This window comes from Acinetobacter sp. 1207_04 (assembly GCF_052850415.1).
Map to the genome: position 1 here is coordinate 57672 of NZ_VXCQ01000014.1, position 54550 is coordinate 112221.

50 protein-coding genes and 1 pseudogene (1 of these 51 running past the window's edge) are annotated in these 54550 nt (G+C 38.0%); 19 read left to right on the forward strand and 32 right to left on the reverse strand.

The features are described 5' to 3' along the window. On the reverse strand, positions 1-863 hold the beginning of the coding sequence (gene acnD, locus FW754_RS13075; RefSeq protein ID WP_446324877.1) for a Fe/S-dependent 2-methylisocitrate dehydratase AcnD. It extends 1756 nt beyond the left edge of the window; the window shows 863 of its 2619 coding nt (coding positions 1-863); it begins with the start codon at positions 861-863; the stop codon falls past the left edge of the window. A gap of 236 nt (positions 864-1099) precedes the next feature. Here acnD and ygfZ point away from each other — a divergent pair, with 236 nt between their 5' ends. Next, positions 1100-1822: a CAF17-like 4Fe-4S cluster assembly/insertion protein YgfZ gene (ygfZ, locus tag FW754_RS13080; protein ID WP_446324878.1), complete on the forward strand. Its 723-nt coding sequence runs from the start codon at positions 1100-1102 to the stop codon at positions 1820-1822. Between the two features lie 607 nt (positions 1823-2429). On the opposite strand, the gene FW754_RS13085 is transcribed toward ygfZ, so the two are convergent. Next, positions 2430-3605: a PQQ-dependent sugar dehydrogenase gene (locus FW754_RS13085; RefSeq protein ID WP_446324879.1), complete on the reverse strand. Its 1176-nt coding sequence runs from the start codon at positions 3603-3605 to the stop codon at positions 2430-2432. 199 nt (positions 3606-3804) lie between these two features. Between FW754_RS13085 and FW754_RS13090 the strand changes: the two are divergent. Next, positions 3805-4068: pseudogene (locus FW754_RS13090) on the forward strand (protein tyrosine phosphatase). 51 nt (positions 4069-4119) lie between these two features. Here FW754_RS13090 and FW754_RS13095 read toward each other — a convergent pair. After that, a complete protein-coding gene (locus FW754_RS13095) occupies positions 4120-4365 on the reverse strand; it encodes a hypothetical protein (protein WP_446324880.1) in 246 nt (81 codons plus the stop codon). A gap of 337 nt (positions 4366-4702) precedes the next feature. Here FW754_RS13095 and FW754_RS13100 point away from each other — a divergent pair, with 337 nt between their 5' ends. Beyond that, positions 4703-5491, forward strand: coding sequence for a tetratricopeptide repeat protein (locus tag FW754_RS13100; RefSeq protein WP_446324881.1), 789 nt, complete (start codon positions 4703-4705; stop codon positions 5489-5491). 101 nt (positions 5492-5592) lie between these two features. On the opposite strand, the gene FW754_RS13105 is transcribed toward FW754_RS13100, so the two are convergent. From FW754_RS13105 to FW754_RS13120, 4 genes are all read right to left on the reverse strand, one after another. Beyond that, positions 5593-6516 carry an AEC family transporter gene (locus tag FW754_RS13105; protein WP_446324882.1) on the reverse strand — a complete coding sequence of 308 codons (924 nt, stop codon included), beginning with the start codon at positions 6514-6516 and terminating at the stop codon, positions 5593-5595. A gap of 91 nt (positions 6517-6607) precedes the next feature. Further along, on the reverse strand, positions 6608-7729 hold the full coding sequence (locus FW754_RS13110) for an NADH:flavin oxidoreductase/NADH oxidase (protein ID WP_446324883.1): 1122 nt from the start codon (positions 7727-7729) through the stop codon (positions 6608-6610). Positions 7730-7760: 31 nt separating this feature from the next. After that, positions 7761-9935 carry a TonB-dependent receptor domain-containing protein gene (locus tag FW754_RS13115; RefSeq protein WP_446324884.1) on the reverse strand — a complete coding sequence of 725 codons (2175 nt, stop codon included), beginning with the start codon at positions 9933-9935 and terminating at the stop codon, positions 7761-7763. 35 nt (positions 9936-9970) lie between these two features. Beyond that, positions 9971-11266: a carbohydrate porin gene (locus FW754_RS13120; protein WP_419346385.1), complete on the reverse strand. Its 1296-nt coding sequence runs from the start codon at positions 11264-11266 to the stop codon at positions 9971-9973. Between the two features lie 430 nt (positions 11267-11696). Between FW754_RS13120 and mutM the strand changes: the two genes are divergently transcribed. Together mutM and FW754_RS13130 are read left to right on the forward strand one after the other, a co-directional pair. After that, positions 11697-12554 (forward strand): bifunctional DNA-formamidopyrimidine glycosylase/DNA-(apurinic or apyrimidinic site) lyase, encoded by an 858-nt coding sequence (mutM, locus tag FW754_RS13125; protein WP_446324885.1) that lies wholly within the window; start codon positions 11697-11699, stop codon positions 12552-12554. After that, positions 12551-12835 carry a peptidylprolyl isomerase gene (locus FW754_RS13130; protein WP_409510859.1) on the forward strand — a complete coding sequence of 95 codons (285 nt, stop codon included), beginning with the start codon at positions 12551-12553 and terminating at the stop codon, positions 12833-12835. Before mutM ends, FW754_RS13130 begins: the two co-directional genes overlap by 4 nt. Here the strand turns inward: FW754_RS13130 and FW754_RS13135 are convergent. From FW754_RS13135 to typA, 4 genes are all read right to left on the reverse strand, one after another. Further along, complete coding sequence (locus FW754_RS13135) at positions 12832-13752, reverse strand: hypothetical protein (RefSeq protein ID WP_446324886.1); 921 nt, start codon at positions 13750-13752, stop codon at positions 12832-12834. The two genes, FW754_RS13130 and FW754_RS13135, sit on opposite strands and share 4 nt — an antisense overlap. Positions 13753-13762: 10 nt before the next feature. Then, positions 13763-14344: a hypothetical protein gene (locus FW754_RS13140; protein ID WP_409510857.1), complete on the reverse strand. Its 582-nt coding sequence runs from the start codon at positions 14342-14344 to the stop codon at positions 13763-13765. A gap of 129 nt (positions 14345-14473) precedes the next feature. Further along, positions 14474-14899 (reverse strand): large conductance mechanosensitive channel protein MscL, encoded by a 426-nt coding sequence (gene mscL / locus FW754_RS13145; RefSeq protein WP_409510856.1) that lies wholly within the window; start codon positions 14897-14899, stop codon positions 14474-14476. A gap of 243 nt (positions 14900-15142) precedes the next feature. After that, a complete protein-coding gene (typA, locus tag FW754_RS13150; protein ID WP_409510855.1) occupies positions 15143-16981 on the reverse strand; it encodes a translational GTPase TypA in 1839 nt (612 codons plus the stop codon). A gap of 173 nt (positions 16982-17154) precedes the next feature. Here typA and FW754_RS13155 point away from each other — a divergent pair, with 173 nt between their 5' ends. From FW754_RS13155 to FW754_RS13170, 4 genes are all read left to right on the forward strand, one after another. Further along, positions 17155-18528 carry a uracil-xanthine permease family protein gene (locus tag FW754_RS13155; protein WP_409510929.1) on the forward strand — a complete coding sequence of 458 codons (1374 nt, stop codon included), beginning with the start codon at positions 17155-17157 and terminating at the stop codon, positions 18526-18528. Positions 18529-18600: 72 nt separating this feature from the next. Beyond that, positions 18601-19632 (forward strand): methyltransferase, encoded by a 1032-nt coding sequence (locus tag FW754_RS13160; protein WP_409510854.1) that lies wholly within the window; start codon positions 18601-18603, stop codon positions 19630-19632. 2 nt (positions 19633-19634) lie between these two features. Then, positions 19635-21098, forward strand: coding sequence for an amino acid permease (locus FW754_RS13165; RefSeq protein WP_409510853.1), 1464 nt, complete (start codon positions 19635-19637; stop codon positions 21096-21098). A gap of 427 nt (positions 21099-21525) precedes the next feature. Continuing rightward, positions 21526-22731 carry an RtcB family protein gene (locus FW754_RS13170; protein WP_409510852.1) on the forward strand — a complete coding sequence of 402 codons (1206 nt, stop codon included), beginning with the start codon at positions 21526-21528 and terminating at the stop codon, positions 22729-22731. 96 nt (positions 22732-22827) lie between these two features. Here FW754_RS13170 and FW754_RS13175 read toward each other — a convergent pair whose 3' ends face one another. From FW754_RS13175 to mazG, 11 genes are all read right to left on the reverse strand, one after another. Continuing rightward, a complete protein-coding gene (locus FW754_RS13175; RefSeq protein WP_419346380.1) occupies positions 22828-23328 on the reverse strand; it encodes a cysteine peptidase family C39 domain-containing protein in 501 nt (166 codons plus the stop codon). 227 nt (positions 23329-23555) lie between these two features. Continuing rightward, a complete protein-coding gene (locus tag FW754_RS13180) occupies positions 23556-24026 on the reverse strand; it encodes an OmpA family protein (RefSeq protein ID WP_419346379.1) in 471 nt (156 codons plus the stop codon). 162 nt (positions 24027-24188) lie between these two features. Next, positions 24189-24728: a ribosome biogenesis factor YjgA gene (gene yjgA / locus FW754_RS13185; RefSeq protein ID WP_409510849.1), complete on the reverse strand. Its 540-nt coding sequence runs from the start codon at positions 24726-24728 to the stop codon at positions 24189-24191. 2 nt (positions 24729-24730) lie between these two features. Continuing rightward, positions 24731-25000 (reverse strand): HPr family phosphocarrier protein, encoded by a 270-nt coding sequence (locus tag FW754_RS13190; protein WP_409510848.1) that lies wholly within the window; start codon positions 24998-25000, stop codon positions 24731-24733. Continuing rightward, positions 24997-25848, reverse strand: a complete 852-nt coding sequence (gene rapZ, locus FW754_RS13195; protein ID WP_446324887.1) for an RNase adapter RapZ — start codon at positions 25846-25848, stop codon at positions 24997-24999. The genes FW754_RS13190 and rapZ overlap by 4 nt, the downstream gene beginning before the upstream one ends. A 50-nt stretch (positions 25849-25898) precedes the next feature. Continuing rightward, positions 25899-26747 (reverse strand): pantoate--beta-alanine ligase, encoded by an 849-nt coding sequence (panC, locus tag FW754_RS13200; RefSeq protein WP_409510846.1) that lies wholly within the window; start codon positions 26745-26747, stop codon positions 25899-25901. 2 nt (positions 26748-26749) lie between these two features. Then, on the reverse strand, positions 26750-27559 hold the full coding sequence (gene panB, locus FW754_RS13205; protein ID WP_409510845.1) for a 3-methyl-2-oxobutanoate hydroxymethyltransferase: 810 nt from the start codon (positions 27557-27559) through the stop codon (positions 26750-26752). A 48-nt stretch (positions 27560-27607) separates the two neighbouring features. Continuing rightward, the gene (gene folK, locus FW754_RS13210) at positions 27608-28096 is read right to left on the reverse strand and encodes a 2-amino-4-hydroxy-6-hydroxymethyldihydropteridine diphosphokinase (RefSeq protein WP_446324888.1); all 489 of its coding nucleotides are present in this window, start codon (positions 28094-28096) and stop codon (positions 27608-27610) included. Further along, complete coding sequence (gene pcnB / locus FW754_RS13215) at positions 28093-29604, reverse strand: polynucleotide adenylyltransferase PcnB (protein ID WP_409510843.1); 1512 nt, start codon at positions 29602-29604, stop codon at positions 28093-28095. The genes folK and pcnB overlap by 4 nt, the downstream gene beginning before the upstream one ends. Positions 29605-29755: 151 nt before the next feature. Further along, positions 29756-30178 carry a ComEA family DNA-binding protein gene (locus FW754_RS13220; protein ID WP_446324889.1) on the reverse strand — a complete coding sequence of 141 codons (423 nt, stop codon included), beginning with the start codon at positions 30176-30178 and terminating at the stop codon, positions 29756-29758. 13 nt (positions 30179-30191) lie between these two features. Continuing rightward, positions 30192-30995, reverse strand: a complete 804-nt coding sequence (mazG, locus tag FW754_RS13225; RefSeq protein ID WP_409510841.1) for a nucleoside triphosphate pyrophosphohydrolase — start codon at positions 30993-30995, stop codon at positions 30192-30194. 140 nt (positions 30996-31135) lie between these two features. Between mazG and FW754_RS13230 the strand changes: the two genes are divergently transcribed. Then, entirely contained in the window at positions 31136-31912 is a 777-nt protein-coding gene (locus tag FW754_RS13230) for an SDR family oxidoreductase (RefSeq protein ID WP_409510840.1), read from the forward strand. A 137-nt stretch (positions 31913-32049) separates the two neighbouring features. Here the strand turns inward: FW754_RS13230 and FW754_RS13235 are convergent, their stop codons facing one another. From FW754_RS13235 to cysM, 4 genes are read right to left on the reverse strand one after another with little or no spacing between them, the layout of a single operon-like run. Further along, complete coding sequence (locus tag FW754_RS13235) at positions 32050-34356, reverse strand: RelA/SpoT family protein (RefSeq protein WP_409510839.1); 2307 nt, start codon at positions 34354-34356, stop codon at positions 32050-32052. 30 nt (positions 34357-34386) lie between these two features. Beyond that, on the reverse strand, positions 34387-35778 hold the full coding sequence (rlmD, locus tag FW754_RS13240) for a 23S rRNA (uracil(1939)-C(5))-methyltransferase RlmD (RefSeq protein ID WP_446324890.1): 1392 nt from the start codon (positions 35776-35778) through the stop codon (positions 34387-34389). An 8-nt stretch (positions 35779-35786) separates the two neighbouring features. Further along, positions 35787-36617: a 3'-5' exonuclease gene (locus FW754_RS13245; protein WP_409510837.1), complete on the reverse strand. Its 831-nt coding sequence runs from the start codon at positions 36615-36617 to the stop codon at positions 35787-35789. A 53-nt stretch (positions 36618-36670) separates the two neighbouring features. Next, complete coding sequence (gene cysM / locus FW754_RS13250; protein ID WP_409510836.1) at positions 36671-37585, reverse strand: cysteine synthase CysM; 915 nt, start codon at positions 37583-37585, stop codon at positions 36671-36673. A 151-nt stretch (positions 37586-37736) separates the two neighbouring features. Between cysM and FW754_RS13255 the strand changes: the two genes are divergently transcribed. The 5 genes from FW754_RS13255 (at position 37737) to rsfS (ending at position 43802) form a co-directional block, all read left to right on the forward strand. Beyond that, a complete protein-coding gene (locus FW754_RS13255) occupies positions 37737-40541 on the forward strand; it encodes a GacS-like sensor histidine kinase (RefSeq protein WP_446324891.1) in 2805 nt (934 codons plus the stop codon). Between the two features lie 226 nt (positions 40542-40767). Next, positions 40768-41556 carry a crotonase/enoyl-CoA hydratase family protein gene (locus FW754_RS13260; protein WP_446324892.1) on the forward strand — a complete coding sequence of 263 codons (789 nt, stop codon included), beginning with the start codon at positions 40768-40770 and terminating at the stop codon, positions 41554-41556. A 54-nt stretch (positions 41557-41610) separates the two neighbouring features. Continuing rightward, positions 41611-42483, forward strand: a complete 873-nt coding sequence (locus tag FW754_RS13265; RefSeq protein ID WP_446324893.1) for an NAD(P)-dependent oxidoreductase — start codon at positions 41611-41613, stop codon at positions 42481-42483. 29 nt (positions 42484-42512) lie between these two features. Next, positions 42513-43310 carry a hydroxypyruvate isomerase family protein gene (locus FW754_RS13270; protein WP_409510832.1) on the forward strand — a complete coding sequence of 266 codons (798 nt, stop codon included), beginning with the start codon at positions 42513-42515 and terminating at the stop codon, positions 43308-43310. 90 nt (positions 43311-43400) lie between these two features. Continuing rightward, positions 43401-43802: a ribosome silencing factor gene (gene rsfS, locus FW754_RS13275; protein WP_409510831.1), complete on the forward strand. Its 402-nt coding sequence runs from the start codon at positions 43401-43403 to the stop codon at positions 43800-43802. A gap of 211 nt (positions 43803-44013) precedes the next feature. On the opposite strand, the gene FW754_RS13280 is transcribed toward rsfS, so the two are convergent. From FW754_RS13280 to FW754_RS13290, 3 genes are read right to left on the reverse strand one after another with little or no spacing between them, the layout of a single operon-like run. Continuing rightward, positions 44014-45465: an NAD(P)(+) transhydrogenase (Re/Si-specific) subunit beta gene (locus FW754_RS13280; RefSeq protein ID WP_446324894.1), complete on the reverse strand. Its 1452-nt coding sequence runs from the start codon at positions 45463-45465 to the stop codon at positions 44014-44016. 3 nt (positions 45466-45468) lie between these two features. Next, positions 45469-45789, reverse strand: coding sequence for a proton-translocating transhydrogenase family protein (locus FW754_RS13285; RefSeq protein WP_409510829.1), 321 nt, complete (start codon positions 45787-45789; stop codon positions 45469-45471). 11 nt (positions 45790-45800) lie between these two features. Further along, positions 45801-46928: a Re/Si-specific NAD(P)(+) transhydrogenase subunit alpha gene (locus tag FW754_RS13290; protein WP_446324895.1), complete on the reverse strand. Its 1128-nt coding sequence runs from the start codon at positions 46926-46928 to the stop codon at positions 45801-45803. Between the two features lie 1003 nt (positions 46929-47931). On the opposite strand from FW754_RS13290, the gene FW754_RS13295 reads away from it, so the two are divergent. Beyond that, a complete protein-coding gene (locus tag FW754_RS13295) occupies positions 47932-48858 on the forward strand; it encodes a DMT family transporter (RefSeq protein WP_409510827.1) in 927 nt (308 codons plus the stop codon). A 16-nt stretch (positions 48859-48874) separates the two neighbouring features. Here FW754_RS13295 and soxR read toward each other — a convergent pair whose 3' ends face one another. Next, complete coding sequence (soxR, locus tag FW754_RS13300) at positions 48875-49366, reverse strand: redox-sensitive transcriptional activator SoxR (RefSeq protein WP_409510826.1); 492 nt, start codon at positions 49364-49366, stop codon at positions 48875-48877. A gap of 71 nt (positions 49367-49437) precedes the next feature. On the opposite strand from soxR, the gene FW754_RS13305 reads away from it, so the two are divergent. Both FW754_RS13305 and FW754_RS13310 read left to right on the forward strand, forming a co-directional pair. Then, positions 49438-49875 carry a RidA family protein gene (locus FW754_RS13305; protein ID WP_409510825.1) on the forward strand — a complete coding sequence of 146 codons (438 nt, stop codon included), beginning with the start codon at positions 49438-49440 and terminating at the stop codon, positions 49873-49875. Positions 49876-49895: 20 nt separating this feature from the next. Then, positions 49896-51089: an MFS transporter gene (locus tag FW754_RS13310; protein ID WP_446324896.1), complete on the forward strand. Its 1194-nt coding sequence runs from the start codon at positions 49896-49898 to the stop codon at positions 51087-51089. A 76-nt stretch (positions 51090-51165) separates the two neighbouring features. Here FW754_RS13310 and FW754_RS13315 read toward each other — a convergent pair whose 3' ends face one another. Both FW754_RS13315 and FW754_RS13320 read right to left on the reverse strand, forming a co-directional pair. Further along, the gene (locus FW754_RS13315) at positions 51166-51810 is read right to left on the reverse strand and encodes a hypothetical protein (protein ID WP_446324897.1); all 645 of its coding nucleotides are present in this window, start codon (positions 51808-51810) and stop codon (positions 51166-51168) included. 139 nt (positions 51811-51949) lie between these two features. Next, positions 51950-53032, reverse strand: coding sequence for a DUF2939 domain-containing protein (locus FW754_RS13320; protein WP_446324898.1), 1083 nt, complete (start codon positions 53030-53032; stop codon positions 51950-51952). Positions 53033-54029: 997 nt separating this feature from the next. On the opposite strand from FW754_RS13320, the gene FW754_RS13325 reads away from it, so the two are divergent. Continuing rightward, positions 54030-54473 (forward strand): N-acetyltransferase, encoded by a 444-nt coding sequence (locus FW754_RS13325; RefSeq protein ID WP_446324899.1) that lies wholly within the window; start codon positions 54030-54032, stop codon positions 54471-54473. Positions 54474-54550 lie beyond the last annotated feature (77 nt).

Genomic DNA, 54550 nt, shown 5'->3' on the forward strand with positions numbered 1-54550 from the left:
CGATCACCGACTGACATGCTGTCTGCACCTTCACCGAAGAATTCTAAATATGCACCAACTACACGTTCTTTGCGTAAGAACTCTGTCAATGCCAAAACGATATCTGTTGCGGTAATACCTGCTTGACGCTGACCGACAAACTCTACACCGATGATATCTGGAAGACGCATCCATGATGCACGACCGAGCATTACATTTTCAGCTTCGAGTCCACCTACACCAATTGAGATCACGCCAAGTGCATCTGTATGTGGAGTGTGTGAGTCTGTACCTACACAAGTATCTGGGAATGCTAAACCATCACGATTTTGAATTACTGGAGACATTTTCTCCAAGTTGATTTGGTGCATGATGCCGTTGCCCGCAGGGATTACATCGACATTTTCAAAAGCTGTTTTAGTCCACTCAATGAAGTGAAAACGATCTTCGTTACGTCGGTCTTCAATCGCACGGTTTTTCTCGAAAGCATCTGGGTCAAAACCACCAAACTCTACAGCAAGAGAATGGTCAACAATAAGCTGTGTTGGCACAACTGGATTGACTTTAGACGGATCACCGCCCTGTTCTGCAATTGCATCACGCAAGCCTGCAAGGTCAACAAGTGCAGTTTGACCAAGAATGTCATGACACACTACACGTGCAGGATACCAAGGGAAATCATGGTCTTGTTTACGGTTAATCAGTTCTTTTAAAGATTGTTCAATAATGGCTGGGTCGCATTTACGAACCAATTGTTCAGCCAATACTTTTGATGTGTATGGAAATTTTGCGTATGCGCCTTGCTGGATGTCTTCTACGGCTTGACGCACATCGAAGTATTCGAGCTGGGTACCTGTCAGAGATTTACGGTAGTTGTTATTCATTACTTTGTGCCTCTTGCATCATTATGTACAGCATGTCTAATGGCTGAATACTACACTGTCGAAAAGCCATTTCCCAAATCGTTTATTTTTCATATAGTTATATATAAAAACAGGGTGTTTAGAAATATTTAGTAACAACTTGATTGGAATATTTACACTAAATGTGCTTTTTTCTGAAAAATAGCGGAAAATAGAATTCATTCTTTAGTATTAGATTTTAGATAAGTGAGTATTTCATGAGCGAATTGGCTTTCTCTTCATTCACTTTAATTGGTGTGGATGCACAAAAATTTCTACAAGGACAGGTCACTTTAAATACAGAAGCATTGGCTGAAAATGTCACGCGTTATACCGCTATTTGTGATCTGAAAGGTCGTATCCACTTCGGTTTGTGGCTAAAAAAGGTCAATCCTGAACACTTCGAAATTGTCACAACTGCCGACCAAGCAGATGAGTTTTCTAAGCACATTAAAAAGTATGGTGCTTTCGCTAAAATGAAACTAGAACTCGTGGGTTCAGTTTTTCCAACACTAATTGACGATACGACTACTTTTTCAGCAGAAACGACTGATATTACTGCTTGGGAAGTCTCTGCCATTCAAAATGGGCAAGCTTTTATCACTCAAATCACGCAAGGTTTGTTTCAACCTCAAGAGCTCCGTTTGCATCAACGTGAAGGGATTCAATATGACAAAGGTTGTTATTTGGGTCAGGAAGTTATTGCACGTTTATGGTTTAAAGCGAAGCCTAAAGCATGGTTGCATGTGATTCAGGGTTCAGGTGATGTGCCTGCTTTGGGTGACCAGCTTCACAAAGGTATTCAAGTGGTGAATAGTGCTGCTTTTGAGGGTGGTTTTATTGCACTTGTGGTTGCTCGTCCTGATGCTTTGGCAGAGTTAGAAATCACTGTTTTAAACTTACCTGAGTATTTGAGTGGTGATGTGGCTAGACCACAGTAAGTCTTTAAACTTTATATTGTTGTGATACATTAGCCTCTAAGTTTAGGGGCTTCTTTATAAAAAAAGGATAAGAAAATCAATTATTGCTCGCTACTCTTTAAAACGGCTACAGATCTTCTCTTTCCACCCGTATCTTCTGGCTTTTCAAAGGTAGCAATAATTTTTGACATTGCCTAAATGTTATTTTTTAAGCTTCCTTAAGAGATAAGTCTAAATGATGCAATTCAATATTGAAAATAGTTTGATTAGTAAAATTTTTATTTAAATTCATAAAGTCAAGTTTGCTATAAACTACCCCTTCAAAATTACAAGGATTATTTAAAATATCTAAACTTTAAACACCTTTGTTTTTTAATTGAATCCATTAACGCTAAATAATTTTTAGACATCACCACATGTAAAAAATGATCAATATATTCATAAGTCAATTGATCATTTACTGTAATCGGTAATGTATAACCAAGACCTTTATCAATATCTGACTCTGCATATATATTTCCACTTATAAGAAATAATTTTTCCTCATATAAAATCCTTTAAATTTAAAAGCCTTATAAAAGTAAATTTTCTTGAATATAAATCAAAAAAAATTATAAAATTTAGCCTCTTATTTTAGCCTCACATAATAAACCACACCACCCCGATCATCTGAAAAGTAAAAGGAATTTGCATCAATCCGAAAAATATCTGCTGGTCGCCCATTCACTGTTTTACCCACTAAAAATCCATCCATGAAGGTTTCAAGTTTTTGCCCTTTGCGCATAATGGCAATTTTATATCCATGCCCGATCGATTCGTCAGTTGAACCATGCAAAGCGACTAAAAAAGCATTTTTGATTGTGTCATCTGTATTCGGATCATCAAAATAATCAAAACCAAGTGCTGACGAATGTGATGGAAAATAAGCATAAGGCGATGGTATATTTTTACAGCCTGAGGCACGTTTGAATTTTGGGTCTGCAAAAATTTTACCATTCGACGAATAACATGACGGCCAACCATAATCCGCATCACGTTTCAGCGCATAAAAGGTTTCATCAGGTTTATTTTTCCCTAAATGGTCTGCCCCTTGATTGGTGGCAAATAAAAATTTACCGACCCATTTCAAGCCCACGACATTGCGTAAACCTGAAGCATATATCTTTTGTTCTGAACCATCAGGGTTCATTTCTAAAACGCTTGCCCGAACTTTTTCTTTCTCTACACAAGCATTGCAACTAGATCCAACTGAAACATAAATTTTACCATTACCACCGACTGCGATGGTTCGTGTCAGATGCCAACCGCCATATTTATAACTAAGTCCATAATCAGGAAAAGTCGCTAGTATCTCCGCCGTACTTGTTGGTTTTATTTCACCTTTGTTAAATTTTCTTCGGGTGAGTTGATGCGTTTCTGCAATATATAACCAGTCCTGTCCATTGGTATCTGTATAAAACTGCACAGAATTGGGATTTTTTAAACCTGTCATATAGGAAATAACTTTACCAAATTTCCCTGTTGCAGCATTCCACTCATCTAAAATATAAACAGTGCCTTTTTTATTATCAGACAAATCGTACATATCTGTGACAAACATCCTACCATCGGGTGCTTTAGCAAAAAAACGTACTCGTTTTAAGCCTTCTGCCGCAGGAATGATGTCGTAGTTTATTGGAAGATTTAAAGAAAAATACTTTCCATTTTTTAATTTTATTGGATGCGGAATAAGCTTAGGTTGCTCTGCTAAACTTGCTGTTGAGCAAATTAAACCTATGCATAAAATCGACAGTATTTTTATCATTTTTAAATCCGTCCCGACTCATCTTATCTTACAAAAAATAGCTTTTTGATGTGATATAAATGAAATACTTTTGGCTGAAATATATTTTAAAGAATATATTTAAAAACAATCATCCACAAACAATAAATTGTGAGAAATCCTCATTAACTATCTTTTTATTTGTAGCCGTAATCAATGGTGAAGTCCAACAGCAGAGCGTATTTTTGCAGTGGGTTATGGTATTCATACTCGTTCTGCAGGAACGAGTCGTCATGCAAAACATTGCTTAACCGTTAAAGATATTGCTTGGGCAAATTATATCTGTGTCATGGAACAAAAACATAAAGTATGAATTAAAGAAAAATTTCCTAGAGAACTATTACATAAGAAAATTATTGTTTTAGATATTCCTGATGATTATCAGTATATGGATGAAGATTTAATCGAAATACTCAAACAATCTATGCAAAGCTATATCGATTAAATCTATATTTTTAAGCAAAATATTCAATCAGAATATTTAAAAATATTCCCATCAAAATCCATGAAATAACTTATTCATATCTTTGCATAAATAGGCTTTAAATTGGTATGCACGGGCATGTTTGGCATCAAACTTTGCAGTGACTTCACCCTTTTGAAAAATATAAACACGGTCTTCTTTGCTGACTAAAAATTCACCACCAAGTTTCATCAGTAAAGCATCAATTTTGTCTTCATCGGCAATACTTTCATCTTCAAGCACTCTTAAATAATTACGCTTAATGCCTTTAATAAACATACAACTTCTCAAATTTCATTTAGTCTGCGATTTAAACAAAATCCAACTCATCTGCAAAGCCTTATCGAAAAATTTAATCAGTCTAAAAATACTGTTTATTTGTATATTCAAAATGAATATAAATTAAGAAAGCAATTCATAATTTTAGGCTGTTCAGTTTCATTGTAATATTCATAAGTTTACGTATTTTCAATAAGTAAACCACATAAATACATCAACAAATACAATTGAAAGGTTTACATTCATAAATTTCAAATTATGATTAAAATCTATCTAAAACATGTGTTCCACTACATAAATGGAATTATGTCGCAGTCACACTAGGGTTATTACAACGATGAAAAAAATTCTGATCGCATCACTTCTTGCACTCACTTCAATTTCTGCATTTGCAGCACCTGATCAAAGCGGACTTGATCCTGCCTTTGCCAAAGTTCAACAGTATTTACAAGCAAAAAATTACACGGCGGCTTATACCGAGCTGGATGTTATGGCAAAAGCAGGCAATGCTCAAGCCATGTACAATCAAGCATATATGATCCAAATGGGTCAAGGCACAGCAAAGAATAATGGTAAAGCACTCAAACTTTATCAAGAATCATCAGATAAAGGCTATTCAGTCGCAAGTTATGTTTTGGCTCAAAGCTATGCTACAGGTGAATTAGGGCTTACCAAAGATGCGAAAAAATCTAAGACCTACTTAGAAAAAGCATCTTCACAAGGTTTTGATGATGCAACACTTGAACTTGCAGTCATGGCTTTTGCAGAAGGTAAAGATAAAGAAGCACTAAAAAGAATTGATCCGCTCATTAAAAAAGGCAATTCACAGGCCATTCATACCAAAGCGCTATATGACATCACTCAAGGCTATAAAACCAAAAATGAAACTTTGGTAAAACAAGGCTTGAATGCCATTCGTGACCTTGCGACAAAAGGCTATGTGCCTGCGCTCATGGCTGTGGCAAATATGATGACTAATGGCAATATTATTGAACAGAACTTACCTGAAGCGAAAAAAATCTATACTGCTTTGGCAAAAGATAATATTCCAAAAGCGAAAGAATCTTTAGATGTCGTCAATAAATTGCTTGCCGAGCAAGCCAAACAGCCTGCACCGAAAAAATAAAAATCTTGAAAATGACTGATTTATTTGGCTCAGTATCAAACATGATAATGAGCCATTTTTATGATACTTATTTATGACTCTTGAATATTAGATTTAATAAACTACCACCACAACGCAATTAGACTACTGACCACCATAAAGCCCACCACTGTACTGAGCATCAATGGGGTTAACACTTCTTCTCTTAAGCCGTAACCCTGCCCCAACATGCCAAATAATGTGGGCATTGGCATTGCAGCAATTAGCGTACCTGCATACAGCATTTCCTGACTCACACCCACAGTAGATAATCCTAAATACACACCTAATGGCATCAGCATATTATTAGAAAAGACTAACCAAATGCTTTGTACATTAATAGAGCGAATTCCTAACCCAACCAAACTACCACCAATCGCAAACAATGCCAAAGGTGATGCTGCTTGTCCTAACATACCAAGTACTTGATCTAAATATTTAGGTAATGGAATCTTTAAGGTTGCACAACCGATTCCTAAAATCACTGCAATAAACAATGGATTAGTCAATAAAGTACGTGCGGTACTTTTTATAACAGACCATAAATCGGACTGCTTTTGCAACCCCATTTCGGCAAGAATTAAAACAGCAGGAATCAGCAATACACTTTCAATAATTACGACCAATGAGATATAAGTAGTGGCTTGATGCCCCATTAACAGGCTCAACACTGCGGTTCCAATCAGCCCTGTATTTGACATACAAGCACCCATCGAAAAAATCGCAGTATGTGCCTGATTGGTATTTTTGAAAAATTTCTTTGTAACCCAAAATGTTAAGCAGAATAATAAAAAAGTCATGCCTGCATACACGAGAAAGTATGAAGGTAACCAAATCTCTTTTAAATCTTTTGAAGCTAAAGCATGTAACAATAATGCAGGTAATGCGACTTTAATGACAAATGCACCCACTGAATCTATTTGTACTTTATTCAGTAGATTTATTTTTACAGTGAGATAACCTAAAAAGAGCAGTAAAAATATAGGAATCACCACAGCAAAAATCATCTTTCTTACATCCTGAATTTAAATTATGAAATAAGCTGTCATTCTAGAATGATTTGGTTAAAAAATCTCACAATAAAGTAAAATTACACATTTAAAATGCATTGAATAACTGTTTTACTCCATGAGGTTGACAACGTAAATACTGTGGTGCAATTGCTATTTCTGCACCTAAAGTTGCTGCTGCATGCCAAGGCCAACGTGGGTCGTATAGCATCGCGCGTGCCAAGCCAATCGTATCGGCTTTATCCTGTTGCAAAACCTCTTCAGCCTGCTCTGGTTCTGTAATCATTCCTACCGCAATCACAGGAATATTCACCTGTTGTTTAATGGCATGTGCAAAAGGTACTTGGTAATTTTTTCCCACTTGAATGTGTTGGTTAACATGCAAACCACCTGAGGAAACATGTACATACACAGCCCCACCTTGTTCTAAACATTTTGATAATTCAATGCTCGATACAAGATCCCAACTGTCAGATCCTACGCTTTCAGCATCCATCCAATCGGTAGCTGAAATACGAACTCCAACAGGATAACCTTGAGGAACAGCTTGATGAATTGCCTGTAAAACTTCGAGTGTTAAACGCATTCTGTTTTCAAGACTACCGCCATATTGATCGTTACGCAGATTAGACAAAGGTGACATAAACTGATGCAATAAATACCCATGTGCAGCATGTATTTCAATTAGATCAAATCCTGCATCAACTGCACGTACTGCCGCTTTGGCAAAATCTGCAATCACTGTTTGAATCTCGGCAATACTTAAAGTATGTGGCGTAATATCACTTGGTTGAAATGCAATGTTACTTGCAGAAACCGTTTGCCAACCATGCTCGTGATCAGGCGGAAGTTGTCCCCGACCCAACCATGGTTTATCTGTAGATGCTTTTCGCCCTGCATGCGCAAGTTGTACAGCAAAAGGCATAGGTGAAATTGATTTTACTTTTTGCAATACAGCTTGCATCTGATCGCGTTGTGCATCATTCCACAGACCTACATCAGCAAAACTAATACGTCCCTCAGGCTGAACTGCCGTTGCTTCAACAATGCACAAGCCTGCGCCTGACAAAGCATAATTTGCCCATTGTTGTTCGTGCCAATACGTAATTTCACCCTGATCTGTCGCAGAGTATTGACACATCGGTGCAATCACAATTTTATTAACTAATTGCAAAGTGCCAAATTTAATCGGCTCAAAGAGTTTAACCATTCACGATCTGCCCTGATTTTTAAAGTATGTCTTAAAATTGCTTGGTAATGCTCAAACCTGCACTCCAATTGATGCCATCCGCTGGTTCAAAGAAGCGTCCATTACCATCATTTACAATGACTGAGCCAATGTAGTCTTCATCAAATAGATTATCGACACGGGCATAACTACGAATTTTCCAATCGTTATTTTTCCAAATATATCCAATATTTGCACTGGTCACCGTATAACTTGGTGCAGTATCCGTATTTAAATCATCGACATAGATTTTATCCATATAGCGTACATCAACACCTGCATTGAAACCTGTTTCTGGTTGCCATCCTAAAGACAGATAGGCTTGATTCTTCGCAACACCCGGAATTGCATTACCACGTTGTACAATTTTTGCAGGATCTGTATTTGTAATATCAGCATCAAAAGTTGCGTCTAAATAACTATAACTTGCTTGTGTACTTAGCTCACGCCAAAGTTTTTTATTCCATGACAACTCAACGCCTTGACGTAAAGTTTTATCTGCATTTTGGAAAGTTGCTCGACCATCAACAGAACCCGCCGAAACAATGTCATCATTTGTGTTGCTTTGGAAAATCGCCGCTGTAAAGTTACCTAAACGATTTTGTGATTTCACGCCGAGTTCATAGTTATCACTGCTTGATGGTTTGAGTGCAAAATTTATGCCCGATGTTCCTACAGTTGGATATGCCATTTCAGTGAATGTTGGTGTTTCAAACCCTTTGGAATAACTGATATAGCTACTCACTTGCGGTGTCATTTCCCAAGTCAAAGCAGCCGAAGGCAATACCTTGTTATAGTCTGTTTTACCACTATCATTACCATTTCCTGTCGTAATGTAATGATCTTCAGACTCATAATGCACATTGCTATAGCGTAAGCCTGTGTCTATACTCCATGTTGGTAAAAAACTCCAAGATGCTTGTAAATATGGATCTAAATTCCACAATGTATTTTTTTCATCACGGCGTAAATTTCCTTTTACACCAAAGTTATTATTGGCATCGAAATTTTCATAGCCTTGACGATCTTCATTCATCGCATCATAGGCAAGACCTGCACTCACTCGAGTATTCGGCAATAAATCTTTACCAGTCCAACGCAAATCTACACCATAAAAATCACGCTCAAAATCAATAACACCACCTGCATGACGGGCATTATTCTGCGCTGCTTTTGGAATGGATTGATACTGCGTGACCTCACGATGGCCTGCATAAATCATGCTATAAATTTCATGACGATCGTTTAAAGGTTTAAGCCAATTTAAACCAGTTTGCGTCTGATTAATCTCTTTGCGTACATCATATTGATTTTTAGCATCATTAACCTGCTTAGGATCGGCTTTCCACTGTGCTCGGCTTAAACCTTGTGGATCATCGGCATTAATATCAACATGATTCAATAACCAATTGATTTTTGAACCGTCATCCAAACTCCAAGTCAACTTGGCATTACTCAATACTTTTTTTGCTGCACTATGATCACGATAGCCATCGGTATCAAAGTATGATGAACTAACAACATAGCTTGGCTCATTGGCATGATCTGCACCGCCCTGCAAAATAATATCTGCACGACCTTTATTATGACTTCCCCCCGCATAGCCCACCTCAACAGAATCTTTACCTTGTCCTTCTTTGGTTGTCGTTAAGATCGTCCCCCCCGAAGAATTCCCATATAACGCTGAAAATGGGCCACCCAAAACTTCAATATGATCTAAACTCACTAAATCAATATTGGATGTTTGTCCCTGACCATCAGGCATGGTTGCAGGAATACCATCGACATATAAACGGACACCACGGACACCAAACGTTGAACGTGCGCCAAAACCACGCATAGAAAGTTGTAAATCTTGCGCATAATTTTCACGGTTATTTAACTGTAAACCGGGTACACCACTCAGTGTTTCTGTTAAATTCACACCTAAATTATTTTGATGATCCTTTTGTTCTATTCGATATACCGAAGCAGGTGTATCTAACCAAGCAGTATCTGAACGAATAGCTTGAATGGTTATGTTCGGTAACTTTTCAAACTTTTCCGTATTTTTATTATTTTCAATCGAATGATCTACCTCTGTTACAGATACACTCCCTTCTGTTTGTGCATACCCTTGTTGGCAAAGCAAAATCGCTATGCAGAGTACTGAGGGTTTAAAAAAATGAACATTCGAAATACTCTGCATACCTGTTGCCCCCAAGGCCTTATTTTTAAATATAATTAAAAAATAAATTTACTCCCCAAACCAATCACAAGTGCATTATCCACTTGATTAGTTGCTCCTGGATAAACCACATACTGTAGTAAAGGACGCAACATTAACCATTTGGCAGGGTAATATGAATAATTTAATTCAAGATTATACTCCGCATCTTTATTCAGTAATGTTGTATTGTTTTGCTGATGCTTGACATTAGTATAGTCACGATAACGATCATTAATATGCACACGATTGATCGCAAAACCTAAAATATCATTTGGATGACTTTCAAATAATCCATAATATTTTAGACCCAATTGTTGCGAGTCTGATACCGCAGTCGTAGTACGGTCATGGAAAGTAAAATTACCAAAACTATGTAAACCTTGACGTCCTGAACCTGTAGAAGTCAATTGCTGTTCAAAAGCGATCCAACCGCCATAGCTACGATCTTCACCAACCGATTTTGCTAAATAAGCCACATTATACTGATTTTTTGCATCATCAGCCGTATTGTACAAAGTTCCCAAACGATAACTACCTGGTAGATTGCTTAAGCCCTTTTTCGGTGACCACACGACTTCACTGAGAACATTTACACCATCTGCATTTTCAGTGTCCAAGTTCCAACCATGTCGCTCTAAAGCATTTTCAGGGTTATATTCAAATACACCAACTTGAGCGAACAGTTCAGGCGTTAAATTATATTTAACACGTCCACCCCATTGTGAAACAGGTGTGTTATACCAAAGCTTGCCTTGCCATTTCCCCATTTGTGCAGCACAAAATGCATTACCCTGAAAATCACATGCCATCGTATTAAATTCAGTTCCTAAGCCCATACGACCTAAACGTACGTCCCAACCTGAATCAAATTTTTTATCAATATATAATTCACTTAAACGGCTGCCTGAGTTACCACGTCCCCAATTGGCTTGTGAATTTGCCCATTGTGGTGCATTCGGATCTTGAATACCTTCAATACTCGTACTTTGCCCTTGCCTTGCAGTTACTAATGCTCGAACAGTCACACCATTCCAACCCGCAAGTTTATTCATATCCAATGTTGTACCCACCCCAAACTGCGTACCAAACGTCGGTGATTGATGAGCATCGAAACCACCATCTGCCAAGTACGAACCATCAACAGCAATCGCCCCGTCAAATTTAATGCCTTTGTCCGCTAATTCTGTGCGTGTACCATTCCAATCCCCTGTCATGGTTGTAGCATTGGGGTCAAATGCTTGTTCAGCATAAGATGAGGTCATCAACATTGTTGTCGATATAGCCAATAAAGAAAGTATAAATTTATTCATTATAAAACTCGAAAGAAGATAAATGACGTTTTGTAGATTGGATACAAGCAATTCCATACCTTAATCAATATAAATACGTCGAAATTCAAGAATCTAAGTGTGGTATGGGCGAGGCAATTTGCCATGGCTATACATGATATTGATCAGAAAATTACACGATTTATAAATTTTCACTATCTGCTTATTTTTATTAGTCATTCAACTTTTATTTATGCAACAACTTAGTCATTGATAACCTAAAGTATTTTATTAATCACTATATTTTTCGGATAATATTTATCATAAAAATATTGATTATTCACATAAAATTTACACCATCAAACACGCACTGTTATCTATCAATACAACCATACAGATACTTTATTGAAATTGATTGAACGCATACAATAGATACATCCATGATTTTGCAGTGCTAAATACTGAGTTCACTATGCCCGAATTACCCGAAGTCGAAACCACTAAAGTTAGCCTAGAACCTCTACTTGATCAAAAAGTACTGAATGTACAGGTTCATAATGCTCGACTGCGTTGGGCTATTCCAAACGACATTAGCAAACTTAAGGGTCAAAAACTCATTGGTCTATCTCGTCGTTCAAAATATATTTTTGCACAGTTTGAACAAGATACCATGCTGTGGCATTTGGGCATGTCAGGCAGTTTTCGCCTCTGTCAACCAAGTGATGAACGACGTAAACATGATCATCTTATTATTCAGTTTGAAGATATCGAATTACGTTACCACGACCCACGTCGTTTTGGTTGCATCTTGTGGCTTAATGATGACTCTCAAACCAAACTCATCGATACACTCGGTCCTGAACCGTTAAGTGATACCTTCGATGCAGATTATTTGGCGACAAAGTTAAAAACTAAAAATACTGCAATTAAAGTTGCCATTATGGACAATCATGTAGTGGTTGGTGTCGGAAATATTTACGCAACTGAAAGTTTATTTAATTTAGGCATTCACCCTGCCCAACCTGCGAAAGATTTAAGCAAAATTCAAATTGAAAAACTTGTTATTGAGATTAAACGAATTTTGAAGCAAGCCATTGATTTGGGTGGTTCAACCTTACGTGACTACAGCAATGCGATGGGAGAAAATGGCTATTTTCAACAAACCTTGCTTGCTTATGGTCGTAATGGGGAAATGTGCGTGAACTGCGAAACCACGCTCGAAAACATTAAGCTTGGACAGCGTGCAAGCGTCTTCTGTCCTACGTGCCAACCGTTAAAGAAGCCAAAAACTGTGGCTAAAACTCAACAACCATCAGGTAAAGCCCAATGAAAACCGCAATCGTTCGCCATATTTTGGTCAAAGATAAAGAACTTGCATCTCAATTGAAGAAAAAAATTCTCGATGGTGCTGATTTCACTAAAATTGCCAAACAACATTCAACCTGTCCTTCTGCCAAAAAAGGTGGCGAACTTGGTGAAGTGAAAAAAGGACAATTAGTTACACCTATTGATAAAGCCGTATTTAGCCTCGCTGAACGCGAACTACATGGCCCAATCAAAAGTCAATTTGGTTGGCATTTACTGGAAATTAAATTCCGTATGGATTTTTAATTTTGTTGTTGGCATTCTTTTTCAGAGGTTGAAATAATATCACCTTTCCGAACTGGACCTAATTTTTCGCTTGGATCAGAAGTATACACAAAAATAATTGCAGAACTTAACGGTTGCCTAGGCTCTTCAATCATCCCAGACCATAGTTTTCCATGACCTTGAATAATGCAAATTTGCTGATGCTTAAATAATTTACGAGCATCAGATGTGTTGATTTCTATTCTTTGCTCAATCGGTGTTTCAGGGTCATCACTGTCCAATAAGTCTTGTGTTATATCTTGCGCATCATGTATCTGAGCATGTAAAGGCACATTTAATACCACAGTTTTCAACTGTTTTGGTAAGTCTTGAAAAGATGGTGCTTGTTCTTCTTCACCACTATATCCTTTATAACTTTGCTCAGTACAATCTATTCTTTTTAAGAAACCATCTTCACTTCCAAATTGATTATTCCATGAGATTTGTCGAGCCACGCTTTCAAAGTCATTCACTAAGTACTGATCTGCCTGCTTTTGCACTAAAACTAAATCTTGTGCAATAAATTCATTATCTTGTTTAGATTTTTCTAGATGTATTACATTTTCATTTTTTATATAATCTCCTGAAATATCTAAAATTACATTTGCAGGTTTTAATGGCTCATAGCTTTGCTTTTCAAACTTTAATATTTGATATTTTTTATCTTTTAAACCAACAAATTTAAATTGACCAAACATTGTTTGAGTAAAATACAAACCATTTTCTTGTGCTTTCTGAACGAACATCTCACACATCGACTTAATTTTAGGTTGCATCTCTGTGCTAAATTCATTTAAAAACTGTTCATCAACTTCTACTTTTGCATGGCAAACACTAAACAACATCGGTAATAATAAAATCGCACAACACTTTTGAATTTTTAATATTTTATTTTTCATACAATGTTTTCTATCTATACGTTTTTACGATCTCTGCATACTTATTGATATAATCTCTAAACATTTCTGCACGAGTCGTAAAATAATAAATTTCTCGCCCATTTAAGACCAATTGTTCAGGTGTCTTGCCATTACATAGACCATGACCTGATCCCACTGCTGAATCAAGTATTTCAAAACTTTGCTGTGCAAGTTCTACAGTATCAAAGCTAAATACCAAAAGTGTAAAGTCAGGTCGAGTTTTTTTATCATCCCCGACTTTGATCTGACTCACCCCACGATAAGAACGAATACCCTCACCTTTGACTTTTATCACTTTATTTTGATCACAATCATTTTCAGACCAACTTGTACCGCTGTCTTTTTCAAATAAATCAAACTGATTTTTCAACAATTCAGTTTGTAAATGAGCCATTAATGCCTCATTTTCTTCAATACTATTGGTTTCAATCGTTTCATATATTGTATCTTTATTTGGAATATCGGCAAAACTTAATGGCTGACTTGCAGAGATAGGCGTTATTTTTTCTTCTTGAACATCAGGTTTAGGCGTATTTTGTCCTGATTCTGTACAACCTAAGAGTAAACTCATGCACGTGATAATCAAAAAATGCTTCACCATAATTGAAATCTTTCCGACCAATAAATCGTTTTTTATCCTACACATAAAAAACGCTACCTGATAGTAGCGTTTTCAATTTCACATCAATCTTACAAGAAATTATTGTGGGCGATTTTTCAACTCATCACGAATTTCACGTAACAATTCAATATCTGGTGGCGTTGTATCTACCGCTTCTTCTGGTTTACGGATACGATTAATCACTTTCACAAGAATAAATACGACCCACATTAAAATGAGGAAATTCAATACAATCGTAATAAAATTACCGTATGTTAAAACGTTTACACCAGCTTTTGTTAATGCATCTAAAGAAGTTAGGTTGTCTGGATTATTGCCGAGTACAACAAATTTTTGTGTAAAATCAACTCCACCACCAGTAAGCACTGAAATTAAAGGCATGATAATGTCTTTAACCAATGAATCGATAATTTTGTTGAAAGCACCACCAATGATGACACCAATCGCCAAGTCCATCATATTGCCTTTTATAGCAAATTCTTTGAATTCAGAAATAATACTCATATTTTGCTCCACGCTTGTTTTATTGCGTAATTTTTTATGTGATGAAGTGTACAGAATACTTTTATTCAATTCCGTCTAATTTACTTTGTTTTTTTCATTTTCCAAGATTATTTTCTTAAATATTACAAAAAAAATCGCTTAGTTTACATACATCAATAAAATTAAATTCAAACAATCTCACTGGCAGACATAAAAAAACCGCAATCCTAAACAGGATTGCGGTTTTTCAACTCACAATTCAGATTATTTACCTGAACGGTTACGTTTACGTTCGTTTTCAGTCAAATGACGTTTACGAATACGGATTGACTTAGGTGTTACTTCAACTAACTCGTCATCTTCAATGAATTCAAGTGCTTGTTCAAGTGTGTATTCAACAGCTGGAGTCAACGTTAACGCTTCATCTGTACCAGATGCACGTACGTTTGTTAACTGTTTCGCTTTAGTTGGGTTAACTGTCATGTCGTCTGAACGAGAGTTAATACCAATGATCATACCTTCGTAAACTTCTAACTGAGGTTTAGCGAATAGACGACCACGGTCTTGCAATGTGAACAATGCATAGCCCAAGCACACGCCTTGAACCATAGAAATCAACACACCGTTTTGACGTTTCGCAACAGTACCTTGTTTCATTGGACCGTAATGCGAGAAGCTTGATGTCATGATCCCTGTACCAGAAGTCATGGTCAAGAATTCAGAACGGAAACCGATTAAGCCACGTGAAGGAACAGTTGCTTCAATACGGATACGACCTTTACCGTCAACTTCCATATTGGTCATTTCGCCTTTACGATGACCCATTTGTTCCATTACAGCACCTTGGTGCTGTTCTTCAACGTCAAATGTTACGTTTTCGTATGGTTCTTGCTTTTCGCCGTCAACTTCTTTCAAGATTACTTGTGGACGTGATACGCCCATTTCGAAGCCTTCACGACGCATGTTTTCAATAAGAACTGAAAGGTGAAGTTCACCACGACCCGATACTTTAAAACGGTCAGGACTATCAGTATCTTCAACACGTAATGCTACGTTGTGAATCAATTCACGATCTAGACGCTCACGGATGTTACGTGAAGTAACGAATTTACCTTCTTTACCAGCAAACGGTGAGTTGTTTACTTGGAAAGTCATGGTTACTGTAGGTTCATCTACAGACAATGGTGGCAAAGCTTCAACATTTTTCGGATCACAAATAGTGTCAGAAATATGAAGCTCATCAATACCTGTGATACATACGATATCACCTGCTTGAGCAGATTCAACATCAATACGTTCTAAACCATGGTAACCCATGATTTTTAAGATACGACCGTTACGCGTCTTACCTTCTTTATCAATTACAGTTACAGGTGTGTTTAATTTCACTGAACCGCGTTGAATACGACCAACACCAATTACACCAACAAAGCTGTTGTAATCAAGTGAAGAAATTTGCATTTGGAATGGACCATCAACATCAACTGCTGGCGGTTCAACGATATCTACAATTGTTTGGAACAATGGAGTCATATCTTCAGCAAGTTCTTCTGGAGAAGGACCAGCAACACCACGAAGACCTGAAGCATAAACAACTGGGAAGTCTAACTGTTCGTCAGAACCGCCTAAGTTATCGAACAAATCGAATACTTGGTCAATTACCCAATCTGGACGCGCGCTTGGCTTGTCTACTTTGTTAATAATTACGATTGGTTTCAAACCACGTGCGAACGCTTTTTGCGTTACGAAACGAGTTTGTGGCATTGGACCTTCTTGAGAATCGACAAGAAGAAGTACGCAGTCAACCATAGACATTACGCGTTCAACTTCACCACCGAAGTCAGCATGTCCTGGGGTATCCACGATGTTAATGCGGTATTCTGTATTTGTACGTGCATCAGTCCATTTAATTGCAGTGTTTTTTGCAAGAATGGTAATACCACGTTCACTTTCAATTGCACCAGAATCCATCACACGTTCGATTTCACCCGCGCGATCACCTAATGCACCTGATTGTTGTAAAAGTTTGTCGACAAGAGTCGTTTTACCATGATCGACGTGCGCAATGATGGCAATGTTACGGAGTGTTTTAATATCTGACATGTAAATTCGATACGCCTAAAGTTTGAGGGCAAATTATACAGAAAAAATATAGATTTTAGTAGTGACAGTTTATTGACAGTTACAAGTTTTTTCTCCAACAGTTCGCTTTTTCTTTTGTAAAGGAGTGTAAAGAGATTAGAATGACACCACCTTGCCGCATTCTTTCCTATCTCATGTCTGATTTAAACCACTCTCCGGAGCAAGAACAAGCGTCTATTGATCTTGTTTATGCTCTAAATGATCGTCCAAAACCAATCATTGCTTTTTTTGCAGCACTGCAACATTTGCTTGCAATTATTGTCCCAATTGTTACACCAGGACTTTTAATTTGTTTGGCACTCGGTGTTTCAGCACAAGATACCAACATGATTTTATCAATGTCATTGGTGATTTCAGGTATCGCAACCTATTTACAATGTAAAAAAGTCGGTCCTTTTGGCGCAGGCTTACTCATTGTCCAAGGCACAAGTTTCAACTTTATTGGTCCTATTATTGGAATTGGCTCTGCAATGGTTGCCGCTGGCACTCCTGTAGAAGCGGTGATGTCTGCCATTTTTGGTGTAGTCATTGCGGGTTCATTTATTGAAATGGGCGTTTCGCGCATTTTGCCTTGGGTTAAAAAGCTCATTACGCCTTTGGTTACAGGTATTGTTGTACTATTGATTGGTTTGACCCTGATTAAAGAAGGTTTGATCAGTATGGGTGGTGGTTATCAGGCAATGGGAGATAAAACTTTTGCAAGTGCCGATAATCTAATCATGTCATGTACTGTACTTGGCATTATTATTTTACTCAACCGTGTCAAAATTGTTTGGGTAAAAAGTTCTGCAATCTTAATCGCATTAATCATTGGCTATGCATTGGCAGGCTATATGGGCTATTTAAACTTTTCAGGTTTAAAAGACGCGCCTTTTATCCAAATTCCAACTCCAATGCATTTTGGTATTAGCTTCTCTTGGAGTTTGTTTATTCCAATGGCATTTATTTACCTTGTGACTTCTTTGGAAGCGATTGGTGATGTCACTGCAACCTCTAAAATTTCCAACCAACCTGTAGATGGTCCTGTTTGGATGGAGCGTATTAAAGGTGGTGTGTTGGTGAATGGTGCGAACTCATTCCTCGCAGGTATTTTCAACACTTTCCCAAGCTCAGTATTTGCACAAAATAATGGTGTAATTCAATTGACAGGTGTTGCAAGCCGTTATGTGGGTATTTGGATTGCCATCATGTTGGTGGTTCTAGGACTATTTCCTGCTGTATCAGGTGTAATTCAAGCTGTGCCTCAAGCCGTCCTTGGTGGTGCTGTCATGGTGATGTTTGGTGCGGTTGCTGCATCAGGAATCAATATTTTATCGGGTGTTCAATTAGATCGCCGCGCTCTATTGATCATTGCAATTTCATTGGCATTAGGCTTAGGTGTTGCACAAGTTCCTCAAATTTTGGAGCACTTACCAGAGCTTGCACGTAATATTTTCAGCTCAGGTGTTGCAACAGGTGGATTAACTGCATTGATTCTCAACATCGTACTGCCTGCGACTAAAAAATAAGTCAAGTTTTCTTTATAATGCCCAGCTTAGTCTGGGCATTATTGTCCTAAATTTTACTCATGGATGCCAAATATGGAGCCAAAAAGTGAAGTCGTCATTCGTCAGCATGACTATCTTTCCGGGCGTGTATTATTCATTAATGCACCAACAGATGATTTACTGAGCAACTTAGCACAGGACATCGAACCTGCTGTATGGACGTGGAATTACAACGATCTTCAGTATTTCCAACAACGCTCAGCAACTGTCCATTTTGGCACCCTGCTGCCTGAACAAGATTTTGATCAGGCTGTCATTTTTGTTCCAAAATCAAAAGAATTGCTCAATTATATTTTACATAATGTCGCAAGCCGCTTAGTACAAGGTGCATCTATTTTCCTTGTTGGAGAAAAGAAAGCTGGCGTTGAACGTGCTGCTAAACAACTGCAACCGTATGGTCAAGCAGTAAAATTGGATAGCGCACGTCACTGTCAAATGTGGCAAGTCAGCCTCGAAACTACAGTGAAAGCCAAACCACTTGCAGATTGGGCACAGCAATATACGGTAGCTACACCAAATGGTGATTTGACAATTTGTTCTTTGCCTGGTGTTTTTAGCCAAAATCGCTTAGATATTGGCACTGCGGTACTTTTGCCTTATTTATCGCAAGTGACTGCGGGTAAAATTGCTGATTTCGGTTGTGGAGCAGGCGTGATCAGTGCTTATTTAAGTAAATTAAATCCAAAGAATCGTATTTTTGCTTTAGATGTTGATGCTTTTGCTTTAGCATCAACTCAAATGACGTTTGAAAAAAATAATTTACCATTAGAACAACTCGAAGTTAAAGCCGTTACAGGGATTGAAGATGCGCCATTGTTTTTGCATGCGATCGTCAGTAACCCTCCATTCCACCAAGGAATTCAAACTGATTACAATGCCAGTGAAAATTTATGTAAAACATCACGACGCCATTTAAAATCAGGAGGAGAACTTTGGATTGTGGCAAACCGCTTCCTGAATTACCCATTACTGATCGAGCAAAGTTTTAAACATTGTACGACCAAAGCAGATCAACAAGGCTTTAAAGTGCTGTTCGCCAACACTCAAAAAAATATTAAGGAATGAAGATGAGCGAAACAGATCATCAACAGCTTAAGCGAAAGCTTGGCGCTAGACATCTCAACATGATCGCCATTGGCGGTTCCATTGGCACTGGATTATTTTTGGCATCAGGTCAAACCATTGCCACTGCAGGACCTGGCGGTGCATTACTTGCTTATGCACTTATTGGTATCATGATTTATTTCCTCATGACGAGCCTTGGTGAACTGGCAACGCACAACCCTACTTCAGGTGCATTTTTTACCTATGGTACAAAATATGTCGAAGGTGGCTTTGGTTTTGCCCTCGGTTGGAACTATTGGTATAACTGGGCAATTACGGTCGCTTTTGAATTAGTTGCAGTGCAGTTCATCATGAAGTTTTGGTTTCCAGATGTTCCTGGTTTTTGGTGGAGTGCACTGTTCCTTGCAGTTATTTTCTTTATTAATGCACTCACTGTAAAAGGCTTTGGTGAAAGTGAATTTTTATTCTCTTTGGTTAAAGTTGTTGCCATTATTTTCTTTATTATTATTGGCTTATACATGATTGGTAAAATCATGCTTGATCCAATGCAATCTATCACTAAAAACTGGACGATTGCTGAAGCGCCATTTGTTGGTGGTTTCAATGCGCTCATTGGTGTTGCCATGATTGCCGGATTCTCTTTCCAAGGCACAGAAATGGTTGGGGTTGCTGCGGGTGAATCCAAAGATCCGAAGAAAACCATTCCTATTGCGATTAAGCAAATTTTTTGGCGAATCCTTTTATTCTATATTCTATGTATTTTCATTATTGGCACACTGGTCGCTTATACTGATCCAAACCTTGCATTGGCGGCTGAAGGCGATGGCAACATCACCCTCTCACCATTTACATTGTTGTATGAAAAAGCGGGTCTTGCATTCGCAGCTGGTCTAATGAATGCCGTGATTTTAACTGCTATTTTATCTGCAGGTAACTCTGGCATGTACTCATCTACACGTATGTTGTGGAATATGGCGAAAAACGGTAGTGCGCCTAAAACTTTTGCTAAACTTGATGTACGTGGCGTTCCAATGAATGCTTTGTATGCGACAACAGCAATTGCAGCACTATGTTTCTTAACGACATTTATTGGTGAGCAACAAGTTTTCACATGGTTGCTTAACATGTCGGGAATGTGTGGTTTTATTGTTTGGTTAGGCATTGCAATTTCGCACTACCGTTTCCGCAAAGGCTACTTAGCTCAAGGCAACAAACTTGAAGATCTTGCTTATACTGCCAAATTCTTCCCATTTGCACCTTGGTTTGCATTTATTCTGTGCGCCATTGTGGTCTTGGGGCAGAACTATCAAGCGGTACTTGCGGGTGATTGGATGGCCGTAATTTCAACCTATATTAGCTTGCCGTTATTCCTTGCGATTTGGCTCGGTTATAAATGGAAACATAAAACTAAGCTGATTCCTTATGACAAAATGGATGTACAACCGATGGAAGTAGAAAAAGAATAATTTTTCTCTTCAAATATATTTCTAAATAGGTAGCTCATCAGCTACCTATTTTTATATTATTACTTTTTAAATAATGATTTACATCAAAATTGAATTATAAGTCATCAATTTCATCATTAAAAATTATCCATTTATTTTAACCTGACTACTTGACTGTTTAAAATTTCCGCATAAAATACGTAACACTGACTAAAATAGCTCAGTCATCGTTAATCTTTTAGAAGGAGTACATCATGCCAAAATTGGAAATCACAACGTAATCAGGCAGATGTCAACTCACGGACAACTGCTTGTACTAAACAACAGTGTCCGAATGCAAAGAATTTAAACCTAGCATTCGCTAGGTTTTTTTACGCCTCATCAAATATAGACTTGAGCAATTCACCTAAATTCGGACAAAAAATACAATAAAAGATATGAGCACATCATGGCTATACAAATGATTTTAAACGCCAAAGCTGAATATGGCGTTCCAGTAAAAATTTTCACTCAGGATGTCGATGCAGAAAGCCTGACCCAGTTAGGTAAAATGTCGCAATTACAGTTTATTCACTCACACATTGCGGTCATGCCCGATGTTCATGTCGGTAAAGGTGCAACAGTAGGAAGTGTTATTCCTACTAAAAATGCGATTATTCCTGCTGCAGTTGGTGTCGATATTGGTTGTGGTATGAATGCTCTACGCTTGAGCCTAAAAGCATCGCAACTGCCTGATAATTTAAGCACATTGCGTAATGCGATTGAGCGTAAAGTGCCCGTCGGTTTTGAACTTCATAAACAAGTGAAAGCCAAAGCATCAACACTTTCACCACTCGATAAAAAACTGAAATTGATTACAGATAAGCACCCTGCTTTAAAGCGCATGTTGCGAAATTTTGATTCTACATGGCAAAAACAACTTGGTACTTTAGGCGGTGGTAATCACTTTATTGAACTTTGCTTAGATGAACAGAACGATGTTTGGGTCATGTTACATTCAGGCAGTAGAGGGCTTGGCAATGTGATTGGTACTTATTTTATTGAACGTGCTAAGAAAGAAGCACAAAGTCGTTTTGGGCATGCTCCTGATAAAGACTTAAGCTATTTTGCCGAAGGTTCCATTAGTTTTGATGATTATTTTGAAGCTGTCGAATGGGCACAAGAATATGCTTATGAAAATCGTCGTGAAATGATGCGTTTGATTTTAGAAGCCATTCGTCCATTATTACCAAGTTTTCAAATGACCAAGGAAGCGATAAATTGCCACCATAATTATGTGCAAAAAGAACTTCATTTCGGTGAAGAGGTTTTTGTTACCCGTAAAGGTGCAATTCGTGCAGGACTCGATGAATACGGCATTATTCCTGGTTCAATGGGTGCTCAATCCTTTATTGTCAAAGGTAAAGGAAATCCTGATTCATTTTGCTCATGCTCTCATGGTGCAGGACGAAAAATGAGTCGAACTAAGGCAAAAAATCTGTTTAATCAACAAGATTTAATTGCTCAAACCGAAGGTATTGAATGTCGCAAAGACAAAGGTGTTGTTGATGAAATTCCAAGTGCTTACAAGGACATTCATCAAGTTATGGCAAATCAAAGTGATTTAATTGAAGTTGTACATACCTTAAAACAAGTTCTTTGTATTAAAGGTTAAGTACTTCAGTTTAAAATTCAATTTTAAAACCTAACCTCAGCAAGTCCATCTTGATGTCAATTCGAGATGGACTAATTTTTTATTTAGCAATAGTTTTTATTCACCAATAATAATCACTTGGCGACAAATACCCTCAGCTTGGCGTTGTTGCTCAAAAACTGCTATCGGCATCGCATCAAAACTATCAAAGAAACAGACTTCTTCTGAGTCAGCTGAATAAATAAGAGAATGATTGCCAACACCATCTAAAGTATCGTAATACACAATCACAAATTTGCCTTGCTCAATTGCTTGTAAGATTTGAGCATATTCAATTGCAGCTTGAACAGGAATACTCATCTCTGCAGCTTTTTGATAAAACCATTGTTCCGTCGGCTGTAAATCAGAATCAGGATCTGTATAAAAGGAAACATGTAGACCAAGTTGTTTTAATGCAACAGCAAGACTAATGGTTGAAGTTCCCTCATCCTCAGTATGGCGACACAGCTGAACAAGATCTGTTATTTCAAGATCAACCTCATAATGTTGAAACAACATCCAAATCGCATAAAGTCCACCATTGGCAGGTAAATCTTGCAACTGTTTTGGAATATCCATAATTCAGGTCAACATACTATTTTAATGAAGTTATCAGTATTATATTCGATCTAAATATAAAAAAATTGAAGTACTTTGCGATAAAATTTTTATCGCTTCTAGTCTTAATCACTTATAAATCTAATCTAAAGTTCAAATTTCATAACTTATTTACTAAAAAATAACGCCAGTCAGTCTGGAGTCTGAATGACGTTACATACACTAAAAGTCTGCTGAAAAATAAATCTTTACCGTAGTCTCAATGTTGCTGTTACACGTCTATTTTTAGCACGACCTTCAGATGTTGCATTGCTCGCAATCGGTTGTGCAGAACCTAAACCACTTGCAATAATCTGTGATGGATTAGCTCCATACTCTCGAATCATTTGATTACGTACCGCATTTGCTCTCTCCAAGGAGATACGTTTATTCGTTGCACTTCCACCACTGCTATCCGTAAACCCTTGTAAAACTAAAACATACCCCATATCTTTTTTCAAAAATTGAGAGGCTGCTGCAAGGTAAATATCATACTTATCTTCAACTGTTGCTGAATTATTTCCAAAATATAAAGATAAGCCTTTTTTAAGCTCATTCACCAAAAGCTGACTTTGGTCTGCAACTACAGGTACAGTAACTTTTGAAACTGAATTTGTAGATGAACATCCAACCAACCCAACACTTCCCCCTATTAAAACAGGCAATATAAATTTTATCATTTCTAATTACTCTAAATTATTATGTGTAAAAATTATTCATTTATAAATAATAATGTGATTTTAGTCACATATTTTAATTATAGCAATCTATTTAATGCTCAGACCGATGAAATAGCAGACATTAAAAAAGCGACCGAAGTCGCTTAATTAAATACATCAAATTTATTTACTATTTTCAGAGATCAAAGCCACTTGCTGCGCATAGTTAAATAAATTCAACTTTGACTCAGCGATCACTTCAGCAGATTTTTCTTGCTTAATATCACGAATAATACGCAAGCTATGCTGACGAATCGCATGATGCTCTGCAGCATTATAAGTCTTAATAAACTCTTTAATTGCAGGATCACCCTGAGCCACAATACGATCAACCCAACGTAATAATTGTGCCGTCTTCTTTGCACCCTGTTTTGGTGTCAAATAAGATAAAATTACCGTCTCATTTTCATTGCGTAATAATTTACCAATACGTAAAAATTGGCGACGACGTGCTTCATGTGAGCTAATCAATTGAACATCAAGCAAAGCTTCAATCAAACGTTCTTCAACCGGTAAGGCTAAAATTTGTTTTTTAGATAGCTCTGCAAGTTGTTCACCTAAAGCAGCCATGCGTTGCACAGCTTTCTTTTGTTCAGTTTTACTTGCACGCCCTTCTAAAGATTCAAAGTCATCTTCAGTAAAACGTTGCGTACGACGTGCCACGATTAATCTGCCTCATAAAATTTTGCAGCGAAAAGTGCCTGAACTTCAGAGAGTGCTTTTTCCTCATCTGGACCTTCAATCACTAAACGCAAAGTGGTTCCCTTACCTGCTCCAAGCATGAGTAAGGAAAGAATATTCTTGGCATCGACTAATTTATCGTCCTTCCCAATTTGAATCGATGAACGAAATTGGGTCGTGACTTCAATCAGCTTTCCTGATGCACGCGCATGTAACCCTAATTTATTAATTACGTCAACTGTTGTATCAATCATGACCAGTGCTTCATTTCCCTGTGTAAGACCTGAACAGACCATTCAGCTTGTAAAGCCTTCTGTAATCTATCGACAATATAAACAGAACGATGCTGTCCACCCGTACATCCAATGGACACCGTTATATAATGACGATGTCCTTCTGCAAATGCAGGCAACCACTTATTTAAAAAAGAGTAAATATCCTGATACATCTCATTGGCTTGATCACTCGATTGTAAAAACTTTTGAATTGGCTCATCTAAACCCGAAAATTTTCGCAACTCCAAATCCCAATGTGGGTTAGGTAAATGTCGAACATCAAAGACAAAATCAGCATCTAATGGAATGCCGTGTTTATAACCAAATGATTGTAGAATTAAGATAAGTTTATCGGACTGTCCGAGTTTCGACAACAGTGTATCTTTTAAATCATGTACACTTTTGTCGGTAGTATCAATATGTACCGTTGCTCGAAGTTGAATAGGCAAAAGTAAAGTTTTTTCTTCTTGAATACATTCGTTTAAGCTTTGATAACGTACAGACAATGGATGTGGTCGTCTAGATGCACTAAATCGTGCAATCAGCTCTTGATCTCGTGTGGTCAAATAAATGACATCAACTGAGCCATGTCTTTGTAATACTTGGAATACATGGTCAAATTCTTGTAAATCTGCTCGTGTACTGCGCACATCTACACCAAGTGCGAGTTGCTCAAGATTATTTTCTTTATCGAGTTTTTCCACAATTTCAGGTAGCAATGCCAAAGGTAAATTATCAATACAGTAATAACCAAGATCTTCTAACACCTGCAATGCAGATGATTTCCCTGAACCTGATTGTCCTGTCACGATAAGTATACGCTTCATGGCATAGCGATCCTAAAATAGTGATTTAACAGTTAAATTAACTGCATTTATTATCCTACAGAGTGTTTAACCTGTAGATTATCAATTAAACGTGTTTTACCTAATTTTGCAGCGACAAACAAGATAACATCCTGATCAAACTGAGCCACCTTTTGTAACATAGGCGTACGTGCTTCAATGTAGTCGACAACAAGACCTGCTTGAGTCAATGCCGCACGAATTTGCTCAAGGCTTAGATCAAGTGCTGTTCCACCCTGTAATGCTTTTTCAGCCACTTTTAATGATTGATGAATCACAGGTGCAGTTTGACGTTCTTGTTCGGTTAAATAACCGTTACGAGAACTTAAAGCTAAACCATCTTCTGCACGTGCAATCGGCACACCAATGACTTCTAACGGCATATTCAAATCACGAACCAACTGTTTAATCACAGCCAATTGTTGAAAATCTTTTTGCCCAAAAAATGCAAAGTTAGGTTGCACAATATTGAATAACTTAGTCACCACCACAGCCACGCCATCAAAATGACCTGGGCGTTGCAAACCACACAAATCATTGGTGATTTCGCCCACGCTAATATTGGTCAAACGAGGCTGTTTACCGTACATTTGCTCAACTGTTGGTGCAAAAACAATATCACAACCCACTTCTGCAAGTAGATGACTGTCATGTTCTAAAGTACGTGGATAGTTATCAAAATCTTCATTTGGCCCAAACTGGATTGGATTGACAAAAATACTGACGACAACCACATCACACAGCTTGCGTGCTTCACGTACAAGATTTAAATGACCTTGATGTAAATTCCCCATTGTTGGCACAAAACCAATCGTTTTTCGTGCTGAACGTGCAGGATTTAATGATGCAGATAAACCTTGAATTGTTGTTTCAGTTTTCATGTTTACAGCTCAACCTGAAATATATGTTCTTTTGCAGGGAATGTTTTATCTTGTACTGCAACGTGGTATGCCTTAAATGCATCCATAATTGCCATTTCACCAGACTGCTCTTTCATAAAATTACGCACAAAACGTGCCACACGACCAAAGGTCAATCCAAGCATATCTTGAACGACAAGCACCTGACCGTCTGTTTCAACGCCTGCACCAATACCAATCACAGGAACATTTGGAAATAACGCAGCAATTTCTGAACCCAGTTGTGAAGGCACACATTCAAGCAATAAAATTGCTGCGCCTGCATCTACCACAGCTTTACAATCTGCAATTAATTGATCAGCCGCTTCACGTGTTTTTGCTTGTAACTTATAACCACCAAATACATGTACAGACTGCGGTGTTAAGCCTAAATGTACACAAACTGGCACACCATTACGGGTCAAAACTTGTACTGTTTCAGACAACCATGCACCACCCTCAATTTTAATCATTTGTGCACCCGCCTGCATAACAGTACGAGAGTTCACTAATGCATCATTCAGAGTCGCATAGCTCATAAAAGGCAAATCACACATAATAAATGAATGTTGATTGCCACGACGTACAGCCGCAGTGTGATATGCCATATCGGCTACAGTGACAGGTAAGGTTGAATCATGCCCTTGCACGACCATACCCAACGAGTCACCAATTAAAATACTGTCAATTTCAGCAAGTTCCATTGCTTTTGCCATACTTGCATCATAACAAGTCAGACATGAAAACTTACGCCCTTGCTGCTTAAATTGTCTTAAATCACTTAGACTAATCATGACAATCATCCTCTATCAATGCGTGCTGCTCGGTTATACAACATTTGATTAATGTTGTGCCCAAGACGAACCTTCGAGTACAGTCAGGGTTGACTGCTGTACTAGATCTAGACTATGCAGTGCGATACCATTTATTTGAAGTTCGGCATCTAAATCCAATAAAGGAATCACCACAAAATCACGCTCAAGAATACCAATATGCGGTACCGTGAGCCGATCATTTATAATATTTTTTTCGCCATAAAGCAAAATATCTAAATCGAGTGTACGCTCTCCCCAATGACGTAAACGTACACGCCCAGATTCAAGTTCAAAGCGTTGTAATTCATCAAGTAATAACAATGGCTCAAGATCAGTCACTAAACGAGCAACTGCATTATGATAATTCGGTTGATCTTGTGGTCCCATTGGAGGACTTTGATATAACCTTGAGACACTAACTGTACCGAGCGTCGCTAACTGCGCAACAGCCTCTTTGAGAATTTGAGCAGAATCACCAAGATTACTACCCATACCAATATAAGTGACTATGCTCATTGAGTCGGTCCAAAGACCACCTGTGTTAAATCACGCTGTACCCGTCTACGTTTCATAATCGGATGATCTGCATTGATTTCATTCGGATTACTTTGGACACGTGCATTACTGCCACCACGCGCATCATTACGGCTACGTGAATCATATGTACCACGCTGATCTCGACCATCACGCTCTGAAGAGGTTTTACGTGAGCGACGAGTACGAGCTTCGCTTTCTTTTACTAAGGGTTCAATTTCAGCAGACACTTGCTTTGGTTCTTCAACCACAGCTTCTGTTGTTGCTTTACGACGACTCTTAGCACGTTGACGATTGTATTGACTAATCGCACGTTCTTTTTCATCGGCAGACATATTTTGGTAAGCATCCCACCAAGTACCCATACCTTGAGCTGTTTCATCGCCTGACTTTTCACGCAACAATAGGAAGTCAAAACCTGCACGGAAACGCGCATGATTCGATAATGCCGCAATTTGCTGTGGTTTAGGATTCAACAAACGTGTTTGCATTTCCCAAACTTCACGAATAAATGTTTCAGCAAACCGTGGAATAATCGTACGTGTTGCTTGACGTTTAAGAACATCTAAGCCAGCTTGCGCACGCGCTTCAGCAGGAACCATGCCTTTAGCAAGATGTGCTTCACAACGCTCTAAAAATGGTTTCCACAACAACACCGCATAGAAAAATGCTGGGTTGATGGTTTTACCCATCTGAATACGTTGATCTGTATTTTTAGCCGCGCGTTCCATAAATGTGGTAATGACAGGTGGAATTTCAGCAAACAATTGTTGCCAAATGCCAAATTCAATCAACATAGGCATCACACGATGTAAATGTCCCATGGTGAATAATTTTTGTGACTCATCATATAAACGGTGCGGTGATACATCACGCAGTAGTTCCGTCATTTGTGGAGTAAACACTTTAAGAATGGCAGGATCAATACTGAAATTGAGCTTAGCTGAAAAACGCAAAGTTCGTAGCATACGAACTGGATCTTCTTCAAAACGTAGAGCAGGATCACCAAGAAGGCGTAAAGTTTTTTCTTTTATATCTGTAATCGCGTTACAGAAATCTAGCACTTCGCCTTTACGTGGTTGGTAGTACATCGCATTGATTGAAAAATCTCGGCGTACGAAATCTTCTTCAATTGTACCCCAATTATTATCGCGTAAAATCATACCCGCAGCAGAGGTCACCGCTTTTTTCGGTGGTGCTCGGAAGGTTGCAACTTCAATCAGTTCTCGACCCGAATATACATGAGCCAATTCAAAACGACGACCGATAATTCGACAACGGCGACCAAATACTTCTTTGACCTGATTCGGCGTTGCATTGGTAACGGCATCGAAATCCTTAGGATTTAAACCGAGCATTAAGTCACGCACACCACCGCCGACAATATATGCTTCATAGCCGGCTTTGGTTAAGGAGTCAATAACATCTAAAATTGAAGAAGGTAATTGAGCGGTGGATAATCCACACTTGGACGCATGCAAAGTTTGCAAAAGACGCTGTCTCCCAGGTCAGGACGTAAATATAATCATTATGCCAATCATATCGCTTACACAACCAAAGGGCAATTTATTATCCCCCATTCGATGCGTTAAGTTGATGATTATTTCACATCAAGATAAAAGGTAAATAAACGATTTATTTCTAAACTCGAATGAGATTCTTATTTTTTTCAAATAATTTAGGGCCAATACCTTTCACATTATTCAACTCCTCAATATTTTTAAACTTTCCTTGTTTTACTCGATAATCAATAATGGCTTGTGCTTTTTTTAAACCAATACCATTTAACTGCTGCAATTCATCTACCGTTGCAGTATTTAAATTAATTTTTCCCTGACTGATCGTTGCACCCTGTTTTATCACCGCTACAGGCTGAACAACAGGACGTGATAAATAGTGATTCGGTGAGGTAGGTACTTTTCCTTTTAGTTTTAGTTTTTCATCTTGTGCTTGTTGAGTTTCTTTCCATTTCAAATAGTTATGATCATATTGTTGTGCATGGGTAAAACTAACCATACACAACATAAGCCAACCAAAAGAACGAATAAAAAAGTCTAATTTCATACCGATTTTCCTGCTAAATTGCAGGTTTTACACCTGCCTCAATATTATTTTGATTGTTTTGTAAATGTTGTTTTGCTTCATCCCACAGCGCATCCATTTCCTGAAGATTTAGCTCAGTCAATGTTCTCTGCTGTTTTTTCACTTGTTGCTCAATATAAGCAAAACGTGTTTTAAATTTATAATTGGTGCTTAATAATGCCATCTCACTCGATAGCCCAAGTTTACGACCAACATTAATAAATGAAAATAAACAATCACCAAATTCTGCTAGCATTTCATCGGAATTTTGATCGCTCATAGCTTCTTTAAATTCTGCAATTTCTTCTTCAACTTTGTCAAAGGCATCTTGAACTGTTGCAAAATCAAATCCAATTTCAGCCACATTTTTCTGAATACTCTCCGCTTGTATGATGGCTGAACCATGTTTGACTTGATCCAAACGACTCTGCACTTTACCTTGTTTTTCTTGTTGTTTGATTTCTTTCCACAATACAGACACTTGATCTGCATCTAAATTTTCAAATTTTTCTTTTTGAAATACATGTGGATGTCTACGAATGAGTTTCTGACAAACAGCATTCACAACATCATTAAAATCAAAAGCACCTTGCTCATTATACATTTGCGATTGAAAAACCACTTGTAAAAGTAAATCACCAAGCTCATCACGTACATCATCTGTATGACCTGAACGCACCGCCTCTTCAACCTCATAGGCTTCTTCAATAGCATATTGAGTTAATGACTCTGGCGTTTGTTCTCGATCCCAAGGGCATTCTGCACGTAGTTTTTCCATAATCGCTAGTAACTGTTCCACATCATTCTCCCACAACCAAAGTTTGCTCGTCAGCATAGCAGATCATAAGAGTGACTGAAGTTCCTTGTTATCAACAGGCATTTTATGTACAACTAAAGAAAATAAAATCTTCTCATTTTACAAAACTAAAAGGAATTTCAATGCATCAAAGTATTTTTATTAGTGGTGCTGCTCAAGGCATTGGTGCAGCCATCGCACGCTTGTTTTATCAACAAGGCTATAAAGTCGGAATTTATGATCTAAATGAAGCTTTAGCACAAGAACTTGCAACACAGTTAGGAATTAATGCCAAGGCAGGAAAGCTCGATGTCTGCCAATATGATCAATGGCAAACTGCGCTACAAGAGTTTAGTGAATGGGCTGGGGAGCTCAATATTTTAGTCAATAATGCTGGAATTTTATATTCAGGTGATTTCGTAAAAACCGACATTTCAGCACACCACCGCACCATTGATATTAATGTGAAAGGTGTTCTGAATGGTTGTCACGCAGCCTTACCACTCCTTCGTAAAGCACGGTTTGCACGTGTAATTAACCTTTCCTCTGCGTCTGCAATTTATGGGCAAGCTGACTTAGTATCTTATTCTGCAAGCAAATTTGCCGTACGAGGCATTACCGAAGGTTTAGATGTTGAATGGGAGCAATATGGTATTCGTGTGCTTGATGTGATGCCATTGTTTGTCCAAACTGCAATGATCAAAGATATGGATGCTGCAAGTATTCAAAATATTGGCGTAAGCTTAACACCTCAAAATGTTGCCGATGAAATCCTTACTTTAGTTAAAACTAAAGATTCCATTTTCACCCCAACACATACCCCTATTGGCTTAAAAACTAAAATTATGTATCAACTTTCAAATAAAAGCCCCCAATTTATCAACCGACTGAGTAACATTTTTATTAGTCGTAAATCATAAATATTTTCAAACCACTTATACACATCAATTATCGAAAACAGCGGTATTTACCAACACTATAAGCAGTTCAAATTTTAATTTTTCCTAAAAAAACCTGCATAAAGCAGGTTTTTTTATCACTATCGAATGAAAATGCTTTAGTTTCCTTGTACCAAACGTCTTGCACTAATAATTCCTGGTTGTTGCTCAAGTCGAGCAAGTAAACGGGAAAGTTGTGCTAAACCTTTGACTTCAATCAAGAGTTTCATATTGGCAATACCATCCGATTCTGAAATAGTATTAACTTGACGAATATTGATTTGGTCGGAGAAAATCACCTGAGTCAAATCTTTAAGCAAACCACGGCGATCATATGCATCCACCACAATTTGTACACTTTGACCTCGTGTCGGTTGCATTTCCCAATCAGCTTCTACAGCACGCTCAGGTTCATTCTTGATCATACGCAAATAATCAGAACATTCGACTTTATGAATACTCACACCACGATTGAGTGTGATATATCCTGCAATCGATTCACCATGTACAGGCTGACAACACTGTGCAACATGTAATTCCACATTATCAAGACCATCAATAAGAATGCCATGCGCAGACAATGTATGGCTTGCACGTGGATTTAATGTTGGCTTCAATACAAGTTCAGGTTCATCCTGATCGAGGTGCATATGTCGATTGACTTGATTGATCAATGAATGAAGACCGATATCTCCATTAACCAAAGCAACCAAAATATCCTCACCCGATTTCACATTGAAATAATTGGTATAATCACTTAAATCAATACTTTTCGGGTGAATCGCTAAACGAGATAATTCTTTATTCAGAATTTCACGCCCAACCTCAAGATTTTTACTACGATCTTGCTGCCTAAACCAATGACGTAACTTATCTCGTGCACGTGAAGTCTTAATGTAACCGAGCGAATTTACCAACCAATCACGATTTGGTTCGCGATCTTTTTTAGTTAAAATTTCAACCTGTTCACCTGTTTTTAAGGTGTAGGTTAATGGCACATAACGCTGATTGACACGTGCCGCGTAGCATTTATTACCAACTTCAGTATGCACATGATAAGCAAAATCAAGTACCGTTGAACCTCGCGGTAGCTCTCGAATATCGCCATCACGACTGAACACATAGATTTTTTCAAAACCTTCAAAATCTTGAATTTGTTCAAAATCTTCAGTTTCATCTTCATTCGGATGTGCACTCGTTTCAGTGCGCTCTTGATAATGCTCAAGCACCGCACGCAAAGAATGCAAACGATGGTTAAATGAATAATCGGTATTTTTAGACCCTTCTTTATAGTTAAAGTGTGAACACACACCTAACTCCGCTTCTTCATGCATTTCTACAGTACGAATCTGAATTTCAAGCGATTTGTTTTCAGCAATCACCGCTGTATGCAGTGAGCGATAACCGTTAGCTTTCGGATTGGTAATGTAATCATCAAACTGATGTGGAATGTGTCGCCAAATTTGATGAACAAGACCTAAAGCGTGATAACACTCAGAAACATCATTGACCAATACACGTACTGCACGAATATCATATAACTGATCAAAACTCAGATTTTTACTCTTCATCTTTCGATAAATTGAGTAAATATGTTTTACCCGACCTGAAATTTCAGCATGAATATCATGTTCTGCAAGTTCATTTCTAAGTTTTTCAACGACAAACTGAATATATTGCTCACGCTCTAAACGCTTTTCATTAAGTAGAGATGCAATCTCTTTATAACGCTCAGGTGCCAAATAACGGAAAGCTAAATCTTCGAGCTCCCATTTTAACTGTGCAATGCCTAAACGATGTGCCAATGGCGAATAAATCGTGAGAATTTCTCGTGCAACACGTTCTTGACGTTCTTTAGTTGATGTCGTCAATTCACGCAGTGCAAATGTTCGTTCTGCCAACTTAATGAGAACAACACGGACATCTTCCGTCACCGAAATCAGCATTTTATAAATGCCAGACAAATGCTCTCGTTGATTGTTATTAAAATGATCTTCGAGGCGCTTATTTTTCTCAATTAGTTCAGACAGTTTACCCATCGCCAAAGTACCTTTGACGAGGCTATAAACGCTCTCACCAAATTTTTGACGAATCTCATCGAGTGTAATAATGTCTTCACGAACACTACGATAAAGCAACGCTGCGGATAAAGTATCTTCATCGACATGTAAATGCGCAAGAATGTCTGCCATTCCCAAGCCTGTCGAAAAAGAATTACTTTTATGCCCCGATGCAATATTAAGCTCACGTTGTAAAACCAGCGTTGCAACTTCTGACAGTTGATTAAGCTTGGCACCATCAAGTATACCGCTCACCCGCGCTAACCAAGCATTTAACCCTTGTTGCGCTTCCTCGGCATGTTCTACAGTCGTTTCCTCAGATAACTCGGTGAGTCTTCCAGGTAACTGTTCACGCACTGTGACCATACCACTCTCCTCTGACTGTACTACTCATTTTTAACCGTTTATCTCTTGTTTCTTTTCAAATAAAGCAATGGATTCGACATGCCCTGTGTGGGTAAACATATCCATCACACCTGCTTTTTTTAACTGATAACCGTATTGGGTCAAAATTCCCGCATCCCGAGCTAAAGTAGCTGGATTACATGAAACATAAACGATTCTTTGTGCACCAAATTTAGGAATATACTGCATGACTTCTTCCGCACCTGAACGTGGTGGATCAATCAATAATGCATCAAAACCCTGCTTTGCCCAAGAATGTTGTGAAAAATCCTGCGTTAAATCTTGTGAATAGAATTTAACATTGGCAATCCCATTATTCAGTGCATTTTCTGTACCCCGTTTAACCATTTCAGTACTGCCTTCTACAGCAACAACATGACCTTGTACACCAACGGTACGAGCTAGTGGTAACGAAAAATTTCCTAATCCGCAAAACAAATCAAGAACACTTTCACCTTGTTTTAAATCAAGCAATTCACATGCCATTTTCATCATTTGCACATTGACCGTTGGATTGACTTGCGTAAAATCTGTCGGATGAAAGGCAAACTCAATATCAAATTCATTCAGTTTATAATGTAATTGCTTTGGAGCTTCTGCATCATCAACACGATGAACACTATCAACACCTGCAGGTTGCAAATATAACTGCCACTTCTTCTGTAACGCATATTGTCGCAATAGGTTGACATCATGCTCTTTTAATTTTTCAGTATGACGAATCAATAAGGAAATTTCATCATCACCTTTTGCCAATTCTATATGACCAATTGTCGCTTTGCCTGTTAGACTTTCGAGTAATACCCGAATTTCGGGTAATGCCTCATCTAACTGCTGATCTAAAATTTTACAGGTATAAATATCAATCAACTGATTACTATTGGCTGCACGAAATCCCATCGATAACTTATTATTTTTTAGTAAATAACGCACGCCTATACGAGCTTTATGGCGGTAATCTGTACGCAATGAACGAATTGGTGCTAACCATTCTTGCGGCTCTAAACCAGCAAAATGACTAAAATGTGATTTGAGCACATCCTGTTTTAAACGGATCTGCATATCTTCATGAATGTGTTGCATATTACAACCACCACACTGAGTAAAGTGTGGGCAAATCGGCTCAATACGATCTTGAGATGGCTCACTAATGAGCTTGATTTTATCGGCTTCTTCAAGCTTAGAAACTTGGCGTGTAATTTGTACTTTGACCGTTTCACCTGGTAAGGCATAACGAATAAAGACTTTTTTACCTTGTTTTTCTTTTGGATGGTCTTGCTCCGCACAGTAATGCGCTATTCCTCGACCTTCATGTGAAAGTTTCTCAACTTTAAACGTATATTGTGGAAGTTGAGCAGGACGAGTTCGAGCGTTGTGTTTCAAAGAAATACCTAATCTAATGGAGGAATGACAGATGTAAAATCTTGTGCGGTAAACTCACTGTATTGTGAAGTTTCACGCCATACCTGTAAAAATTCAGCCTGCTGAGGCAGACCCTGTAAATAATGAATCGTGGCTTGAATCCACAATTGATGATCATGCTGTGACAATTGACCTTTCAGTAATGCCCAACGTAAGAAAATCAACCATGTATTGAGTACGTCACCTTCACAATAACTTGTTAAATCAAGCCATTGCTCATTTTTAACATAGGTTGGAATGTGATAACCCACAATGCCACGCTTGCCCGGATAACCGAACAAATGCGCAATATCATCGAGCTTTTGAAAGTTACGACCATTGAACATTGCCATCACGTCCATCAAGTCTACATGACGATGATGATAGCGATTTTGATAGTTATTATAGCGCTTTTGCGTATCAATCTCACCCTGATCGAACAAGGCCGCTGCTGATAAACCATGATACATCGCACGGAATAAAATCACAGGTAAATCAAACTGTGAGCCATTCCAACTGACCAAAGTCGGATGACGTTTATCAAATATTGATAAAAATTTTGTTAAAATTTCTGCTTCAGACCACTGTTCTCGACTAAACGAAAACAATTTCATTGTGCCTTTTTCATCAATCCATAAACCAGAAATACACACAATTTCATGTAAAGGCAGACGTTGAAACTCACTGCCTGATTCTTGACGACGCAGTTTCGTCAATGCACTTTCTAAATCTTGCTCAGGCAAATCTAAGCCATACAAATGCGCCCCCGATTTCAAATCAGTTAACGTTTCAATATCAAATACTAAAACAGGTAGGCGCATGATGATTGCTCAACTTTCAAAATTAAAATGAATCAGTCCTGAACTAAAAACCATTAGTCTTGAACTGAAAATAAACCTGTAGATAAATAACGATCTCCACGATCACAAACAATACACACGATGACTGCATCAGGATTTTCTTCTGCGATTTTCACCGATGCCCAAACAGCACCGCCCGATGAAACACCCGCACTAATCCCTTCTTCTCGTGCCAAGCGACGTGCTGTTTTTTCCGCTTCAATTTGCGGAATATCCATAATCCGATCTACACGTTTTGGTTCAAAAATCGTCGGCAAATATTCTTGTGGCCAACGGCGAATACCTGCAATATTTGAACCTTCTGAAGGTTGTAAACCGACAATTTGAATCTCAGGATTTTGTTCTTTTAAATATTTAGAAATCCCCATAATCGTCCCTGTTGTTCCCATAGAACTGACGAAATGAGTAATTTTACCTTCTGTTTGTTGCCAAATTTCAGGCCCTGTCGTCAAGTAATGTGCTTCAACATTATCAGGATTACCAAATTGATTGAGAACCAAGCCTTGACCTTCGCTTTGCATTTTCAAAGCCATGTCTCGTGCTTGTTCCATATTTTCAGATTCAATCAATTCAGCGCCATATGCACGCATGGCATCTTTACGTTCTTGGCTTGAACCTGCGGGCATAATGAGTTTCATTTTGTAGCCACGCATGGCTGCAACCATTGCAAGTGCAATGCCTGTATTACCACTCGTTGCCTCAATTAAAGTATCACCTGGTTTTATTTGACCACGCTGTTCAGCTTTCATAATCATGTTATATGCTGGACGGTCTTTCACCGAGCCTGCTGGATTATTGCCTTCTAGCTTTGCCAATACTGTTGCCTGCGTATGACTTGGCAAGCGTTGCAAGCGGACTAGAGGGGTTTTCCCTACATAATGGTCAAGTAAAAATTCATCCGCTAAAAAATTAGGTTGTGTATCAGTCATTAGGTGTACCTATATCGAGGTGCGCCTATTGTATGAAAAAATACTTCTGCCTGCACACTTTTTGGCGCAATTTATTCAGACTGATTAAAGCATCAGCATTTTTTATAAAGCATGCTAATATGCCTGACATGGGGAACGTGTGGTTCAATGGATGTCGAATTTCAATAAGAAACTCTTTAAACGCTTAAAACTCAATCATGCTTACGGTCAACTGATTGCGCTCATTTTCGTTCCCATCATGATCATTTCGTGTGTTGGTGCAGCTTTAGTTTTATCAGAAACATCAAATTCTGCGAAAAACCAACAACGCTCAAGTGCAATTGCAATTTTAAGTCGCTATCAATTTACGGCTGTGCAGTTGGCTGATATGGTGGCGAAAAATCCACAAAAAAAAGATGAAGCCGAGCATATTTTACAAAGTTTATTTCATGAACAGTATGTTCGTGGTGCAAGTATTATCAATCAAAAAAATCAACAAATTTTAAATATTGGCTTTCAAGGTCAACGCGATTGGGTTATCCCAAGCAAACAAAATACTTTTTTTGGCCCCATCACTTATAAAAACAATCATGTTTATGGTGCACTTCTTCCGACTAAAGCTGATCAACCTAAATTATGGTTGATGGTTGAACTCGATAACCAACCTTTAGAAATTTCACGCTATCGCGTACTGATTGCGGTAATTACCACAGGCTTATTGACACTTCTTTTATTACTATTGTGTTTGAATTTTTATTCACGGCGTTGGATTGCCCCGATGTACGAAATTCGCATGCAATTACAACGCCTAAATGCTGACACGCTTGATCAGCACATGGTGATTAACAGTACAGGTGAACTGCGTCTATTACAACGAGACATTGCCAATGTGGTCAAACGCCTACATTTCAGTTTCTTAGAACTCAAAGAACACACAGAACAAACTGAAGATGACTTACGAAGAACACTAGATACGCTCGAAGTACAGAATATTACCTACAAACAAGCGCGTGATCAGGCAATTTCATCGAATCAAGCTAAATCAGTTTTTTTAGCCAATATCAGCCATGAATTACGTACACCACTAAACAGTATTGATGGATTTATACATTTATTATTGCGTCAAGACAACTTGAGCAACGATCAAAGTTTATACTTGCAAACTATTCGTAAATCATCGGCTCACTTACTCGCATTAATCAATGATGTCCTTGATTTTTCTAAAATTGATGCAGGAAAACTCGAACTTGAAACTGCACCTTTTGACTTAGAAGAAGCAGTGTTTGATGTGATGGACATGCTTTCACCACTCGCAGCGCAAAAACACATTGATATGGCATTTTACTATGCTGACAACGTGCCTAAGCATGTGATTGGCGATGTTTTACGCGTAAAACAAATATTAACCAATCTCATTTCCAATGCCATTAAATTTACTCCTGATGGTGAAATCATTGTTCGGGTACGTATAGAAGATGATGACATTGGACAATGTTTATTGCATTTCAGTGTTCAAGACAGTGGTATTGGTTTAAGCGGTACAGACCGTAAACGTCTATTTGAGTCATTCTCTCAAGGTGATGCTTCTGTGACTCGTCAGTTTGGCGGTACAGGACTTGGACTCGCAATTTCCAAACAACTTGTACATCTCATGCAAGGACAAATTGGTTTCGAAGATAACCAAGAACGTGCACCGACTGAGAAAGGTTCAACTTTCTGGTTTACAGCCGTACTGAAAACAGATGAAGATTCGATCTTTGAGCATCCAAAATTTACAGACATGCAAGTGGTGTCCTATTTAGCTCATCCTGCAACAGCGAATGTTTTACGTCATTATCTTGAAAATTATGATGTTCAACATACCGAAACTCAGTCTATTTTAGATTTATTCAGTCGCTTAAATAACTTACCTAAAGAATCAGATGATACATGGCTGATTGTCGACCATAGTGGCGATACTGAAGCCTTATTGCGTGAAATTCGTGGCCGTTATCAAGGGCATATTGCAGTCTACGGTTATCAAATGATGCTTGACCCAAGCATGATTGCCAAATTTAATGCACGACCACTGTATCAACCTCTCAGTCGTACTGCACTGATTCAACTACTGAAAAACAAACCCATTTTTGAGCCTGAACAACATAAAGATTTTAAAGGGCGAGATTTACACATTTTGGCAGTAGATGACCATTTACCCAACTTAATTGTACTTGAGGCATTGCTTGGTGAATTGAATGTCAAAACCACCAAAGCACAAAGTGGTCAGGAAGCTTTAAATATCTTACAACTCAATATTGATCAGGGCTTAAAGCCTTTTGACTTGGTCTTTATGGACATTCAAATGCCTGTCATGTCTGGTATTGATACCACACGTGCCATTCGCTCGCTTGAATCCACCCTTGATGGTATGCGCATGCCAATTATTGCTCTCACAGCGCATGCCCTTGCCGATGAAAAACAAAAACTTCTCAAAGTGGGTATGGATGACTATGTCACTAAACCGATTCAAATTGATCAAATTATTCAAATTTTGACCCATTGGACAGCAGATAAGTTTATTAAACCGCTTCAAGTAACAGAAAATACCGTTATCGTTGAAGCATTAGATCACAATATTTTAGATTGGAAACAAAGCCTACAGTTGGCAGCGAACAAAGAAGATTTAGCACAAGATTTACTCAAAATGTTAGTAGATAGCTTCCCAACTGAACTCACTGAAATTGAACAACTCATTGAACTTGAAGATTTCCCTCAACTTGAGCATGTGCTACATCGCCTTTATGGAGCAACACGCTATGTCGGGGTACCAAAACTGCAAAAAACCACAGGTGAATTTGAACAGTTTGTGTCGACCTTACGTAAAGAACGTAAAAAAGCCGATGATGCATTCATTCATCACACCCAACAATGCTTCGATGAACTACAACTTGTCATTCATGAAGTTGAAAGTGCAGCAAAACAAGTTTTGAATTTTTAACATCATGTATAAAAAGAAGTATTCTCGCTCACGACTCCTTTCATGCAATTTAATGCAGGGAAATATTGCGATTTTACTCAAATAGCCTGCTTAAAGTTGAGTGATCAATAAGAATCGTGTTGCTTACATATTTCCGTGACTGTACTGTCATGTAACATCAGAAACAGCATGCTATGCTCAAGTCATAAAATTCTGATTCAGCAAAAACAAACAAGAGTGAAAATGCATGGCTTTATTACGTATTGAAAAAAAAGATGGTATTGCAACTGTCTATTTAAACCGTCCTGAAAAACGCAATGCTATGAGCTTTGCACTGCTCAAAGAACTTGTTTCTACGGCACAAAAAATTAAAAAAGATCGCTCTATTCGCTGCGTCATTTTAACTGGTGAAGCCAATGTATTTAGCGCAGGCATTGACCTTGCAGATTTAAATAGCCCTAAAAATACTGCATTTGCCGCTTGGGAATTGATTAAACCAGGTCAAAGTCTGTTCCAAAAAGCATTTTTAATTTGGCAAGAACTCCCCGTACCTGTAATTGCAGCACTTGAAGGTTTTTGTTTTGGTGCAGGTTTGCAACTCGCTTTAGCTGCGGACATTCGCATTGCACATCCTGAAACACAAATGTCGATTATGGAAAGCCGTTGGGGTTTAGTTCCCGACATGGGTCTAACACGCTCACTCAAAGGCGTGATTGGTTTAGATTTAGCAAAAGAACTGACATTAACGGCACGTATTTTTGATGGTCAATATGCCAAAGACATTGGCTTGGTGACACATCTCAGTAGATCGCCTCTCGAACGAGCACAAAAAATTGCGACTGAAATGTTACAACGCTCACCTGATGCCTTAACCGCAGCAAAACGTGTTTTAGATGCTATGGAACATGCACCAACCAAATCTTTACGTTTAGAAAAAATTTGGCAATTAAAACTACTACTTGGTAAAAATAGCCAAATTGCACGTAAAAAAGATAAGAACCCCGAAGTTCAGTTTTTACCACGTCAATATAAGTAAACTTTAATTTAACTAATTTAAATTGGAATCATAATTTAATTTTTAGGAAAAGTTATGCACTTTGATATTCAAACAAAAATTGCATTTCTAGGCATGGGTTTAATGGGGAGTCGCATGGCAACCCGTCTAATTCAAGCGGGTTTTCATGTTGCAGTCTGGAACCGTACGCCTTCTGCTTGTGAGCAGATTATTGAGATTGGTGGATATCCTTTAGAACTCAGCGATATTGCCGACTATCCTGTGATTTTGACCTGTTTAGCCGATGATTCAGCAGTAAAATCTGTTTATGCTCAAATCGAGCCTTTTTTAAAAACCGATCAAGTAATTGTTGACTTCTCAAGCCTATCTGTTGATCAAACTACACAACTTGCAGATCAAGCACAGAGCAAACGCTGTCATTGGATTGACTCCCCTGTTTCAGGTGGAACGGCAGGCGCTGAAAATGGCACATTGGTAATTTTTGCAGGTGGACAAGAGAATATCATCCAAGATTTAAGCCTAATTTATAATGTACTTTCGCAGCGTGTGACACGTATGGGTGGAACAGGCACAGGACAAGCCACTAAAATCTGCAATCAACTGATTGTCGCTGCAAATAGTACACTCATTGCAGAGGCTGTTGCGCTGGCAGCACAAGCAGGCGTAGACACTACTCTTCTCGCCCCTGCACTTGCAGGTGGTTTTGCAGACTCTAAGCCTTTTCAGATCTTGACACCGCGCATGGCAACGCATACTTTTGAACCTATACAATGGAAAGTTCAAACGCTTTCCAAAGATCTCAACAATGCTTTAACACTTGCTGAAAAATTTAATTTAGATATTCCTGTTGCACGACAAGCATTATCACAATTAAAAAGTCATCAGCAACAAGGTTATGCTGAAGCTGATCTTGCAACGGTGATTTATCAGGTTGAGTCTAAACGTTAAATTTATTTTCATCTGCATGGAGCACACGTATGACAACGCAATTGGCTGTAAATTTATCGATGATTTTCACCGAAGTCCCATTGATTGAACGCTTTGCATTGGCTCATGCACATGGATTTCACACGATTGAAATTCAGTTTCCTTATGAACTTTCGATTGATGAAATTCGCATGCAGATGGAAATATACGATCTTCACATTTGCCTGATCAATGTTCCTGCAGGCGATCTAATGCAAGGTGGTGATGGCTTAGCAGGTATCCCTGGACGTGAAATTGAGTTTCATCAAGCTGTTGAAAAAGCCATAGAATATGCATCTGCACTAAATATTCCACGCGTCAATATTTTGGCAGGAAAACAACCGCATGATGCCGACTTATTACCTTGCTTAAACACCCTAGCAATCAATCTAAAAATGGCATGTCGTATGCTGACAGAGCAGTTGATTCAGCCTGTTTTTGAAATGATTAACGGCACAGATATGCCTCGCTTCCTCATTCAAAATATTGCCCAAGCACAAGAAATACTTGAAGTCGTACAACACCCTATGCTTAAAATGCAATATGACTGTTACCACATGGCAATGATGGGTGAAGATGTCCTAACAGCACTACAAGAAAATATTGATGTGATTGGACATATTCAATTTGCTGACTGTCCAGGACGACATGAGCCTGACACCGCACAAATTGATTTTCCTAATATTTTTAAATGGCTCAGTCAAAGTCACTATAGCGGTTATATTGCAGCAGAATATAAGCCACAATCACATTCAAATCAGTCCTTTGCTTGGAAAGAAAAATATTTCCCGAATCATCAATCTACCTAAGAGTAATTTTTACTCACATACTTGATTTGAAATTTTTCATTAAAGTGGGTATATTAGACAGTGAGTAATTGTCAGGAAAATAGACTTAACATGAATTCTGAACCATCGCCCAGCGCTTCTAATTCTAAAGAGCTCCCTATGAATTTTCAAAATCCAGATGTATTGACATGTCTTAATGTCGTACGTGAAGCGCTGCTGGATGTAAAAGCCAAAGATATCCTTGCTATGGATGTGAGTTCAGTCAGCAATGTATCTGATGCAATCGTAATTGCAAGTGGTACATCAACTCGTCACATTAAAGCCCTTGCAGACAATGTCGCTGAAGAAGCTCGTAAAGCTGGCTTCCGCCCGATTGGTGTTGAAGGTGAACGTGATGCTGAATGGATCCTCGTGGACTTAGGTTTAATTGTTGTGCATGTTATGTTGCCAACAGCACGTAGATTCTATGACTTGGAAAGCCTTTGGCGCGCAACTCCAGAATCTGTTGCATAAGCCTATGGCATAATTAGTACGTGATCTAAACCACGGCTGAGTATCCAAACAAAAGCGACCACATTCGGTCGCTTTTTTTATGCTGATTCAGTCAATTCAATATTTTATAACAGACTTTTGCAAAATTAGACCACAAAAAACCACCCGAAGGTGGTTCATTAATTTCCTTTTTTTTTAAAGGAGGTTTTAGATAGATTTAATCTTAAATGAATTAGTGACCCGTACCATTGATGGCTTTTGTCATATCTTCAACAACTTTCTTCGCATCACCAAAGACCATCATTGTCTTGTCGTTATAGAACAAGTCATTGTCTAGCCCCGCATAACCTGTTGCCATAGAACGCTTAATCACCATGATTGTACGTGCTTTATGCGCTTCAAGAATTGGCATACCGTAGATTGGAGATGTTGGATCATCTTTCGCCGCTGGGTTTACAACATCGTTTGCACCAATTACAAGTACAACATCGGTTGCAGGGAAATCAGAGTTGATTTCATCCATTTCCAAAATATCTTCATAAGGCACATCAGCTTCAGCTAAAAGTACGTTCATGTGACCAGGCATACGACCTGCTACAGGGTGAATCGCAAAGCGAACCGTTACACCTTGTTCTTTTAAAGTGTTGGCAAGTTCTTTTACTGCATTTTGTGCACGACCTTGCGCCATACCATAACCTGGTACAATCACAACACTATCTGCATTTGACATCAAGAAGCCTGCATCATCAGAAGAGCCTGAACGATGATTACGCTGTACTTTATCGCCTGCTTCCGCAACGGGTGCTGCTGCACCCATCGTTCCACCAAACAATACGTTGATGATTGAACGGTTCATTGCTTTACACATGATGTAAGACAGAATTGCACCCGATGAACCAACAAGCGAACCAGCAACGATCAACATGTTGTTTTCAAGTGTAAAACCAATACCTGCCGCAGCCCAACCCGAGAATGAGTTTAGAAGCGATACAACTACAGGCATATCACCACCACCGACTGGTGCAATCCACACCCAACCAAAGACAAGTGCAAGTGCTGTCATTGCCCAGAATGCTTGCATATTACCTGTGGTAAAGAACAAGATACCGCATGCCAACATTGCAAGGAAAATGATTGCTTGTACAGGTTTAACCCATGCACCTGAAATGGTTTTTGCCCATTTTTTCGCAGCCAATTTACCGTAAGCAAAAACAGATGCTGTAAATGTAATTGCACCAACGAAACAACCGACGAACAGTTCAAATAAATGAACACCGCTCATATGTGCATGTTGCACGCCTGCAGCTGTCAATACTGATTCATTTTGAGCAAATAAAGCTGTTAATTGATTGTTATGCAAAATCGCAGCAATCGCAATCAATACCGCAGCCAAACCAACTAAAGAGTGCATCAAAGCAACTGTTTCAGGCATTTGTGTCATTGGAACTGTACGTGCACGAGCAATACCTACAACTGCACCAAGTACCATTGCACCACCAATCATCCACACAACAGGATGGTCAGCAACAAAGAAAGTGGTGATTACAGCTATCGCCATTGCGATCATACCGTAACGGTTACCTTGAATTGCTGTTTTAGGACCCGACAAACCACGTAAGGTTAAAATAAAAAGTACAGCACCAACAAGGTAGAACCAATCTGCATATTCTTTAATGAATTCCATGGATTAGCCCTCTTTCTTTTTTTGTTTTGGCTTAAACATTTCAAGCATGCGCGCAGTCACTGCGAAACCACCAAAAATATTAATACTTGCCAAGAACACTGCAATTGCGCCAAGCACACTAACAACATTGATTGATTGAAATTGCACACTTGCATCAACAATACCCGGAATACCAACCGTTTGAATCATCGCACCAACAACAATAATCGATGACAATGCATTGGTCACTGCCATTAATGGCGTATGCAATGCAGGTGTTACACCCCAAACTACGTAGTAACCAACAAAGATGGCTAAGACGAAAATAGTAATAGTTTCAACCATGATGACTCTCCTTAACCACGCTTTAGCAGTACTTGACCACCATGAGTTACTAGAAGTGCTTTTTGAATTTCATCTTCTTGATTCAACACAAATTTTTTCTCTGCATCAAACAAAGTTTCAACGAAATTAAACACGTTACGTGCATACAATGCAGATGCTTCAGTCGACACTGTCGCAGGGATATTTGGAATACCAAGAATCGTGACACCGTTGTCAGTGACAACATTTTCACCGTTCTTAGAACCTTCTACGTTGCCACCCGTTTCTACAGCCATATCTAAAATGACAGAACCCGGTTTCATTTTGGCAACGGTTTCAGCTTTAATTAAACGCGGTGCATCACGACCCGGCAATAAAGCTGTTGTAATCACGATGTCAGCATTTGATACAGCTTTATCAACAATGATCGCTTGATCGCGGATATATTCTTCACCCGGCATCCAACCATAACCATTCTTCGCAGCATCGGCAGCTTTTTGCTTTTCTTCATCCGACATTGGAACGTCTAACCACTTACCACCAAGTGATTCCACCTGATCACGTGCTGTTGGACGTAAATCTGTTGCTTCAACAACAGCGCCTAGACGTTTTGCCGTTGCAATTGCCTGTAAGCCCGCAACCCCCACACCCATGATCACCACACGAGCAGGTTTTACAGTACCTGCTGCAGTCATAAGCATTGGAAACATACGTTGATATTCTGCTGCAGCTAAAAGAACTGATTTGTAACCTGACAAGTTTGCCTGAGAAGACAACACGTCCATATTCTGCGCACGAGATAAAGTACGAGGTAACAACTCAAGCGCAAATGCATTGACTTGTTGTGCCGCAAACTGATCAAGTTCAGTATTACGGTACGGGTCAAACATCGCCACAACTGTTGTATTCGGCGTAAGTTTTTGAATTTCTTCACCCTGAGGAGAACGAACTTTCAAAATAATTTGACTGCCTGTATAGGCATCTTCCGTGATTTTTGCTCCGACCTGTTCATAAGCACTGTCAATGTAAGCGGCTCTTTTACCCGCTCCACGTTCAATGACTACAGTATGGCCAGCGCCAATCAACTTCTTTACTGTTTCAGGTGTAGCAGCGACACGACTTTCACCGACAACAGTTTCCGTTGGGATTCCGATCTGCATGAGCATTCCTCAAGCTAATTTTTCTTCAAGTCAACATCGATAAACGATGCTTTCCTCAGGATATGTTTTTTGTTCAATTTTTGGATTCTAATTGAACTTTTTTAAATTACCACCCAATATTTATTTTATAAATACCTATGTTTTGAACTCATGATTCACAAATATAATTTTACGACATACCTAGTATTCATTTTAGCAATGATGAAAAATAGGGAGCTCTTCATTTCGATTGTTTTTTACAGGAAATTTACCGTGATATCCCACATTCAAACCCACCTATAGCATAAAAATAAGACACCATCGGATGATTAGTTTTGACTTTTATGCCAAAAAAACACCATTTTAAAGATAAAAAATAATCAGTAAATTTACTATTAAAACAGTCAATTTATCGTAAATCTAAAGCTTTTATTTGCATTAATGACATTTAAAGATCAATAAAATGGCTCATAAAAACTAAATTTATTGTTGTATCTTTAGACGAATTGATGGTTCTATATTATTCCATTTTATATTTTCATTAATAAAAAAAAGTACTTATATCACAAGACAGTTTTTCCTCATATTCAAGGAAATAATAATAAAAAATAATTTTGTATTTTTTTGAATGACCATTTTGACAATTGATGATGTTAATTGAATAATGACGTCACATGTGTGTATACGCACCAACATGGCGCAAAATTTCAATACAATATTTTGCACAATTTCAAACACAAGAAGAATCGCATCATTTTGTAACGTTTATTGGGTAAAAATAAGGTTTAAACATGAAAATTTTAATCTTTCGCACAAATAAAGTATCATTTTTGAATTACACCGCAGAAAAAAATCTCTACAGCAAGTTCTTTTTTACATCCATTGCGCATTAAAACCACCTTAAGTTTAATTTTATATTCCATATTTTGATTAAACTGATTCTTTTTTTGCATTTTCCCTCAATCATTCGAACCTTTATACTTAGCTTCAAATCTAGACCATTGCCATTTGCATCGTGAGTCTTATGAAACATCCTTTTTCGAGTATACAACTCGGCTCTATCTTCGCTTTAGGCGCAGCCTTTTTGTTTAGCACCAAAGCGATCTTTATTAAGCAAGCGTACGCACTTTCACCCTTAGTCGATGGAACAGTGCTTATGGCACTGCGTATGGCAAGTGCTTTGCCATTTTTCCTACTCATTTGTTGGCTCAATAGACATCACAATCAAGATATCAAAGCAAAAGACTGGTTTCTCTTGATGGTTGCAGGACTGATTGGTTATTACTTTTCAAGTTGGCTCGATTTTGCAGGACTGATGTATATCAGCGCATCTTTAGAACGGATTATTTTATTCCTTTATCCAACATTAACGGTTATTGCCTCAAGTTTTATTTATAAACAAAAATTACGTCTCAAAAGTATCTTTGCCATTGCGCTCAGTTATGGCGGTACAGTTATTGTGATGCTACAAGAGCAAAGTACTGTGGCACATGAAGGTAATTTTTGGATCGGTGTCAGTTTGGTTTTTGCCAGTGCAGTGTGTTTTGCATCTTACCTCCTGTTAACTCCACGCCTCATTCAAAAATTTGGTTCGTGGAATTATACTGGTCTTGCACTAAGTATTGCCTGTATTGGGACATTAACACACTTTATAATTGCAACACCCAATCCCATAGGGCTGTTATCTCAACTTCCAACAACGGTCATTTGGTATGGCATTGCACTTGGCTTACTCGTCACAGTATTACCAACCATTTTAATTGCACAAAGCATATCTCGTTTAGGCGCCGCACAATCTGCGATGATTGGTTCAATCGGACCAATTCTCACCATTATATTGGCGGTTTCTTTACTGGGTGAACACATGAATATAATTCAATGGTTTGGTTGCCTACTCAATATTATTGGTGTGATGATGATTACACTGTCGAAAAATAAATTGGCAGGCTGACCACCCACAGATTCACCTACTCACCAACAGCTTGATCTGAAATAATCCGATCAAGTTGTAAAAGCATCTTTTGAAAATGTGCGCCTGAAGATTTTTGAGCAAACTGATCATCTGGATTACGCAATGGACATTGTGTTAATGACAAACAGCCACAACCAATGCATTGATCCAACTGTTGCCGTAACTGCAATAGTTGCATAATGTGTTGATCTAATTGCGCTTGCCACTTTTGTGACATGTTTTGCCAGTCTGCCTTAGTGGCCGCTTTATTTCGCGGCAAGACTACAAAGGCTTCTTTGACCTGTTGCAGACTAATACCCACTTGCTGTGCAATTTTAATAATTGCTACTCGTCTTAACATTGCTCTCTGATAGCGCCGCTGATTTCCTTGAGTTCGCACACTCCAAATCAATTTTTTTTCTTCATAAAAACGTAACGTAGCCACAGTGACCCCGCTACGTTCCGCCAATTCACCAATACTAATCCAATGCTGACTTATTTGACTCATAAAACTCTTGACCTCAAGTTAACTTTAGCTTTGAAAATAACAGAGATATGCTATCCACATGAAAAATTGTTATGAAGAATACTTTAAGGTCAACAGCTGAAAATAATACCGCTCTCAATTTTATTAACCCAAATAAACTTTATAATCCGAAACCTTTTGCGTATAGTCATATTGCTGAAGTGCGTAATTTTTCACGCATACTTCACATTTCAGGACAAGGTGGTGAAAACCAACAAGGACTTTTATCAGAAAATTTTACCACTCAGACTCAACAGGCATTTTGCAATATTAAAATCGCACTTATGCAGGTTCAGGCTCAGTTTTCTGATATTGCCGTTTTAAGAATTTTGGTTGTGAATCACACCCCAGAAAAACATCAGTTTTTAATACAGGAAATGCAAAAGCATTGGGGAGAATTAGACTTTCCTGCTTGCACGCTCATTCCTGTTCCGTGTCTTGCCATACCAGGTATGCTCATTGAAATTGAGGCTACCGCTTATTCTATATAACGTATTGCGCAAGGAATTTTATGCAATCTTCTATCGATATCAGTAAAGATCGGTCTTTATTGTGGCTCATGGCCATCGCCTGTGGTTTATGTGCTGGAGCGAATTATTATTGTCAGCCACTCATTCACTCGATTCAACAGTATTACCAAGTTCCCGAATCTCAAGTTGCACTCACAGTCACATTTGCACAAGTATCCTATGCACTCGGTTTATTATTTATTGTCCCTGTCGGCGATATTGTCAATAAAACCCGTTTTATCCCCTTACTTATGCTCGGTGCTGCGGGCGGATTATTACTATGCGCATTTGCAGTCAACTTACCCATGCTTTGGATTGGTACCATCATTACAGGATTATTCTCAGTTGCAGCACAAGTTCTAATCCCACTCGCCACAATGGCTGTGAAGCCTGAAAAAACAGGTGAAATTGTTGGTTTCCTGATGAGCGGCTTATTGGTTGGGTTACTTCTTTCCACAAGTCTTGCAGGGTTATTGTCTGACTTATTCCAATGGAATGTCATTTATTTAGTCAGCGCCGTGATGATGCTTATTTTGGCATTTATGTTGAAGTCACGACTCCCTCAAGTTCCACTGATGAAAATGAGCTACTTTGCTATTTTTAAATCAATGGGTTCACTCATCAAAGCAGAACCAAGATTAATGTATCGTGCGCTTATTGGCGGTTGTGCTTTTGCTGCGATGAGTATTTTATTTTCAACCATTGCAGTACTACTCACATCGGAGCCATTTAAACTGCCTGACGTTATGGTCGGTGTTGCAACGTTGATTGGTGTTTTCGGTGCACTATCGACCACTAAAATTGGGCGAATTGCAGACCGTGGCTATACCTTACAACTGACATGGATTGGCATTGCCGTCCTCGCAATAAGCTGGGTCTTTTTATACTATGGTGGACAGTCATTAATAAGCTACATCTTAGGTTATGGCATTATCAATTTTGGCTTAGCAACCGTTCACAGTAGCAATCAAAATATTATTTTCCGTTTACGTCCCGATGCCAAATCACGTATTAACTCAATTTATATGACAACTTATTTTATTGGTGGTGCATGTGGTTCCGCAGTGGGCGTTTACGCATGGCAACATGGTGGATGGATGATGACGTGTATTGCTGGCATCGGATTGGTTTTTGCCGCTGCATTTTTCTCACTATTAGATACCTTGCATTTAAAACGCATAAAAATAGCTAAATAGACCATTTTAGCTCAATAAAAAAAGCCCTAGACACCCCTCTTGGGCTTTTTTTATTCAAATTATAAAATCAGTAAAATTAACTCACCTGAACAACAGGATAAAAAGGTTGCCCTAAATCTAGACGTTGTGAATTTTCGAGTAAAATATGAATAAAGGCAGGAATCAGTGCAATTAGAATAATACACGCATCTTTCAACTGTTTACGATTTACCGAGCTGTTATAGGTTGCACCGCCATTCATGATTTGGTTACGTAATGTATAAAGACGATTAAACAAAATGATTAAAATTTGAATCGTATCGTATTCTTGTAATGCAAAATTTACTCTTTCCCGCTCAATTTCAAAGTCTTTTTTCCAAGCAGTTTGCGTAATTTTTTGGTTCTGATAATCCCAAAATGGCTGAAACACATAAGGATTTCCAAGAAACAAACGAATAGGTTGACTAAATTTATCCCAAATAATATTGTAAATTTTATGCTCAACATCTGCCCGACAAACTTTATGCATAAAATCTCGAAAGGTTTGCTTATCTTGAATAAAGCCTGAATCTTGTGCATAGATGGCATTAAATGCAACCCACAAACTCATAAATTTCAAATCAAGATCATCATCAAGATCTGTGGCTTTTTTTAACCAACTCAATCCGCGATGAATACGTAAATTAAATTGATCTGTATGATCAGGCTTTTTACTTTTAAAAATCTCTTCTAATACTTGCATAATTTTTCCTTATATTTTCTTATAAATTAGCATATTAAATGAAGTTCCATAGAGATTTACGACTTATTTTTAAACTCAAATATATTTATTTTACTTATTTTTCTCGTTTTAATTTTTACATCAATGACTTCTACTGTGATCACCGAAGTACCACTGAACGACCATAAACATCATCAGGTACATTATAGCCGTACTTCTTAGAAGCCTCTCTCAAAGTTCCATTGAAGTCGCCATGGCATGTTTTCATATAAAGATCAGCAACCGCCATAATACTCATAGGTATAACATTGATATTACTATTGATTGGAAGAATTGTAACCTGATCTCTATACCGCACTGCTGGCTGTTGAATTGAACACCTCACTTGAAATTTACCAGATTTTGTCGACCAATTAATCTGCGAACTATTTCGATCTTTAGTACCTCCGATGAATGATAATTCAACTTCAACATCATTTTCCACTGTATTGAGTGCCTGAAACTCTGTAATTTTTGCAATTGAACATGGATTTTCATAACAAGATTCTATGATTTTTTCTCGTTGTACTTTTGAGAAATTGAACACTGATGCTACTTGTAGGGATGGTGCAGGCTGTTGTCCAACAACAGAAGTCTGAGTGATTGGTAATAATTCAGACTTTTGTGCCTCAGCAAAATTTTGTTTTTGTGTTAAATTTTCTGTAGGTAAATCTAAAATCAATTTATTCACTTTCCAACTTAAACCATCACGATGCATGATCACCTTAAGCATTTTCTCTTGATTAGGCTTCTTCACAGATATTTCAAAAACATTCATTGAAAGATAGCGAGTGCTTGTTTCCATCTTGTCTGACTTGGCTAATCTTTCGCTTGACTGACTATCTTCACTCATTGGACTCATCAAGCCATCTTTAAAAATTTTCCCCTGTAACAGTAGTGTCACCCCTTCGGGTGTCACCATGGTATCTACAACTTTATCGATCATTGTGCTTGCGAACTTTACGCCCAACGCTTGCCATTCATTGGTTTTATCTGTTGCAACATCATTCAGTATTTTAGCTTTAAATTGATCTTTCAAACCTTGACGCACGCTTGGATAGTCAATATATGCCGAAAGCTTCTCGCTATCACCGACCTCGACCGCACTTTTGATATTATTCAACACAAGATAAGGTGATGCATAGAAATAACCACCGATCACAACAACAAGTGCAATGATTACACCCATAATTTTCTTATTCATTTTAATCCCCAATGAATGTAAAGTCTGGCTCCAGTATTCATTCGTTTAGCAAATTGTGTATTTCTAATTGTCTTAAGTGTTTTATCTATTATCGATTGATCTTTATTTTTAGGCAATAAAAAAGCCCTTAAGTCTTATAATGCTTAAGGGCTTTTTTAAATAATTGGTCCCGAGGGTCGGATTAAAAACATAATTTAATTTCAATAACATACACCATTTATGTGTAAGTACGTGTAAGTAAACTCTAGATAGTTGCATCAATTTAACGACAAAAAATAAGCGATGGTCAAAGATAAGTAGGAATAATTTTTAAAATTTCAGGTCATAAAAAAAACAGGTTACTTTAGTTACCAATATTAATATTTACAGTTATCTATATGAATATATTATAGTTATATACTAATTATAAAAGTTACTTTTAGGTTACTTTCGAGTTACCAGTAACCCATTTTTTAGGTTACCATTAGTAACCTACTAACCTTATGATTATTAATAATTAATTTATTTTTTAATTGTCTTAGTAACCCGTGGTAACCTTATAAAAGTTACCAACTATTTTATTAAATATTAATTACTTATATATCATTTTAAAGCTTGGTAACCTAATTCGAACTTTTATTTTTGGACTTATAAAAACAGTAAAATACCTCACATTATTCAATGCCCTTCTCTTTGCATCAAATCGCATCACTTTGCATCAAAACCAATTCATTAAAACGCCTGAAAGCCTTTAAAACATAAGCTTCACACTTGATTTTTGCATGCATCAAAAACGAGACATTTAGTAAATGGGCAGGTGGGAGAGGAGACTGCGTTTGGCTTATGTCTATATTTATTGATATACCAAATTGAACTTATTGAAAATTCTTTAAGATTAAAGAGAGATAACATACTTAAAGTTAAAAAAAATGATAAAAATGAGAGCCTAAAGCTCCCATTATTGATTTCGCATAAGGTGTATTATGTTAATTTTAGAAAAGTTTAAGAGTTAAAGATTATGAGTTCAATAGAAATTAGGCAGGCAAATATTCATGACTTTAGTGATTTAACAGAGATCTGGTTTAATGCATCAGTTAAAGCTCATGATTTTATTCCAGAAATATATTGGGAAAATAATAAAGTACAAATGCAAGATACCTATCTTCCAATGTCAGAAGTTTACCTTGTAGAAAATACAAATAATATTTATGGATTTATTGCTTTAGTCGAAAATACGATAGCTGCAATTTTCGTATCACCTGAACAGCAAGGTAAAGGGATAGGTAAATTACTAATTAATCATGCGAAGGGAATTAGAGACAACTTAGAATTAAATGTATATCAACAAAATACGAATAGCATCAGGTTTTATAAGTCTGTTGGTTTTAAAGTTGTAGAAGAAACCTTAGATGAAGAAACTGAATCAAAAGAGTTTTTAATGCGATGGGATGGAGCTTTTTGAAACCCATTTAACATAATGGGTGTTATACGAAATTTTCAAAAAATATAGTAAAAATGGGAGCTTAAGACTCCCATTTT

Coding starts and splice junctions, on each gene's coding strand:
- FW754_RS13295 (WP_409510827.1), top strand. CDS start 47,932: ATGAAACATCCTTTTTCGAGTATACAACTCGGCTCTATCTTCGCTTTA.
- FW754_RS13115 (WP_446324884.1), bottom strand. CDS start 9,935: ATGCAGAGTATTTCGAATGTTCATTTTTTTAAACCCTCAGTACTCTGC.
- mscL (WP_409510856.1), bottom strand. CDS start 14,899: ATGAGTATTATTTCTGAATTCAAAGAATTTGCTATAAAAGGCAATATG.
- FW754_RS13170 (WP_409510852.1), top strand. CDS start 21,526: ATGGCTATACAAATGATTTTAAACGCCAAAGCTGAATATGGCGTTCCA.
- FW754_RS13310 (WP_446324896.1), top strand. CDS start 49,896: ATGCAATCTTCTATCGATATCAGTAAAGATCGGTCTTTATTGTGGCTC.
- FW754_RS13235 (WP_409510839.1), bottom strand. CDS start 34,356: ATGGTCACAGTGCGTGAACAGTTACCTGGAAGACTCACCGAGTTATCT.
- FW754_RS13245 (WP_409510837.1), bottom strand. CDS start 36,617: ATGCGCCTACCTGTTTTAGTATTTGATATTGAAACGTTAACTGATTTG.
- FW754_RS13140 (WP_409510857.1), bottom strand. CDS start 14,344: ATGAGTTTACTCTTAGGTTGTACAGAATCAGGACAAAATACGCCTAAA.
- rsfS (WP_409510831.1), top strand. CDS start 43,401: ATGAATTCTGAACCATCGCCCAGCGCTTCTAATTCTAAAGAGCTCCCT.
- FW754_RS13105 (WP_446324882.1), bottom strand. CDS start 6,516: ATGATTTTTGCTGTGGTGATTCCTATATTTTTACTGCTCTTTTTAGGT.
- FW754_RS13220 (WP_446324889.1), bottom strand. CDS start 30,178: ATGAAATTAGACTTTTTTATTCGTTCTTTTGGTTGGCTTATGTTGTGT.
- FW754_RS13265 (WP_446324893.1), top strand. CDS start 41,611: ATGCACTTTGATATTCAAACAAAAATTGCATTTCTAGGCATGGGTTTA.
- rapZ (WP_446324887.1), bottom strand. CDS start 25,848: ATGAAGCGTATACTTATCGTGACAGGACAATCAGGTTCAGGGAAATCA.
- ygfZ (WP_446324878.1), top strand. CDS start 1,100: ATGAGCGAATTGGCTTTCTCTTCATTCACTTTAATTGGTGTGGATGCA.
- FW754_RS13175 (WP_419346380.1), bottom strand. CDS start 23,328: ATGGATATTCCAAAACAGTTGCAAGATTTACCTGCCAATGGTGGACTT.
- FW754_RS13120 (WP_419346385.1), bottom strand. CDS start 11,266: ATGAATAAATTTATACTTTCTTTATTGGCTATATCGACAACAATGTTG.
- FW754_RS13135 (WP_446324886.1), bottom strand. CDS start 13,752: ATGAAAAATAAAATATTAAAAATTCAAAAGTGTTGTGCGATTTTATTA.
- FW754_RS13100 (WP_446324881.1), top strand. CDS start 4,703: ATGAAAAAAATTCTGATCGCATCACTTCTTGCACTCACTTCAATTTCT.
- typA (WP_409510855.1), bottom strand. CDS start 16,981: ATGTCAGATATTAAAACACTCCGTAACATTGCCATCATTGCGCACGTC.
- FW754_RS13190 (WP_409510848.1), bottom strand. CDS start 25,000: ATGATTGATACAACAGTTGACGTAATTAATAAATTAGGGTTACATGCG.
- mutM (WP_446324885.1), top strand. CDS start 11,697: ATGCCCGAATTACCCGAAGTCGAAACCACTAAAGTTAGCCTAGAACCT.
- panB (WP_409510845.1), bottom strand. CDS start 27,559: ATGATTAGTCTAAGTGATTTAAGACAATTTAAGCAGCAAGGGCGTAAG.
- FW754_RS13285 (WP_409510829.1), bottom strand. CDS start 45,789: ATGGTTGAAACTATTACTATTTTCGTCTTAGCCATCTTTGTTGGTTAC.
- FW754_RS13260 (WP_446324892.1), top strand. CDS start 40,768: ATGGCTTTATTACGTATTGAAAAAAAAGATGGTATTGCAACTGTCTAT.
- FW754_RS13325 (WP_446324899.1), top strand. CDS start 54,030: ATGAGTTCAATAGAAATTAGGCAGGCAAATATTCATGACTTTAGTGAT.
- FW754_RS13230 (WP_409510840.1), top strand. CDS start 31,136: ATGCATCAAAGTATTTTTATTAGTGGTGCTGCTCAAGGCATTGGTGCA.
- FW754_RS13155 (WP_409510929.1), top strand. CDS start 17,155: ATGTCTGATTTAAACCACTCTCCGGAGCAAGAACAAGCGTCTATTGAT.
- FW754_RS13130 (WP_409510859.1), top strand. CDS start 12,551: ATGAAAACCGCAATCGTTCGCCATATTTTGGTCAAAGATAAAGAACTT.
- FW754_RS13180 (WP_419346379.1), bottom strand. CDS start 24,026: ATGATAAAATTTATATTGCCTGTTTTAATAGGGGGAAGTGTTGGGTTG.
- FW754_RS13280 (WP_446324894.1), bottom strand. CDS start 45,465: ATGGAATTCATTAAAGAATATGCAGATTGGTTCTACCTTGTTGGTGCT.
- FW754_RS13255 (WP_446324891.1), top strand. CDS start 37,737: ATGTCGAATTTCAATAAGAAACTCTTTAAACGCTTAAAACTCAATCAT.
- FW754_RS13165 (WP_409510853.1), top strand. CDS start 19,635: ATGAGCGAAACAGATCATCAACAGCTTAAGCGAAAGCTTGGCGCTAGA.
- FW754_RS13095 (WP_446324880.1), bottom strand. CDS start 4,365: ATGTTTATTAAAGGCATTAAGCGTAATTATTTAAGAGTGCTTGAAGAT.
- FW754_RS13110 (WP_446324883.1), bottom strand. CDS start 7,729: ATGGTTAAACTCTTTGAGCCGATTAAATTTGGCACTTTGCAATTAGTT.
- folK (WP_446324888.1), bottom strand. CDS start 28,096: ATGAGCATAGTCACTTATATTGGTATGGGTAGTAATCTTGGTGATTCT.
- FW754_RS13085 (WP_446324879.1), bottom strand. CDS start 3,605: ATGATAAAAATACTGTCGATTTTATGCATAGGTTTAATTTGCTCAACA.
- FW754_RS13305 (WP_409510825.1), top strand. CDS start 49,438: ATGAAGAATACTTTAAGGTCAACAGCTGAAAATAATACCGCTCTCAAT.
- FW754_RS13290 (WP_446324895.1), bottom strand. CDS start 46,928: ATGCAGATCGGAATCCCAACGGAAACTGTTGTCGGTGAAAGTCGTGTC.
- FW754_RS13160 (WP_409510854.1), top strand. CDS start 18,601: ATGGAGCCAAAAAGTGAAGTCGTCATTCGTCAGCATGACTATCTTTCC.
- FW754_RS13320 (WP_446324898.1), bottom strand. CDS start 53,032: ATGAATAAGAAAATTATGGGTGTAATCATTGCACTTGTTGTTGTGATC.
- FW754_RS13315 (WP_446324897.1), bottom strand. CDS start 51,810: ATGCAAGTATTAGAAGAGATTTTTAAAAGTAAAAAGCCTGATCATACA.
- FW754_RS13270 (WP_409510832.1), top strand. CDS start 42,513: ATGACAACGCAATTGGCTGTAAATTTATCGATGATTTTCACCGAAGTC.
- soxR (WP_409510826.1), bottom strand. CDS start 49,366: ATGAGTCAAATAAGTCAGCATTGGATTAGTATTGGTGAATTGGCGGAA.
- panC (WP_409510846.1), bottom strand. CDS start 26,747: ATGAAAACTGAAACAACAATTCAAGGTTTATCTGCATCATTAAATCCT.
- cysM (WP_409510836.1), bottom strand. CDS start 37,585: ATGACTGATACACAACCTAATTTTTTAGCGGATGAATTTTTACTTGAC.